The sequence below is a fragment of the Paenarthrobacter sp. 10N417 genome, assembly GCF_056394745.1.
In genome coordinates, this window is record NZ_JBFTIL010000021.1 from 1 (window position 1) to 57,671 (window position 57,671).

At 62.7% G+C, this 57,671-nt stretch carries 47 protein-coding genes (1 of these 47 running past the window's edge); 31 read left to right on the top strand and 16 right to left on the bottom strand.

Going from position 1 to position 57,671, the window contains the following annotated elements; genetic code table 11:
- The first annotated feature begins 346 nt into the window (after positions 1-346).
- Positions 347-2,059, top strand: a complete 1,713-nt coding sequence (gene menD / locus AC1DCM_RS21000) for a 2-succinyl-5-enolpyruvyl-6-hydroxy-3-cyclohexene-1-carboxylic-acid synthase (protein ID WP_477519576.1) — start codon at positions 347-349, stop codon at positions 2,057-2,059.
- 255 nt (positions 2,060-2,314) lie between these two features.
- Positions 2,315-3,268: a hypothetical protein gene (locus AC1DCM_RS21005; RefSeq protein WP_477519577.1), complete on the top strand. Its 954-nt coding sequence runs from the start codon at positions 2,315-2,317 to the stop codon at positions 3,266-3,268.
- Between the two features lie 117 nt (positions 3,269-3,385).
- Here AC1DCM_RS21005 and AC1DCM_RS21010 read toward each other — a convergent pair whose 3' ends face one another.
- The 4 genes from AC1DCM_RS21010 to AC1DCM_RS21025 form a co-directional block, all read right to left on the bottom strand.
- Positions 3,386-4,177, bottom strand: a complete 792-nt coding sequence (locus AC1DCM_RS21010) for an amino acid ABC transporter ATP-binding protein (RefSeq protein ID WP_442004547.1) — start codon at positions 4,175-4,177, stop codon at positions 3,386-3,388.
- Between the two features lie 11 nt (positions 4,178-4,188).
- Complete coding sequence (locus AC1DCM_RS21015; protein ID WP_477519578.1) at positions 4,189-4,980, bottom strand: amino acid ABC transporter permease; 792 nt, start codon at positions 4,978-4,980, stop codon at positions 4,189-4,191.
- Between the two features lie 102 nt (positions 4,981-5,082).
- Complete coding sequence (locus AC1DCM_RS21020) at positions 5,083-5,889, bottom strand: ABC transporter substrate-binding protein (RefSeq protein ID WP_442004545.1); 807 nt, start codon at positions 5,887-5,889, stop codon at positions 5,083-5,085.
- Positions 5,890-6,047: 158 nt separating this feature from the next.
- Complete coding sequence (locus AC1DCM_RS21025; protein ID WP_477519579.1) at positions 6,048-7,403, bottom strand: isochorismate synthase; 1,356 nt, start codon at positions 7,401-7,403, stop codon at positions 6,048-6,050.
- Positions 7,404-7,494: 91 nt separating this feature from the next.
- Between AC1DCM_RS21025 and AC1DCM_RS21030 the strand changes: the two genes are divergently transcribed.
- From AC1DCM_RS21030 to AC1DCM_RS21045, 4 genes are all read left to right on the top strand, one after another.
- A complete protein-coding gene (locus AC1DCM_RS21030) occupies positions 7,495-8,265 on the top strand; it encodes a demethylmenaquinone methyltransferase (RefSeq protein ID WP_223946657.1) in 771 nt (256 codons plus the stop codon).
- Between the two features lie 22 nt (positions 8,266-8,287).
- Positions 8,288-9,631 (top strand): geranylgeranyl reductase family protein, encoded by a 1,344-nt coding sequence (locus tag AC1DCM_RS21035; RefSeq protein WP_477519580.1) that lies wholly within the window; start codon positions 8,288-8,290, stop codon positions 9,629-9,631.
- Positions 9,632-9,640: 9 nt separating this feature from the next.
- Positions 9,641-10,744 (top strand): polyprenyl synthetase family protein, encoded by a 1,104-nt coding sequence (locus AC1DCM_RS21040; RefSeq protein WP_477519581.1) that lies wholly within the window; start codon positions 9,641-9,643, stop codon positions 10,742-10,744.
- 571 nt (positions 10,745-11,315) lie between these two features.
- Positions 11,316-12,185, top strand: a complete 870-nt coding sequence (locus AC1DCM_RS21045) for an endonuclease domain-containing protein (RefSeq protein ID WP_477519582.1) — start codon at positions 11,316-11,318, stop codon at positions 12,183-12,185.
- A 166-nt stretch (positions 12,186-12,351) separates the two neighbouring features.
- On the opposite strand, the gene AC1DCM_RS21050 is transcribed toward AC1DCM_RS21045, so the two are convergent.
- Together AC1DCM_RS21050 and AC1DCM_RS21055 are read right to left on the bottom strand one after the other, a co-directional pair.
- Complete coding sequence (locus AC1DCM_RS21050) at positions 12,352-12,774, bottom strand: hypothetical protein (protein WP_477519583.1); 423 nt, start codon at positions 12,772-12,774, stop codon at positions 12,352-12,354.
- A 13-nt stretch (positions 12,775-12,787) separates the two neighbouring features.
- Complete coding sequence (locus AC1DCM_RS21055) at positions 12,788-13,459, bottom strand: trimeric intracellular cation channel family protein (protein ID WP_442004539.1); 672 nt, start codon at positions 13,457-13,459, stop codon at positions 12,788-12,790.
- On the opposite strand from AC1DCM_RS21055, the gene AC1DCM_RS21060 reads away from it, so the two are divergent.
- The 11 genes from AC1DCM_RS21060 to AC1DCM_RS21110 all read left to right on the top strand — a co-directional run bounded on the left by AC1DCM_RS21060 (position 13,460) and on the right by AC1DCM_RS21110 (position 25,157).
- On the top strand, positions 13,460-14,227 hold the full coding sequence (locus AC1DCM_RS21060; protein ID WP_477519584.1) for a sirohydrochlorin chelatase: 768 nt from the start codon (positions 13,460-13,462) through the stop codon (positions 14,225-14,227). It begins immediately after the preceding gene.
- A 152-nt stretch (positions 14,228-14,379) separates the two neighbouring features.
- Positions 14,380-16,122: a nitrite/sulfite reductase gene (locus AC1DCM_RS21065; protein WP_477519585.1), complete on the top strand. Its 1,743-nt coding sequence runs from the start codon at positions 14,380-14,382 to the stop codon at positions 16,120-16,122.
- Positions 16,119-16,853 carry a phosphoadenylyl-sulfate reductase gene (locus tag AC1DCM_RS21070; RefSeq protein ID WP_442016488.1) on the top strand — a complete coding sequence of 245 codons (735 nt, stop codon included), beginning with the start codon at positions 16,119-16,121 and terminating at the stop codon, positions 16,851-16,853. Before AC1DCM_RS21065 ends, AC1DCM_RS21070 begins: the two co-directional genes overlap by 4 nt.
- On the top strand, positions 16,850-17,809 hold the full coding sequence (gene cysD / locus AC1DCM_RS21075; RefSeq protein ID WP_402934572.1) for a sulfate adenylyltransferase subunit CysD: 960 nt from the start codon (positions 16,850-16,852) through the stop codon (positions 17,807-17,809). Before AC1DCM_RS21070 ends, cysD begins: the two co-directional genes overlap by 4 nt.
- Entirely contained in the window at positions 17,810-19,213 is a 1,404-nt protein-coding gene (locus AC1DCM_RS21080; RefSeq protein WP_477519586.1) for a sulfate adenylyltransferase subunit 1, read from the top strand. It abuts the gene before it with no gap.
- Positions 19,214-19,325: 112 nt separating this feature from the next.
- A complete protein-coding gene (gene mmuM, locus AC1DCM_RS21085) occupies positions 19,326-20,279 on the top strand; it encodes a homocysteine S-methyltransferase (protein WP_477519587.1) in 954 nt (317 codons plus the stop codon).
- 226 nt (positions 20,280-20,505) lie between these two features.
- Positions 20,506-21,654, top strand: coding sequence for an ABC transporter substrate-binding protein (locus AC1DCM_RS21090; RefSeq protein ID WP_477519588.1), 1,149 nt, complete (start codon positions 20,506-20,508; stop codon positions 21,652-21,654).
- Positions 21,655-21,754: 100 nt separating this feature from the next.
- Positions 21,755-22,486 (top strand): ABC transporter ATP-binding protein, encoded by a 732-nt coding sequence (locus AC1DCM_RS21095; protein ID WP_442016483.1) that lies wholly within the window; start codon positions 21,755-21,757, stop codon positions 22,484-22,486.
- Complete coding sequence (locus tag AC1DCM_RS21100; protein ID WP_477519589.1) at positions 22,476-23,420, top strand: ABC transporter permease; 945 nt, start codon at positions 22,476-22,478, stop codon at positions 23,418-23,420. Before AC1DCM_RS21095 ends, AC1DCM_RS21100 begins: the two co-directional genes overlap by 11 nt.
- A 103-nt stretch (positions 23,421-23,523) precedes the next feature.
- Positions 23,524-24,081: a dihydrofolate reductase family protein gene (locus AC1DCM_RS21105; RefSeq protein WP_477519590.1), complete on the top strand. Its 558-nt coding sequence runs from the start codon at positions 23,524-23,526 to the stop codon at positions 24,079-24,081.
- A gap of 35 nt (positions 24,082-24,116) precedes the next feature.
- On the top strand, positions 24,117-25,157 hold the full coding sequence (locus AC1DCM_RS21110; RefSeq protein WP_477519591.1) for an LLM class flavin-dependent oxidoreductase: 1,041 nt from the start codon (positions 24,117-24,119) through the stop codon (positions 25,155-25,157).
- A gap of 28 nt (positions 25,158-25,185) precedes the next feature.
- On the opposite strand, the gene AC1DCM_RS21115 is transcribed toward AC1DCM_RS21110, so the two are convergent.
- Both AC1DCM_RS21115 and AC1DCM_RS21120 read right to left on the bottom strand, forming a co-directional pair.
- Positions 25,186-28,014, bottom strand: coding sequence for an aminotransferase class I/II-fold pyridoxal phosphate-dependent enzyme (locus AC1DCM_RS21115; RefSeq protein ID WP_477519592.1), 2,829 nt, complete (start codon positions 28,012-28,014; stop codon positions 25,186-25,188).
- Between the two features lie 17 nt (positions 28,015-28,031).
- Positions 28,032-29,483 (bottom strand): amino acid permease, encoded by a 1,452-nt coding sequence (locus AC1DCM_RS21120; protein WP_477519675.1) that lies wholly within the window; start codon positions 29,481-29,483, stop codon positions 28,032-28,034.
- Between the two features lie 388 nt (positions 29,484-29,871).
- On the opposite strand from AC1DCM_RS21120, the gene AC1DCM_RS21125 reads away from it, so the two are divergent.
- The 5 genes from AC1DCM_RS21125 to AC1DCM_RS21145 all read left to right on the top strand — a co-directional run bounded on the left by AC1DCM_RS21125 (position 29,872) and on the right by AC1DCM_RS21145 (position 36,769).
- Entirely contained in the window at positions 29,872-31,488 is a 1,617-nt protein-coding gene (locus tag AC1DCM_RS21125) for a PucR family transcriptional regulator (protein WP_477519593.1), read from the top strand.
- Positions 31,489-31,494: 6 nt separating this feature from the next.
- On the top strand, positions 31,495-32,406 hold the full coding sequence (locus AC1DCM_RS21130; protein ID WP_477519594.1) for a glutaminase: 912 nt from the start codon (positions 31,495-31,497) through the stop codon (positions 32,404-32,406).
- Between the two features lie 122 nt (positions 32,407-32,528).
- Positions 32,529-33,806, top strand: a complete 1,278-nt coding sequence (cobA, locus tag AC1DCM_RS21135; RefSeq protein ID WP_477519595.1) for a uroporphyrinogen-III C-methyltransferase — start codon at positions 32,529-32,531, stop codon at positions 33,804-33,806.
- A 36-nt stretch (positions 33,807-33,842) separates the two neighbouring features.
- Positions 33,843-35,309, top strand: coding sequence for an FAD-dependent oxidoreductase (locus AC1DCM_RS21140; RefSeq protein ID WP_477519596.1), 1,467 nt, complete (start codon positions 33,843-33,845; stop codon positions 35,307-35,309).
- 80 nt (positions 35,310-35,389) lie between these two features.
- On the top strand, positions 35,390-36,769 hold the full coding sequence (locus AC1DCM_RS21145) for an MBL fold metallo-hydrolase (RefSeq protein WP_477519597.1): 1,380 nt from the start codon (positions 35,390-35,392) through the stop codon (positions 36,767-36,769).
- A gap of 89 nt (positions 36,770-36,858) precedes the next feature.
- On the opposite strand, the gene AC1DCM_RS21150 is transcribed toward AC1DCM_RS21145, so the two are convergent.
- The 3 genes from AC1DCM_RS21150 to AC1DCM_RS21160 all read right to left on the bottom strand — a co-directional run bounded on the left by AC1DCM_RS21150 (position 36,859) and on the right by AC1DCM_RS21160 (position 40,332).
- Positions 36,859-37,539 carry a FadR/GntR family transcriptional regulator gene (locus AC1DCM_RS21150; RefSeq protein WP_442016474.1) on the bottom strand — a complete coding sequence of 227 codons (681 nt, stop codon included), beginning with the start codon at positions 37,537-37,539 and terminating at the stop codon, positions 36,859-36,861.
- On the bottom strand, positions 37,536-38,816 hold the full coding sequence (locus AC1DCM_RS21155; RefSeq protein WP_442016473.1) for an MFS transporter: 1,281 nt from the start codon (positions 38,814-38,816) through the stop codon (positions 37,536-37,538). Before AC1DCM_RS21155 ends, AC1DCM_RS21150 begins: the two co-directional genes overlap by 4 nt.
- A 73-nt stretch (positions 38,817-38,889) precedes the next feature.
- A complete protein-coding gene (locus AC1DCM_RS21160) occupies positions 38,890-40,332 on the bottom strand; it encodes a PucR family transcriptional regulator (RefSeq protein ID WP_477519598.1) in 1,443 nt (480 codons plus the stop codon).
- Positions 40,333-40,478: 146 nt separating this feature from the next.
- Here AC1DCM_RS21160 and AC1DCM_RS21165 point away from each other — a divergent pair, with 146 nt between their 5' ends.
- Entirely contained in the window at positions 40,479-41,909 is a 1,431-nt protein-coding gene (locus AC1DCM_RS21165) for a gamma-aminobutyraldehyde dehydrogenase (RefSeq protein WP_431116058.1), read from the top strand.
- A gap of 46 nt (positions 41,910-41,955) precedes the next feature.
- Complete coding sequence (gene gabT / locus AC1DCM_RS21170; RefSeq protein ID WP_477519599.1) at positions 41,956-43,311, top strand: 4-aminobutyrate--2-oxoglutarate transaminase; 1,356 nt, start codon at positions 41,956-41,958, stop codon at positions 43,309-43,311.
- A gap of 286 nt (positions 43,312-43,597) precedes the next feature.
- On the opposite strand, the gene rarD is transcribed toward gabT, so the two are convergent.
- Positions 43,598-44,713 carry an EamA family transporter RarD gene (gene rarD / locus AC1DCM_RS21175; protein WP_477519600.1) on the bottom strand — a complete coding sequence of 372 codons (1,116 nt, stop codon included), beginning with the start codon at positions 44,711-44,713 and terminating at the stop codon, positions 43,598-43,600.
- A gap of 128 nt (positions 44,714-44,841) precedes the next feature.
- Here rarD and AC1DCM_RS21180 point away from each other — a divergent pair, with 128 nt between their 5' ends.
- From AC1DCM_RS21180 to AC1DCM_RS21205, 6 genes are all read left to right on the top strand, one after another.
- A complete protein-coding gene (locus tag AC1DCM_RS21180) occupies positions 44,842-46,290 on the top strand; it encodes an FAD-dependent oxidoreductase (RefSeq protein ID WP_477519601.1) in 1,449 nt (482 codons plus the stop codon).
- A 158-nt stretch (positions 46,291-46,448) separates the two neighbouring features.
- On the top strand, positions 46,449-47,810 hold the full coding sequence (locus tag AC1DCM_RS21185; RefSeq protein ID WP_477519602.1) for a GAF domain-containing protein: 1,362 nt from the start codon (positions 46,449-46,451) through the stop codon (positions 47,808-47,810).
- A 122-nt stretch (positions 47,811-47,932) separates the two neighbouring features.
- Positions 47,933-49,456, top strand: a complete 1,524-nt coding sequence (gene exaC, locus AC1DCM_RS21190) for an acetaldehyde dehydrogenase ExaC (protein WP_477519603.1) — start codon at positions 47,933-47,935, stop codon at positions 49,454-49,456.
- 33 nt (positions 49,457-49,489) lie between these two features.
- Positions 49,490-50,512 (top strand): alcohol dehydrogenase AdhP, encoded by a 1,023-nt coding sequence (gene adhP / locus AC1DCM_RS21195; RefSeq protein ID WP_477519604.1) that lies wholly within the window; start codon positions 49,490-49,492, stop codon positions 50,510-50,512.
- Positions 50,512-50,946: a DUF779 domain-containing protein gene (locus AC1DCM_RS21200; protein ID WP_477519605.1), complete on the top strand. Its 435-nt coding sequence runs from the start codon at positions 50,512-50,514 to the stop codon at positions 50,944-50,946. The genes adhP and AC1DCM_RS21200 overlap by 1 nt, the downstream gene beginning before the upstream one ends.
- Positions 50,947-51,102: 156 nt before the next feature.
- Positions 51,103-52,659, top strand: a complete 1,557-nt coding sequence (locus tag AC1DCM_RS21205; protein WP_477519606.1) for an amino acid permease — start codon at positions 51,103-51,105, stop codon at positions 52,657-52,659.
- A gap of 97 nt (positions 52,660-52,756) precedes the next feature.
- Here the strand turns inward: AC1DCM_RS21205 and AC1DCM_RS21210 are convergent, their stop codons facing one another.
- The 4 genes from AC1DCM_RS21210 to AC1DCM_RS21225 all read right to left on the bottom strand — a co-directional run bounded on the left by AC1DCM_RS21210 (position 52,757) and on the right by AC1DCM_RS21225 (position 56,331).
- Entirely contained in the window at positions 52,757-53,392 is a 636-nt protein-coding gene (locus tag AC1DCM_RS21210) for a DUF2461 domain-containing protein (RefSeq protein WP_477519607.1), read from the bottom strand.
- A 132-nt stretch (positions 53,393-53,524) separates the two neighbouring features.
- Positions 53,525-55,006, bottom strand: coding sequence for a catalase (locus AC1DCM_RS21215; protein ID WP_477519608.1), 1,482 nt, complete (start codon positions 55,004-55,006; stop codon positions 53,525-53,527).
- Between the two features lie 14 nt (positions 55,007-55,020).
- Entirely contained in the window at positions 55,021-55,500 is a 480-nt protein-coding gene (locus AC1DCM_RS21220; protein WP_224088431.1) for a Fur family transcriptional regulator, read from the bottom strand.
- A gap of 30 nt (positions 55,501-55,530) precedes the next feature.
- Positions 55,531-56,331, bottom strand: coding sequence for a hypothetical protein (locus AC1DCM_RS21225; RefSeq protein ID WP_477519609.1), 801 nt, complete (start codon positions 56,329-56,331; stop codon positions 55,531-55,533).
- A gap of 117 nt (positions 56,332-56,448) precedes the next feature.
- Here AC1DCM_RS21225 and AC1DCM_RS21230 point away from each other — a divergent pair, with 117 nt between their 5' ends.
- On the top strand, positions 56,449-57,671 hold the 5' portion of the coding sequence (locus tag AC1DCM_RS21230) for an MFS transporter (RefSeq protein WP_477519610.1). The gene runs 49 nt beyond the window's last position; the window shows 1,223 of its 1,272 coding nt (coding positions 1-1,223); the start codon lies at positions 56,449-56,451; its stop codon lies off the right edge, out of view.

Below are 57,671 nucleotides of genomic sequence, written 5' to 3' on the forward strand. Positions count from 1 at the left end.
CCTCGGCGACCTGTTTCACCTGTTTCACCGACCGGTTCGTGGACAAAACAAGCCGCACAGCATCCTCACGGAAAGCCGCATCGTATTTTCTTCTGGGCGTGGTCATCTGAACTGAAGCTCCCATCAAGCTGTCTCACAAAACCATACGACCGCAATCCGGTGGAGGCCGGTTGGATGTGGAAGAGCATCGTGTGGGAGCCGGTTGGATGTGCGACAAGATCCGGTGGAAGGCGGTGGGATGTGCGAGAGCATCCGGTGGAAGCCGGTTGGATGTGCGAGAGGATCCCGTGGAAGGCCGTTGGATGTGGGAGAAGGATTGGGGGCGGGTGGACGCCAATAGACTGGAATGGTGACTTCCCAGGACTCTCTGACATCCATCGCCGCCGCCAGAATCGCCGTTACGGCATTGCTCGACGGTGGTGTGCGGCACGTGGTGGTGGCGCCGGGTTCGCGTTCTGCACCCATGGCCTACGCCCTCGCCGAGGCAGAAGCGGCGGGCAAAGTTCTCCTCCATGTCAGGATCGACGAACGGGATGCAGGGTTCACGGCATTGGGTCTCGCCCTCGCAACCGAAGCGCCCGCCGCCGTCCTGACAACCTCGGGGACCGCCGTCGGGAATCTGCTGCCCGCCGTGATGGAGGCCAACCACTCAGCTGTGCCGCTGGTGGTCGTCTCCGCGGACAGGCCCGAGGAGCTTCACGGTACCGGCGCGAACCAGACCACAACCCAACTGGACTTGTTTGGCGATCACGTTCGCTTCGCCGTCGACGTCGCCGCGGGGGACAGCCCTCAACGGGCAGTTGCCACTGCGCTGTATGCCGCCACCGGTGCCCTCGAGGACACGCCGCCGGGCCCGGTGCAGGTGAATCTCGCCTTCCGCGACCCGTTGGTTCCAAGCGCGGGCGATGCCCTTCCCACTGCGGCTGGTCACAGCGTGTTCCATTACGACGCCGGTCCCCAGGCACTGGATCTCCCAGCGGCTTCGAACGCGCTCGCCGAGCGACGCACCGTGGTTCTCGCAGGCCATGATGCCGGTCCCGTGGCCGAGGCCTTCGCACGCGCGCACGGCCTTCCTTTGCTTGCCGAACCTTCATCCAACGCGCGTTTCGGCCCCAATGCCGTGGGCCCATACCGGGTTCTGCTGGAGCACTTCGGCCCGGACTCGGCTACACCGATTGAGCGCGTGGTCCTGTTCGGCAGGGCCACCCTTTCCCGACCGGTGGCCGCGCTGTTGGCTCGTCCCACCGTCGAATCCGCCATCTACCAGCCGGTCCCCGTGGCCTGGTACGAGGCGGGCCGTCGCCGCGAGACACCCATCGAAACCCTCCCTGAGTTGGCCAGGTTTGCCGGCCAGGGCTCAGGCGATTGGCTGGATTCCTGGCTCTTGGCCGGGGCTGCCGCCCAACATGCCTTGGACGGAATATTGGCCGGGGAATCGGCTGCCAACGGTCCTTCCGTCGGAGCCACTGTCTGGGAGCACTCGCGCGGCAAATTGGTCCTCGGATCCTCCAACGGCATCCGCGACGTCGACCTCGCCGGCCAACCGCACCCCGACCCCATCGCCACCGTCTACGCCAACCGGGGCCTTGCCGGCATCGACGGCACCATCGCCACGGCCACCGGAATTGCCCTCGGCAGCGGACGCGAAACTACACTTCTCCTGGGCGACGTCACCTTCCTCCACGACGCCGGCGGACTGCTTCTCGGCCACGGGGAACCCGTCCCGGATCTCCGGATCGTGGTCCTCAACGACTCCGGCGGCGCCATCTTCAGCCTCCTCGAACACGGCGCGGTGGAGGACTCGGGAGCCTACGGCACCGCCGTCGAACGCCTCTTCGGAACCCCACACTCAGTGGACATCGCGGCACTCGCGGCGGCCTACGGCGTCGGACATCAGGCGGTAAGTACGACGGCGGAACTCGCGGAGGCGCTTAAGTCGCCGCTGAAGGGACGCACCATTGTGGAGGTGCGCGTGGACCGGGCAGGCCTGCGGGGACTTCATGCCCGCATCAAGGAAGCAGTCTCGGGTGCCGTGGGCAAGGTGCTGACGGCAGGCTAGCCGGGGTTCCACGCCACCCAAATTCGCCCACGCCACATACATGTCTCCCCGCTGCTCAAACGTACAGGTGACACTTGGATATGGGTGTCACTAGCGGGCATATGTGTCAGCAGGCAGTTCGAGTGTCGTGCCGGAGTCCGCACGGGTGGCGGATCCCGTGAGGGTGGCCGCATGCATCCGGAAGGGTGCGATGAGATTTCCACATACGGCCACCAAGCCCTCCTCTTTGACCCGGCGAGTCTAAAGACATGCTCCATGCGGACCCTACCCAAACTCATTCTTGCCAAGGACTTATCCCTCATTGGCGGGGACTCCCGCAAACTGTCGTTGGCAGCGAAGAGTGGGAATCTCGTGAGAGTCCGCCACGGAGTCTATGTCGATGCGAAAAGATGGGCAGCCCTGGAGAAATGGGAGCGTTATGCCCTGAGTGTTGCGGCTGCTGCTGAGACATTTACTTCCGCCACGGTGTTCTCGCACCACTCCGCGGCCACCATTCATGGCATTCCAACGATCGTCGGACGACAACCCGTTCACGCACTCAGCTCCTACGCCGGCGGGGGAAGGTCCAGAGCAGGCGTCCGACGGCACTATGTCAGCGATGGTCTCCAGGAAGCCGAGGAAGCGAACGGTTTCCTTGTGACGGGCCGGGTCAGGACGGCACTGGACATCGCAGCCTCCGTGCCATTTGCCGAGGCTGTTGTTCCCATGGATTTCCTCTTATCCCAAGGACGTCATCGCAAACCCGTAACGAGGGATGAGCTGCTGAATAATATTGATTCCCGGTATTCGAAGGCCGCCGCCAAGCGCGTGGCAGCGGTTGTTCAATTTGCTGCTACAAATTCAGGTTCGCCGGGGGAGTCCTACTGTCGGGGGCTCATGCATCTCGCCGGTTTCGCTGCTCCCGAGTTGCAGTATGAAGTTCGAACGAAAGTAGGGGTCGTCTATACGGACTATTACTGGAAGGACGCCAGGGTGGCGGGGGAATTCGATGGCCGCGAAAAGTATCTGAAACCGGAATTCCTGAAGGGCCGGACACCCTCTCAGGTTGTGATCGAGGAGAAGAGCCGCGAAGATGCGATACGTTCCACAGGGAGAAGTGTGTTCCGGTTGGTGTGGAGTGACCTGACAGTTGGCAAGCTGGAACGTGAGCTTGTGACAGCCGGGGTGCCCCGCCGCCGTCGTGCTTCTGCAGGACACGCAAATTCATAGCTGCAACAAATACGGGAGGGCGACACCTATATATAGGTGTCGCCCTCCCGTTGGCGTGGCGCTGAAGAAGATGCGTGGCGCTGAAGAAGATGCGCGGCGTCAGCGAGCCGGAAGGACCTAGTCCTCCACGACGTCGATGTGCGTCGGGTCCAGCACGCGGCGCAGGAATTCCTTGGTTCGCGCCTGGGTCGGGGCGCTGATGACGTGTTCTGCCGGGCCTTCTTCCACTACGACGCCTGCATCCATGAAGACCACGCGGTCAGCCACTTCGCGGGCGAAGCCCATCTCGTGGGTGACCACCAGCATGGTCATGCCTTCCTGCGCCAGCTTGCGCATGACGGCAAGGACATCGCCCACGGTCTCGGGGTCAAGGGCAGACGTTGGCTCGTCGAAGAGCATCAGCTGCGGATCCATGGACAGTGCCCGGGCAATGGCCACGCGCTGCTGYTGGCCGCCGGAGAGCTGGTCCGGGAAACGGTCAGCCAAGTGTCCAAGGCCAACGCGCTCCAGGTTGCGGCGTGCTACCTCACCGGCCTCGGACTTGGACCGCTTGAGGACCTTCATCTGGGAGATGGTGCAGTTGTCCAGCACGCTCAGGTGGGGGAACAGGTTGAAGTGCTGGAACACCATGCCGACGCTTTGGCGCATGCGGTTGAGGTCCACGTCGGGGTCGGTTGCCTCGAACTTGCCCACGTTGATGGTGCCCGCATTCGGGTGCTCAAGCAGGTTCACGCAGCGCAGGAGGGTGGACTTTCCGGAACCGGAAGGGCCGATCAGGCAGACAACCTGACCTGGTTCCACGTTCAGCGAGATGCCCTTGAGGACCTCATTGCTTCCGTAGGATTTGCGGAGGTCCTGGATATTCACGCCAGCGGCGCGAACAGAGGTGCTCCCATTGGAGTTGTTCATGATTGTCCTGCCTATCGATTCGCCCGCGCGGAGCGGCTTTCGAACTTCCGTGCCAGGAGGCTCAGGGGGATGGTGATGACCAGGTAGAAGGCACCAGCCACGAGCAACGGGGTCAGCCCGGCTCCGAGGCTGGAGATGCCGTCGCGGCCAAACTTGGTCAGCTCATACTGGGACGCGGTGAGGCCCAGGACGTAGATCAGCGAGGAGTCCTTGGTGAGGAGGATGACCTCGTTGGTCAGCGGCGGCAGGACGATTTTGAAAGCCTGCGGAATGACGATGGAGACCATCGCGCGCCAGTGCGGCATTCCAAGGGAGCGGGCGGCTTCCATCTGTCCCCGGGGGACAGCCTGGAGGCCTGCGCGCAGGGTTTCAGCGATGTATGCCGAAGCCACCATACCGAGGGAAACCATGACCACAATGTTCACATCCCACTGCACGCCGAAGGCCAGGGGAACGCCGTAGCCAAAGGCGATGAACACCAGCAGGGCGGGGACGCCACGGAAGAATTCGATGTACCCGGTGGCGAGCCAGCGGTACAGCGGGAAAGAGGAGAGCTTCATCAGTGCGAGCAGCAGACCACCGGAGAGGCCCACAACGAAGGCAAGCGCTGTGTAGATAAGGGTGTTCTTGAGGCCGATCAGGAAGATGTCGGGGAACATCGGGCCGATTTTGGCGAAGTTGAAGACGCTGTTTCCAACGGTCTTCCAATCCACGGCGAGGATCAAAGCGGCCACGGCCACAACGAAGATCCCGGCTTGGACGTTCAGACTGACTTTGGCTCGTTGACGTGTAGTCATTGCCATGGTGTTCTCACATTCGTGTTGCGCAGCTGGGGCACCGAACGGACTGCCTGGACAGATCGTTGCGGGGCCCGCCTGCGTGATTCTTGGGAGCCGGGGCTCGGACTACTTCTTGGTGGTCTCGCCGAACCAGGTGGTCTGGAACTTCTTCAGGGTGCCGTCATCGGTGATGCGCTTCAGGGTTTTGTTGACGGCATCAGTCATGGCCGTGTTGCCCTTCTTGATGGAGATGCCCAGCTTCTCGCCCGTTGCGTAGTCCTCAACGCGCTTGAGCTTGGAATCGTCCATGATGGCGTAACCCAGAACCGACTGGTTGCCGACGGCGGCGTCGATGGTGCCTGCCTTGAGGGCCTGGACCAGGAGGCCGGAGTCTTCGAACTGCTGGGCGTCGATTCCCTTGTCCTTGGCATACTGGGCGCCGGTGGTGGCCTGCTGGACACCAACCTTCTTGCCCTTGGCGCCATCAAGGTTGCTGATGCCCGAGGACGTAGTAGCCACGAGGGTCAGGTCGTCATCCATGTAGGGGTTGGAGAAGTCCATGACGTTCTTGCGGACGTCTGTGATGGAGATTGAGGAGATGGAAACGTCGCAACCAGTCAGTGCGGTGCCGGTCTCGATTGCTTCGAAGGAGCTGTCCACCACGTTGAGTTCGGCCTTGAGGTCCTTGGCCAGTTCGTTGGCGATGTCCATATCGAAGCCGACGATCTTGCCGTCCTTCTGGAACTCGAAGGGCTCGTAGGGGACATCCGAGCACACGGTGAGCTTGCCGGCGTTGATGAGCTTGGGGCCGCCCGATTCACTTGAGGCTGCCGGGGTGGAGGAGCCACCGCCACAAGCGGTCAGGGCCAGGACGCCTGCTGCGAGCACGGCGGCCATCTTGGTGCCGGACAGAACCGAACGGGAGATCTGCATGTTTTTTACCTTTTGTTGCAGTGGATGCTGAACTAAGTCGGTTTTAGTGTAGCGCCGAACCTGAGATGTGCATCACAGGAAACTAAGTTTCACTATTGGATAACTAGTTTAGCGAATATGCAAGCGCCTCCTGCGAGTCCCAGTCTGAGATCCCAGATTCAGCGCTGGATGCCCAGGGACTCAAGCATCGGCCGGAATTTAGCCCAGGTCTCGGCAAGCTCAGCCTCCGGCTGCGAACCCTCCACAATCCCGCAACCCGCGTAAAGGCGCACCGTGTTGGCGTCCTCGATGACCGCGCCGCGCAAAGCGATGCCCCACTCGCCATTCCCGGCAGCATCAAGCCAACCCACCGGACCGGCGTACGGGCCACGGTCCAGATGCTCCAGTTTTCGGATCAGCGCACCGGCAACCAAGGTAGGTGTTCCGCACACGGCGGCAGTCGGATGAAGGGCGTTGATCAAGGCCAAGCATGTGGGCACATGACCTTCGATATCGGCCAGCTCAGCCTTGACATCCGAGGCCAGATGCCACACGTTCGGCAGTTCCAGAATGAAGGGCTCGCTGTGGGAGTTCATCGCCTCGGAAAACGGCGCCAGCTGGCGGGTCAGCGAATCAATCGCGATCTCGTGCTCGTGGCGCTGCTTCTCAGATCCGGCCAGTACACGCTCGGCGTACGCCATGGGGGATCCGTCTACACCTTCGGCGTCGCGCCGATCCAACGTTCCGGCCAGCACGCGGGCCTGGGCCGTGCGGCCTTCCACCTGGATCAGCATTTCCGGCGTCGCACCCACCAGGCCGTCAACACCGTACGTCCAACATTCCCGGTACCGTGCCGCCAGCTGGCGAAGCACCTCCGCAGCGTTCACGCCGGCAGGAAGGTTGGCTACGACGTCGCGCGCCAACACCAGTTTCTCCAGCTTGCCGGTGCGGATTTCCGCCACTCCATTGGAGACGGCCTCCATCCAATCCGTTTCGCTCAGGGAACCGCGGCTGAGGTAACCAGCCGCGCCGTTGGGCGAAAAAGCGTCAGGTGACAGCCCGACGTCGGACGCTCCTGCCGCTGAGCCGTCGCCGTTTGGCTCGGGCTCAGTGAGCCAGCGGTCCAGGGCGGCGAGGACGCCCGCCTCGGTGAGCTCGACGTCGTCGAACGTTAATTGGGTGGCCCAGGCGCGGCCATCGCGGATGCCAACCACCATCTCCGGGACGATCAGCCGGGAAACATGCGGGGACATCTTGGAAAAAGCGAACGAGCCGAACGCAACCGGGCCAGTGCCTGGAATCTCCACGTGATCGGTGATCTCGGCCTCAAGAATGAGGTGCCGCCACCAGATATCGGCTTCAAGGAAGCGCTCCGGGCCTGAGACGTTGAAGCGGGTCACCTCGCCGTATCCCACCAGGCCGGCCTCGCGGCGTGACCAGCAGAGGACGTCGTCCCGGACCAGAAACGACGGCAGCCCCCCGGAGGATGATTCGACATCGAGGGGGACTGTCAAGGTACGGAGCGTGCTCGTCATGATGGAACAACAGTACTCCCGCGTGCCGCCAGAACCTGAGCCGAGTTCTACAGCGCAGCAAAGTCGGCTGAATGTCTGAGACAATTGCAGGGTGAACCGAGCATCCTTGGAAAAGCGTCCGGACGAAGTTGCGACGATGTTTGACGATGTCGCCCCCAAATACGACGTCGTGAATGACGTCCTCTCCATGGGGCAGACGCGTCGGTGGCGCCGGATCGTGGTGGATGCCATGGATGTGAAGGTGGGCCAGAAGGTCCTGGACCTCGCCGCTGGAACGGGCACCTCAAGTGAGCCCTACGCCGATGCAGGCGTGAATGTTGTGGCCTGCGACTTCTCCCTGGGCATGCTCAAAGTGGGCAAACGCCGCCGCCCGGACATCGACTTCATCGCCGGAGATGCCACCAACCTGCCGTTCGCGGACAACAGCTTTGACGCTTCCACCATTTCCTTCGGCCTGCGGAACGTTGTCGAACCGCGCAAAGCCCTCGAGGAAATGCTGCGCGTCACCAAGCCCGGCGGCCGGCTCGTCATCGCCGAGTTCTCCCACCCCGTGGTGCCGCTGTGGCGCAACCTCTATACCGAATACCTGATGCGCGCCCTCCCGGCCATCGCCACCAAGGTCTCCTCCAACCCGGATGCATACGTGTACCTCGCCGAATCCATCCGCGCCTGGCCGGACCAGGACCACCTGGCCCAGTGGCTCAGCGACGCAGGCTGGACAGACATCACCTACCGCAACCTCAGCGGCGGCATCGTTGCGGTACACCGCGCGCAGAAGCCGGCCGAGCACCGCGAAAGCGTTCCCGTAGCCAAGCTCCGCCGCCAGATCAAGCCGCGCCGGTCCGGCAGCCAGCCCAGCTGACGTGCCACTCATTTAGGACGACGTGAAAGTACTGATTGTTGGCGCGGGACCTGCTGGGTCCACCGCTGCGTATTACCTCGCCCAGGCCGGCATTGATGTCACAGTGCTGGAAAAGACTTCCTTTCCCCGCGAAAAAGTTTGCGGCGACGGTCTGACCCCGCGCGCGGTCCGGGAGATCCAGAAGCTCGGATTGCCGCATGCCGAATCCGAGGGCTGGCGCCGTAACAAGGGGCTTCGACTCATTGCGGGCGGACGCACCATTGAGCTGCCCTGGCCCTTGGTTTCAGACTTTCCCACATACGGACTGATTCGGACGCGGCTGGGCTTCGACGAGTCGTTGGCCCGGCATGCTGAGGCCGCGGGCGCCGTCGTGCTTGAACACCACAGCGTCACTTCAGCTTTGCAGTCCGACGACGGCCGGGTCATCGGCGCACGGGCGTCCATCCTTGACGAGTCCGGACGCAAGACGGGCGAAACGCGCGACTTCCATGCCGACGTCGTACTCGCTGCGGACGGCAACTCCACGCGAACCGCCGTGTCCCTGGGCATGCACAAGCGTGACGACCGCCCCCTTGGCGTCGCCGTGCGCACGTACTTCACGTCTCCCAGGCACGAAGACGACTGGATGGAAGGCTGGCTGGAGCTCCCTGGTAAGTCGGGCAAACCGCTGCCCGGTTACGGCTGGGTGTTCGGCGTCGGTGATGGAACGTCCAACGTGGGCCTCGGAATACTGAACTCTTCCAAGGAATTCGGGAAGCTGGACTACAAGCAAGTCCTGCGTGAATGGACCGCCGGGATGCCCGCCGATTGGGGCTTTACCCCCGAAAACCAGGTGGGGGAGATCCGCGGGGCGGCGCTGCCCATGGGCTTCAACCGCACGCCGCACTACTCGCCGGGGCTGCTCCTGCTGGGTGACGCCGGCGGCATGGTGTCCCCGTTCAACGGCGAGGGTATCTCCTACGCGATGGAGTCGGCCCGGTTCGCGGCTGAGTTCCTGATTGACTCTGCTTCACGCTCGGCCTCCGCCGGTTGGACCGCCGACGACGCCGACGCCCACCTTTCGCGATATGCGGACTATGTGCGGGACCAGTGGGGATCGCACTTCACGTTGGGTCGTATGTTTGCTTCCTTGATCGGCAAGCCCGCCGTGATGAAGCTTGCCCTGCGAACAGGTATGCCGATTCCGGTGCTGATGCGCTTTGTGGTGCGTATGCTGGCCAACCTCACGGATCCGTCCGCGAAGGGCTTCGAAGACCGCGTGATCCGCGTCCTGGAGATGCTCGTCCCGGCGACGTCCAACACTTCCTCTGTCCGCCCTTTTAAGCGCGCAGAGTCCGACACCGCGGTTTCCGCAACAACTAGTTAGGGTTAAGCCGTGACGAACTCTGCCGAACACAGCTGGACGCATGCCGGGCACGGCCTGCCGGACTCTGTTGAGCCTRCCCCCAACACCACCGCGATCGCAACGGGTCTCCAGCTGCCCGCCGGTTTTGCCGCCATCGCCGGCGACGCCGAACTCGGCCCAGCCATCACCACCAACCTCGCCCGCGTGGAAAAGAAGCTTCGCGAAGCCATCTCCAACTCGGATCCCCTTGCTGACGCAACGTCGCGTCACCTGGTGGAAGCCGGCGGCAAGCGCATCCGTCCGCTGCTCACTCTGCTGTGCGCGCACCTTGGAGATGCTTCACGTCCCGAGGTTGTGCAAGCGGCGGTTGTGGTTGAACTGACGCACCTGGCAACCCTGTACCACGACGACGTAATGGACTCCGCACCGTTCCGCCGTGGCGCTCCGACAGCCCACGAAGTGTGGGGCAACTCCGTGGCCATCCTCACCGGCGACCTCATCTTTGCCCGCGCCTCCATCCTCGTCTCCGAGCTCGGCTCCCGTGCACTCGGCATCCAGGCCCGCACCTTCGAACGCCTGTGCCTCGGCCAGCTCCACGAAACGGTCGGCCCCCGCGAGGATGAAGACGCTGTTGAGCACTACTTGTCCGTCATTGCCGACAAGACAGGATCCCTGGTTGCAGCCTCCGGCCAGCTGGGCGCGATCTTCGCCGGTGCCGATCCCACGTACGAGGACCTCCTGGTTGAGTACGGCGAGAAGGTTGGCGTGGCCTTCCAGCTCGCCGACGACGTCATCGATGTCACCGGTGTGAAGGTCAAGTCCGGAAAGTCCCCGGGCACCGACCTCCGCGAAGGTGTTCCCACGCTGCCCGTGCTGCTGCTGCGTCGGGATGCTGCTGCAGGTGATTCGTCAGCGGCTGCGCTCTTGAAATTGGTGGACGGCGACTTGACGTCGGACTCCGCCCTTGCCGATGCTGTGGCTGGTTTGCGCGAACACCCGGTGACTACTGAATCCTGGAAGATCGCCCGCCAGTGGTCCGCCGAGGCCGTTGCTGCCCTGGCCCCGTTGCCTGAGGGCGTCGTCAAGGCCTCGCTGACAAACTTTGCTCATGCCGTGGTGGACCGGAGCAGCTAGCTTCCCTTTTTTGACGGGCGTCCGGACCTTCGTGGGCCGGGCGCCTGCTTTTTGTTCCCCCACATTTTGGGCCCGGGCCTTGGTGTACCCTCACCACCCACTTTGAGGCTGCGGGCGTGGTGACACGCCGGTGGTTGCGGTGTGTTGTGCCATCGGTGGAACCAAAGTGGGTGGTGGCCGTACGCGCCCAAACTTTTAGTCCCCCGGAAAAACGGAATGGCCCCGGCTCGCTGCAACGTTACGAGTCATACGCTGCACCGAACCGGGACCACAATCTCCGTTCGCATCAGACCCACCGGAGGCATTTAGTGGATCCGTAAATAGCTTATGACAATCCTGTCACATATGCAACTCTTCGCGTCAATGGTTTTCGCGGTCCCGCAGAACGGTTTACAGCCAAGCGCCGATCCTCCACCACTGACTTCGGATTTTCGGGAGCGAGGGACTCGCCGAATTTGGGGTGTGTCACAACCTCAGGGTCCTCAAACCAGGTGGGGGAGGTACGCGGCAGTTATCCACATAGGGGACTTCGCGCCCATCGCAGAGGCCACGAAGAACTCAGCATGACTGTATGGACATCGACAATTTCCTCCGAAGCCGGCGTGGAGTAGCAACCACGTCCACCCTGATGACTGCGGGTTTTAGTCGCCGCATGCTCACAAAGGCAGTGAGGGACGGAGTAGTCAATCGCCTTCATCGCGGCGTCTACATGTCCCGGGCATCAGACCCCGACGTCGTTGCCGCCTTCCGAGCCGACGGCTTAATTACCTGCATCTCGGCAGCGCGCTTCTATGGTCTCTGGACACTGGGGGGCGCAGGCGCTCTCCATCTCAGCTGCAGCACGGGACAAGCGAGGCGGGGTGTAGTCCACCACGGAGCCTGCCTGCACCCAGTCCACTCGTATCTGCCTATAGCGGGCGTGGCCGATGTCCTGATCCACGCCCTCCGATGTTTGCCTGAACTCGAAGCGCTGGTCATGGTGCAGAGCGCGGTCAGCGTGGCGCTCCTTTCCAAGGATTTCCTGGAATCAAAGCTTCCTGGCAACAGGAACGGCAAGGTTCGGGAAACCCTGGACTTGGTTCTGCCTCGGGCCGACTCACTCCTGGAAGTACTCGCGCACACCCACTTCACCCGCGCAGGTCTTAGGGTCCAGATGCACGTGGACATCCCGGGCGTAGGGGAGGTGGACTGCTTGGTAAACGAATGCCTGATCGTTGAACTCGACGGCGGCACGCACCTTGAGGGAAAACAGGTCAAGAAGGATCAGTATAGGAACAACGCAGGCATGCGCAGAGGGCTATTGAGCCTCCATTACTACTACGTGGACGTCGTTCATCATCCGGAGAGGATGGTCGCCGAAGTCATGGCAGTCCTGTTCAACAGGGAAGTTGGCCGCTTCGCGCCGGCGAGGTACGCGCCTGCGTGGGTTCCGTCGTCGTGAGTTTGTCCCGCAACCACCTACTTTGACCCCAATTTTCCGGCGAAACACCCCGGAAGCGGCGTGTCAGGGCAGTTCCAAATTCAAAGTGGGTGGTGGCCGCACAGGCCGCCCAAACAAAACAGCCCCCACACCCCCAAACGGGGGCGCAGGGGCTGCCAGCCAAAACTTAGTCTTCGTCGTTGAACGCCCACTCGAACATGTCGAAGACGAACTCGGAGAATGTGCCTTCTTCGCTCTTCCACTGGCCGCGGGCATTGTTGCGGCGCCACACGATGGGGTCCGGGATGCTGACATCGGCAATGCGGAAGCCCCAGGTGAATTGTTCCTCTTCGTCTTCGAGGAACATGAGGAAGCCTTCGTCGTCCACCTCGAGTTCCTCGGGGTCCCAGAAGTAGTGGTACGCCTCCATGAGGTCTTCGCAGCCGCCGAGGGCGAGGTAGAACTCGCGCAGAACCAGCGGGATGGTGAAGGAGTGATCGGCGAGGGCCTCGTCCAGTTCCTCGGAGGTGAGCCCGTCTTCTTCCTGCCATTCATCCTCGAGATACTTTGGGACCAGCGCGCGGAACTTCTCGAGGAACATGTCAGTCATGCTCTTATCCTAGCTAATCGCGGGCACCCGAAATTGCGCCCCCGCCGGTGCCTGCACGCTGCCATCCGCGCACGGCCAGGGGAACGTACCAACTGCGCCTCCAGGCTGTGACACGGAAAGCAAAAACAATGCCGGCCACTAGGCATGCGGTGAGCCCGCTGAACAGGCCAAGGTGCCAGAGCAGGGTGGTCAATCCGGCCCCCACAAATGCGGGTAGCGCGTAGATGTCGCGCGCATCAAAAAGGGTAGGAATCTCGTTTGCGGTGATGTCGCGCAACAGGCCGCCGCCCACTGCTGTTGTCACTCCCAGCAGGATCGCCGCCACGGGATTCATCCCCGCAGTGAGTGCCTTCAACGTCCCGGTGATGCAGAACAGGGCCAGCCCGCCGGCGTCGAACAGTGTTAACAGGGACGTGAAGCGCTGCACGGAAGAAAACAGGAAGTACACCAGCAGGGCAGCGAACAGGGGCGGGATCAGGTAAACCGGGTTTGTGAACGCGACAGGCGGGCCGGCGTTGATGACGACGTCGCGGATCGCACCGCCACCCAGCGACACGATGGACGCAAGGAGCACCGAACCCACGATGTCGAATTGTTTGCGGGCCGCCAGCAGCGAACCCGAGACCGCGAAGAAAAACACGCCGACCAGGTCAAGCCACAGAAGGACAATGTCGATGGAAATCAAGTGGACGGGTTCTTTCTGCCTGCGACTCTCAGTAGGTGCTGGCTCAACGTTACGCTAGCTCCCATGAACAGCCCCGTTTTGATCGCCTGTGCCCACGGAACCCGCAACGCCGAAGGCCAGGCCGCTATCCGCCGTGTCATCGCCGAAATTGAAGCCCAGCGTCCCGGCCTGCAGGTCCTTGAGGCGTACGTGGACGTGCAGGAACCCGAGCTGTCCGGCGTGGTGGAGGGCCTGCCCGAAGGGACTGCCGCCGTCGTCGTGCCGCTTTTGCTGAGTACCGGCTTCCACATCAAGGTGGACGTGCCCAAGGCGATCAAGAGCCGGCCGGAAGTAGTGGCGGCGAGGCCGCTGGGTCCGGATCCGCGCTTGGCGGAGCTGCTTGCCACTCATTTGCGCGCCGCCGGGCTGGAAGAGAACGACGGCGTGCTGCTGGCTGCCGCGGGATCGTCCCTTCCGGACGGCTCGGTGGACTCCGAGGAGCAGGCTCGACTCCTCGCCGAACTGCTGCCCAACAAGCTCCGGGTGGCCTACGGTGCCAGCGCGGAGCCAACAGTGCCCGACGGCGTCGCCTCCTTACGTGCCGAACTCGCCAAAGACGGGACAAACGGCAGGGTTTTCATCGCCTCGTACCTGCTCGCAACGGGTTATTTCCACGACCAGCTGGCCAAGGCTGGAGCGGACATTGTTACGGCTCCGCTGTTGCCGTCGCCGGTTCTCGCGGAGATAGCACTGGAGCGTTTTGACGCCGTACTGGCAAGGGCGTCCTAAGCTTTATTTGCGCGGTGGGAGCCCAAAAAGGACCTGCATATACAGGCTCCTGGGACAAGGCCGCTGGCGTGTTCGTGACGAAATGTTTCCCTAGGTGACTTAGCGTTTCCGGACCTTTGCTGACCAAAACTGGCCACACCTAAAGTCGACGTATGACAGATACAGCTGTAGCCGGTGCGCCCGCGGACTCCGCAGTCCCCTCGCGCCCAGCACGCACCCGCCCTGCCGCCAAGCCTCACGGCCAGTGGAAGGTTGATGGCACTGAGCCGCTCAACGCCAATGAAACCTGGAAGCAGGAAGACAACGGCCTGAACGTCCGTGAGCGGATTGAGTCTGTCTACTCCAAAGAAGGCTTCGACTCGATCGACGGCACCGATCTCCACGGCCGCTTCCGCTGGTGGGGTCTTTACACCCAGCGCAAGCCCGGGATCGACGGCGGCAAGACCGCAACACTTGAGCCGCACGAGCTCGAAGACAAGTACTTCATGCTGCGCGTCCGCATCGACGGCGGTGCCCTGACCACCGAGCAGCTGCGCGTTATCGGCCAGATCTCCGTGGACTTCGCCCGCGGATCGGCCGACCTCACAGACCGCCAGAACATCCAGTTGCACTGGATCCGCGTGGAGGACGTGCCGGAAATCTGGCGTCGGCTGGAGTCCATCGGCCTGTCCACCACTGAGGCCTGCGGCGACGTTCCCCGTGTCATCCTGGGTTCGCCGGTTGCCGGCATCGCCAAGGACGAGATCATCGATCCCACGCCGCTCATCCACGAGCTCGCCGAGCGTTTCATCGGCGACCCCGAGCTGGCCAACCTGCCGCGCAAGTACAAGACTGCGATCACCGGCCACCCGTCCCAGGACGTGGTCCACGAGATCAACGACTTCGCCTTGGTGGGCGTTGTCCACCCCGAACTCGGTGCCGGTTACGACCTCTGGGTTGGCGGCGGCTTGTCCACCAATCCGCGCCTTGCAGAGCGCCTTGGCGTGTTCGTCTCGGCAGACGTCGCCGCCGAAGTGTGGCTCGGCGTCACCAGCATCTTCCGCGACTACGGTTACCGCCGCATGCGTACCAAGGCCCGCCTGAAGTTCCTGATGAACGACTGGGGCCCCGCCAAGTTCCGCCAGATTCTGGAAGACGAATACCTCGGCTTCAAGCTCCCGGACGGCCCCGCAGCTCCCAAGCCCACGGCTCCCGGAGACCACATCGGCGTTCACGAGCAGAAGGACGGCAAGTTCTTCATTGGCGTTACCCCCACGGTTGGACGTACCTCCGGTGAGGCGCTGGTCACCTTGGCGGACACCCTGGAGAAGCACGGCAGCTACCGGCTCCGCACTACTCCTCACCAGAAGCTCGTCATCCTGGATGTCGCCAAGGAGCAGGTAGAGCCGCTCATCGCCGAACTGGACACGCTGGGCCTCTCCGCCCGTCCGTCCGTGTTCCGCCGCGGCACCATCGCCTGCACCGGCATCGAGTTCTGCAAGCTGGCCATCGTGGAAACCAAGGTCACCGCGGCAACCGCCATTGCTGAACTGGAACGCCGCCTGGCCGACCTCGTAGAGAGCAAGCAGCTCCCGCAGGCACTGTCCCTGCACATCAACGGCTGCCCCAACTCCTGCGCCCGCATTCAAACCGCGGACATCGGCCTCAAGGGCATGATGCTGCCAACGCCCGACGGCGACCCCACCCCGGGTTTCCAGGTCCACCTCGGTGGCGGGCTGGCCAACAACGAGCGTGAGGAAGCCGGTTTGGGACGTACTGTCCGCGGCCTCAAGGTCACGGTCGAAAACCTGCCCGACTACGTGGAGCGTGTGGTCCGCAAATTCGTCGCCGCCGGCGCCGAGGGCCAGACCTTCGCAGAGTGGGCACTCTCCGCAGACGAAGGAGACCTCCAGTGACAGATCCCCAAACACTGCCGGCACGCCCCGCACTTCGCTCGCACGAAGAACTCAAGGCACTGGCCGAAGCCGGAGCCGCAGAGCTTGGCTGGAACGCGCCCGCCCGCGACGTCATCGCCTGGGTGGCCCGGAACTTCGAGCTGCCCGCAGTCACCGTGGCTTGCTCCATGGCCGACGCCGTTCTTCCGGCCTTGGTCGCGGACCAGCTTCCCGGCGTCGACGTTTTGTTCCTCGAAACCGGCTACCACTTCAAGGAAACGTACGAGACCCGCGATGAAGTAGCGGCGAACCTGCGCGTCAACGTGGTGGACGTCCTCCCGGAGAACACCGTGGAACAGCAGGATCGCTTGCTGGGCAAGGACCTGTTCGCCCGCGACCCCGCCCAGTGCTGCGCACTGCGCAAGGTCCAGCCGCTTCGTCGCTCGCTTGCAGGCTACGAAGTGTGGTTCACAGGTGTCCGACGCGACGAAGGACCCACCCGCACCAACACGCCAGTGATCACTTGGGACGAGGGCTTCGGCCTGGTCAAGGTGAACCCGATGGTCGACTGGACCTTCGATCAGCTGGTGGAGTACTCCGAGGACAACATCCTTCCCGTCAACCCCCTCCTGAGCCAGGGATACCCGTCCATCGGCTGCCAGCCCTGCACCCGCAAGGTGGCCCCGGGTGAAGATCCCCGTGCCGGCCGCTGGGCAGGATCCGACAAGACAGAATGCGGACTACACACATGAGCACTTACACAACAGAGGAGTCCACGGTGGAAGTTGCAGCGGCAGTCGACGCCCCTTCAGTCGAGCGTCTCTCCAGCCTGGACACTCTTGAATCGGAAGCGATTCACATCATCCGCGAGGTTGTTGCCGAGTTCGAGAAGCCTGCACTGCTGTTCTCCGGCGGCAAGGACTCCGTGGTCATGCTGCACCTGGCCACCAAGGCTTTCTGGCCCGGCAAGGTTCCTTTCCCGGTCCTGCACGTGGACACGGGGCACAACTTCCCGGAGGTCATCGACTTCCGCGACCGCACCGTTGAGCGTCTTGGCCTGAAGCTGGTTGTTGGCTCCGTGCAGGAGTTCATCGACCGCGGCGAACTGGCCGAGCGTGCCGATGGCACCCGCAACCCGTTGCAGACCGTTCCGCTGCTTGATGCCATCCAGCGCAACAAGTTCGACGCCGTGTTCGGCGGCGGCCGTCGCGATGAGGACAAGGCCCGCGCCAAGGAGCGCATCCTGAGCCTCCGCGACGAGTTCGGTCAGTGGGACCCGCGCAACCAACGCCCCGAGCTTTGGAACCTGTACAACGGCCGCCACACTGTGGGCCAGCACGTTCGTGCGTTCCCCATCAGCAACTGGACCGAGCTGGACATCTGGCGCTACATCGAGCGCGAGAACATCGAGCTCCCCGGCCTGTACTACGCCCACGAGCGTGAGGTTTTCGCCCGCGACGGCATGTGGCGTGCGGTGGGCGAGGTCTCCGAACCGTTGCCGCACGAGGAAGTCATCACCAAGCTGGTTCGCTACCGCACGGTGGGCGACATGTCCTGCACGGGTGCTGTCGAGTCCGATGCCCGCACCGTGGCCGACGTCGTAGTTGAAGTCGCTGCCTCCACCCTGACCGAACGTGGCGCCACCCGAGCAGATGACCGCATCTCCGAGGCAGCCATGGAAGACCGCAAGAAGGACGGCTACTTCTAAATGAGCATCGAAACACTGGCTGCCGGCCTGGAAACAGCCCTGCCCACAACCCTGTTCCGCTTCGCTACTGCCGGCTCGGTGGACGACGGCAAGTCCACTTTGGTGGGCCGCCTCCTTCACGATTCGAAGGCCATCCTTGCTGACACTCTCGACGCCGTTGCCCGCACCTCTGCCGACCGCGGCTTTGGTGGGGACAAAGGTGGGATTGACCTCGCCCTCCTGACCGATGGCCTGCGTGCCGAGCGTGAGCAGGGCATCACGATCGACGTCGCGTATCGCTATTTCGCCACCGATCGCCGCAGCTTCATCCTCGCTGACTGCCCTGGCCACGTTCAGTACACCAAGAACACGGTGACCGGCGCGTCTACTGCGGACGCCGTCGTCGTGCTCATTGACGCCCGCAAGGGTGTTCTTGAGCAGACCCGCCGCCACCTGTCTGTGCTGCAGTTGCTGCGCGTTGCCCACGTCATTGTGGCAGTGAACAAGATCGACCTCGTTGACTTCAGCGAGCAGGTGTTCCGCGACATCGAAACTGATGTTCAGAAGGTTGCCCGCGAGCTGGGACTTGGTTCCGATGGCGTTGCTGATCTGCTGGTGGTCCCTGTTTCTGCCCTTGATGGCGATAACGTGGTGGACCGCTCCGAGCGCACTCCTTGGTACACCGGTCCTGCGCTGCTTGAGGTCCTTGAAACCCTCCCGGCAGCCGATGAGCTGGAGGCTGAACTGGAGAGCTTCCGCTTCCCGGTGCAGCTGGTGATCCGTCCGCAGGGTGCCCTGGCACCTGATGCTGTGGCTGGTGGGCTGGACGTCGAGGCATACCGTGACTACCGTGCCTACGCAGGCCAGATCACCGAGGGTTCCGTCAAGGTTGGCGACGAAGTCACTGTGCTGAGCCCTGGCCACGAGCCGCGTATCACCCAGATTATCGGCATCGATTTCGCTGGCAAGGAACTTCAGGAAGCGGCTGCTCCGCAGTCCGTTGCCGTTCGTTTGGCTGACGAGATCGATATTGCCCGTGGCGATACCATCGCTGCCGCAGGCACGGTCCGCGAAAGCACGGCTGACCTGTACGCATCGTTGGCATGGCTCTCGCCCAAGCCCCTGCGCGAAGGCCAGAAGGTTCTGGTGAAGCACGGAACGCGCACGGTCCAGGCTTTGGTCCGCAACGTCACCGGCAAGCTTGACCTGGCCACGTTCAACGTGGAGCCTGCTTCGAGCCTTGAGCTCAACGACATCGGCCATGCCCAGCTTCGCCTGGCCGCTCCGTTGCCGCTGGAGAACTACCTGCACCACCGCCGTACGGGCGCTTTCCTGGTGATCGATCCCATGGACGGCAACACCCTTGCCGCCGGACTGGTCAAGGACCACCCGGGCGACCACGAAGACGAGCGTTACGTCATCTAGGGTCGAAGAGTCAGATAGACCGCAGCTTGTTCGAAATTCCCGGCCTTGTACGGCGGGGATTTGGAACAAGCTGCGGTTTTTTCATTGAGCGATTTAGCGGGAAGATCACTACATGCCACAGAACACAGCACTCAGCACCCTGTTGGACTCCGGCGAGGACCTCGTCCTGGATGGGGCCCTGGCTACGGAATTGGAGGCCCACGGCTGTGATCTTGAGGACGCCTTGTGGTCCGCCAAGGTCCTGCTGGAGCAGCCGCACCTGATCAAGCAGGTCCACCGCGACTATTTCGACGCCGGTGCCTCCGTGGCCATCACGGCCAGCTACCAAGCCACTCCCCAAGGATTCGCGCGTCGCGGCCTGGGGGAGCGCGAGGCCTTGGAACTGGTGGCGTTGAGCGTGCAGCTTGCCGACGAGGCAAGGCGTGAGCACGCCGAGGCGAACCCTTCCAGTGGCCCACTCCTGGTGGCAGGATCCGTGGGCCCGTACGGTGCCTACCTTGCTGACGGCTCGGAATACCGGGGCGATTACAAGCTATCCCGCACGGAATTCATGGATTTCCACCGTCCACGCATCGCCGCTCTTGTGGAAGCCGGGGCAGATTTCCTGGCGTGCGAGACGCTTCCGTCGTTCGCCGAAGCGGAGGCTCTGTTGGCGCTCGTGGCGGAGTTCGACGTCGAATCCTGGTTCACGTTCACCCTGCGGGATGCGGAACACATCAGTGATGGAACGCCTCTGGCTGAAGTGGCTGCGCTGCTCCGTACGGAACCACGGGTGGCCGCCGTCGGGGTTAACTGTGTGCCGCTGGAACTGGTGACGTCGGCTCTCGGGACGCTGAACGAAGTTTCGGACAAACCGTTGGTCACGTACCCGAACTCGGGAGAGACCTACGATGCCGTCACGAAGACGTGGGGCCCTTCCGCAGGTGGTCACGGCACGACTACCCTCGCCGGGAACGCCGCTGACTGGCGTGACCGGGGAGCCCGGCTGATCGGTGGCTGCTGCCGCACGACGCCGCGCGACATCGCGGAGCTGGCAGCAAACATGACGCCAGGTGACCCTTCATGAACGCACGTGCCGCACAACGCGATGCAACTTTGAAGGCCCTGCGCTGAATATGACGTCACGTGACCCTGCGTGAACCTTGGTTTCTATGGGATTGAAGCCGAAATATGACAGTCCCTACTGTGAAGGCATGACCTTTCCGGAATGGTCCTTCCTTGCCCCGAACGGGCGATGTTACGGGGCCTGATCTTCGCCCCTTCGCATCCCACATCTCCTTAGGACCTCCCCAATGGCAAACACCCCCGAGTCACAGAAGCCCGATTCCGGCACCACCCGCATCGTCGCCGGTGAGACCAACAAGCCCAAGCGCCGCCGCACCCTTGAGATCGGATTGGCCGTCGGCCTGGTCCTGCTCATCGGTGCAGGCGCAGCGGTTGCGTCGGCCGTCTCCCGCAGCAACGAGGCCGCTCCGGCTCCTACAACGTCGCCTGCCGCTGAGCTCAAGCTTGGCTACTTCAGCAACGTGACGCACGGCCCGGCCCTGGTGGGCATCAGCAAGGGCATCATCGCCAAGGACCTCGGCGACACCAAGCTCAGCACCCAGATCTTCAACGCAGGCCCTGCCGCGATCGAGGCCTTGAACGCCGGCGCCATCGACGCCACGTACATCGGCCCCAACCCGGCCATCAACTCGTTCGTCAAGAGCAACGGCGAGTCCGTCAGCATCATCGCCGGCGCAGCAGCAGGCGGCGCCCAGCTGGTGGTCAAGCCCGAGATCAACTCCGCGGCCGACCTCAAGGGCAAGGTCCTCGCCTCCCCGCAGCTTGGCGGAACCCAGGACGTAGCCCTCCGCGCATGGCTGGGCCACCAGGGCTACAAGACCAACCCGGACGGCAGCGGCGACGTCAACATCAACCCGACCGAAAACGCCCAGACGCTGAAGCTCTTCCAGGACGGAAAGCTCGACGGCGCGTGGTTGCCTGAGCCGTGGGCCTCCCGTTTGGTCCTCGAAGCAGGCGCGAAAGTCCTCGTGGACGAGAAGGACCTGTGGGACAAGGGCGAATTCACCACCACCATCCTGATCGTGAACAAGAAGTTCGCCGCTGAGCACCCGGAAACTGTGAAGGCACTGCTCAAGGGCCATGTTGAATCCGTGAACTGGCTGAACTCCGCAACGCCGGAAGAGAAGGCCAACACCATCAACGCCGTCCTCAAGGACACAGCCGGCAAGCCGCTCCCCGCCAACGTGATCGACCGCGCACTGAAGAACATCACCTTCACCACTGATCCGCTGGCCGGAACATACAAGAAGCTCCTCCAGGACGGCGTAGACGCAGGCACCACCAAAACGGCCGACATCAACGGCATCTTCGACCTCCGGGCCTTGAACGAGGTAGAGGGCAAGAAGACGTCCGCTGCAGGACTCGGCCAGGATTAAGCACCAACCGGCTGGTCCGCTTCCCCTCCGGAATACGGGTGGGGGAGCGGGCCAGCCTTCAGCCATATCAGCTCCACCAATCAACACGAAGGACGGGACCATGCCAGTCGTACTCGAGAACCTGGGCAAGCGCTTCGGCGACGGCGCCCCGGTGCTGGACGACGTCAACGCCACGATCGCGCAGGGCGAGTTCGTTGCCCTCCTCGGTGCGTCCGGCTGCGGCAAGTCCACGCTACTGAACATCATGGCGGGACTTGAGCATCCGACGTCGGGCGCCCTTGAGGTGCCCAGCGACGGCGCGGCCTTCATGTTCCAGGACTCGGCACTGTTCCCGTGGTTGACGGCGCGAGGCAACATCGAACTCGCACTTCAGCTGGCTGACAAGTCCAGCACCAAAGCCAGCCGCCGCGAACGGGCAACAGAACTGCTGGAGCTGGTGCACCTCGGCGGCGCCGGCGACAAGCGTCCACACGAGCTGTCCGGTGGCATGCGGCAACGCGTTGCCCTTGCACGTTCTTTGGCGCAGGACCGGCAACTGTTGTTGATGGACGAGCCTTTCGCTGCCCTTGACGCGATTACCCGCGATCTCCTTCACGACGAACTCGAGCGGATCTGGAAGGAAACCGGCCGCACCATCGTGTTTGTTACGCACAACGTTCGTGAGGCTGTCCGCTTGGGCCAGCGCGTGCTGCTTTTGTCCTCACGTCCTGGTCGTGTTGTTGCCGAATGGGATGTGACCGAGGAACACCGAACTGACGCTGGTCGTGCTGGGGAGCTGACCGGAATCATTACCCGCCGGCTACGCGAGGAGATCCGCCGCCATGCCAAGTAACCCCACCACTACCCAAGAGCGGACCCTTCCCGTGAGCGAAACCAGCGAGCACATTACGTCGCCGTCCTTGAAGGGCAACCCCTCAGAGCTGCGCGACCTCGAAGCGGGCCTGGACAACCTCCAGTCCGATACCGGACGTAAAGCCGGCATCGATTGGAAGCGCGTGCTGYTGCCGATCGCAGCCTTGGTAGTTCTCGTCCTCGTCTGGCAGTTCTACGTGTCCCTCGGACTCAAGCGCCGTGACCAGGTTCCCGGGCCCCTTGATGTGCTCAACCAGCTGGTGACGCTCTGGGGCGAAGGCAGGGTTCAGAAATCGGTGTGGACCTCGTTGCAGCGCGGCTTGATCGGCTTCCTGATTTCGGTGGTAGTTGCCACGCCTGTGGGCTTGTTGCTGGCACAGGTTGCTCCGCTCCGCCGTGCATTTGGGCCGCTGATTTCCGGGCTTCAGGTGCTGCCGTCCGTGGCCTGGGTTCCGGCGGCGATCATCTGGTTTGGCCTGACGGATGGCACCGTCTACTTCGTGGTCCTCATGGGTGCCATTCCGTCGATCATCAATGGCCTCATCTCCGGTGTGGACCAGATCCCGCCGCAATACCGCAGCGTAGGTACGGTGCTCGGCGCTAACCGGCTGCAGATGGCCCTGCAGATCGTGCTTCCCGCAGCACTTCCCGGGTACATCGGCGGATTGAAGCAGGGTTGGGCTTTCTCCTGGCGTTCTTTGATGGCCGCGGAAATCATCGCCGTTGGTGGCACCATTGGCTTCGGGTTGGGCTCGCTGCTTGACCAAGGACGTGCGCTGTCCGACATGGCCGTGGTCATGTCGGCGATCCTGTTGATCCTGGCAGTGGGCATCCTGATCGAGCTCCTCGTTTTCGCCCCGATCGAGAAGCGCCTGCTGCAGCGTCGCGGTCTGCTGGCGGGTAGCAGCCGCTAGCCCCCCTTCTTGAAGCAACGCGGGGTCAGATATAGCCCATGTTTACGCCAAACATGGGCCATATCTGACCCCGCGTTGCTTTTAGCTGCCCTAGAATCACCGCATGGGCCTTCTAACGTTCAGCATCAACGTCACACTGGATGGTTGCGTCGACCACCGGGAGGGCATCGCCGACGACGAGACGCATGCCCACTTCACCCGGCTCCTGGAGGAGAGCGGCGCGATGCTCTGGGGCCGCACCACGTACGAAATGATGGAGGACTACTGGCCGCTGGTAGCCCGTGGCGACGTCGATGCGCCGCCAGCTATGCGCGATTGGGCCCTCAAACTCGAGACCAAGCCCAAATACGTGGTCTCTGCGACCCGTAGCGACTTCCCGTGGACCAACAGCCATCACCTCGTCGGCGAGTTGCGCACTGCGGTGCAGGATCTCAAAGAGGGGACTCCTGACGGCGTTCTTGTCGGCAGCGGCAAACTTGCTACGGAGCTGGATCGACTGGACCTCGTCGACGAGTACAAGTTCCTGGTCCACCCCATGATCACCGGCCACGGCCCCACTCTGTACCAGGGCGGACTGCTCAGGACCAGGCGCCTCGACCTGATCTCGGCACAGCCGCTCAGCAACGGCGCAGTCGCCATGCACTACCGACGCGCCGAGTGAGGAATTAGCGGGCACCCGCCGCTGTTGTCCCGGACATGCACAACAAACGGATCGGCTTCCTTTCCTTCGGCCACTGGGCACGAGTCCCCGGTTCGCTGGTGCCATCTGCTGGCGAAGCCCTCAAGCAGGGCATCGAACTGGCGGTGGCGGCGGAGGAACTGGGGATCGACGGCGCGTTCTTCCGTGTGCACCACTTCGCCCGCCAACAAGCCTCCCCGTTCCCGCTGCTCGCCGCCATTGCCGCACGCACCAGCACCATCGAGATGGGCACCGGCGTGATCGACATGCGCTACGAGAACCCGCTGTACATGGCGGAGGAGGCTGCTGCCACAGACCTGATCAGCGACGGCCGGCTTCAGCTTGGAGTAAGCCGTGGTTCACCCGAGCCAGCCCTGAACGGAGCCGCCAACTTTGGCTATGTTCCCAACGAGGGCGAGGACACGGGCGACATGGCGCGGCGCCACACCGCGCTCTTCCGCAAGGCCATTGCCGGGCACGGGATAGCCCAAGCTGATCCCCACTACGCAGGCGGAGCCACTGGACTTCTGCCCATCCAACCGCTCTCTCCGGGACTCCCACAGCGAATCTGGTGGGGAGCCGGCACCCGCAAGACCGCAGTCTGGGCCGCCGAGAAGGGCATGAACCTGATGAGTTCCACGCTCCTGACCGAGGATACCGGCGTCCCGTTCGACCAACTGCAAGCCGAGCAGATCCACATGTTCCGTGAAGCCTGGGCAGCTGCCGGGCACGACTTCGAGCCCCGCGTTTCAGTCAGCCGCAGCATCCTGCCGATCGTCGATGAGGTGGACAACCGCTACTTCGGCCTTCGTGCCCAAGCGGACCGGCAGGACCAGGTAGGAATTCTCGACGGCGCGTTGTCACGTTTCGGGAAGAGCTACATCGGGGAGCCGGACGACTTGGCCGAAGAACTAGCAGCCGATGCGGCCGTCCAAGCTGCCGATACTGTCCTGCTGACGGTGCCCAACCAACTGGGGGTGGAGTACAACGCGAAGCTCCTGGGGAACGTCGCGAAGCACATCGCACCTGCTTTTGGTTGGGCTCGCCAAAGCGCGTAGCGCACTCTGCGCAGGTATCCGCCCAGTCCTACGAAGCGGCGGGCAGCCGCCCGATGCTCGCCGATTCCACAGCACTCGCCGAAACACCAGCTTCCGCGGAGCCGGACCCCGAAACCGCAGACCCGGCCACGAAAACCCGGTAACCACGTTCGTGATCGAAACCATGGATCTCGCGGGTGTCCAAAGCCGCCATGAACTCCAACGTCTGCCGGGTAATGACCTGGCCCGGGACGAGGATGGGGAAGCCGGGCGGGTACGGGGTGACGAAGCCGGCGGAAATGACTTCCTGCCCGGCCCGCACTTCAAGGGCAAGCTCGTCGGCGGACAAGTAGGCCGTGGATTCGGGCTTGTAGCTTTCGAAGTAGGCTGCACGGATATCGCCGTCTTCACAGGCGTCGTCCACGCGGAATCGCGCCGCGAACGTGCTGAAGTCCGGAAGCGGCGGCGTCTGTCCAATCACCGCTGATCCTCCGGGCACAGAAGACACGGCCGAAGACACGGCCGAAGACACCGCCGAAAGCACGGGCACTGTCCGGGGTCGCGATGAGGGATGTGGGTTTTCGAATCCCTCGGCGAGTTTGACCAGGACCTCGATCAGGTATGCCACGGAACTTCGCGAGGTGCCGATGTTGGTCATGAACAGCACAGTGTTCCGGGACGTCTTATTCACCTGGATCCCGTGATCGTCCATGAGGTAGCTGTGGCGGAACGTGTCGCCGTCGATCCCTGTCCTGCTGATATCCAGCGTGAGGCGGCTGGGATCAATGACGAATTCGTCGCGCTGCCAGGCATCCTCAAGTTCCGCCAATCCCTCCCGCAGCGGCATGGCAGCGCTGGTTTCGCGGTATTGGGGCTCAATAAGGTCCCGCGAGGTCAGCACCCGGAAGTATTTCTTCAGCAGGGGATGCCGTGCGACTGCTTGTGCCACAGAGACGGCGAGGTCGGATTGCTTCTGGACCAAACCAAAACCTTCCAGCTCCACTTGCCGCCGGCCAATGTCCAGGGAAGCCAGGATTTGGTAGTTGGGCGAGGTGGAGGTGTGCGTCATGTACGCCTCGCGGAAGGACTCCCGGTTGGAGGCCATGAAGTCTTGGTCATACACGTGGATCATCGAACCTTGGCGCAAGGATGTCAGGGTCTTATGCGTTGACTGAGTGGCATAGACCCTGATCCGCGCCTTCGCAGGGTTGGGAATCAGCCGCGTGGCCAGCCATGCTTCGTCATCAACGGGTTCACCCGTTACGGGGTCGTGCAAGGCCGCTGCCTGCTCGGCATACCGGGCCGCGTAGGCAGGGTTGCTGAAGGAAGCTTCCAGGGCAGCTGCTGAAGCCATACCCGTTCGACGCCGGTAGATGGGGTGGGAGCGGGCGAAGGCAAACCATGCCTCGTCCCAGAGGAACACCAAGTCAGGCTTGATGGCCAGGCATTCCTCCATGACCCGCTCGACGTCGTAAACAATTCCGTCAAAAGTGCAGTTGGTCAGCGTGACCATTTTGACTTCGTGCAGCCGTCCGGCCCTCCGGTACTCAAGCAGCCTGCGCTTCAAACTGGCCAAGGGCACAGCGCCATAGAAGGCGTACTTGTCCAAGGGGTAGGCATCCAGATATGAAACGCGGGCACCGGCGAGCACAAAGGCATAGTGGTGGGACTTGTGGCAGTTCCGGTCAACCAGCACAACGTCACCAGGGGCCAGCAGGGATTGATGAACGATCTTGTTGGCCGTGGATGTGCCGTTGGTAACGAAGTACGTTCGTTGCGCTCCGAAGGCCCGGGCGGCGAGGTCCTGCGCCTGCTTGATGGATCCGTGCGGATCCAGCAGGGAATCGAGTCCGCCGGACGTTGCCGAAGTCTCTGCCAAAAGCAGGTTTGTCCCATAAAAATCGGCCATGTCGCGGATCCAGGGGGAGTTCCCAACGGATCCGCCACGCGAAATGGGCAGCGCGTGGAAGACGCTTGCAGGCCGGCGGCTGTAATCCAGCAGGGCTGTGAAGAACGGAGCCTCGTATCGTTCTGCAACCCCGGACAACAGGGACAAGTGCAGGTCCAGGTGATCCTGCCTGCGGAAAATCCTCCGGAACTTCCTGGTCAGTGATCCGGCCAGGGACTCGATGGAGACGCCTGCAACCAGGTAGACGTCCAGCTCAGGCCTCAGCCCGGATATTTCCTCGGCCAGGCCCAGGATCCGTTTGACTGGTCGCAAGGCCTGCAGGCCTTCGGGAGTGTGCCCGGCCAGGAACCGGCGGAGGTCGCTGCCCAGCTGCTGGGAGCTGCGAACCGAGAAACCCGGACGCAGGATCACCGCTTGGATATCGGGGTTGAGCAGGACGGCGACCAACGCGTCTTCGTAGCTTGGGACCACATTGAGTTCGTACGTGAAAGCATCCGATGGGCGGCGCTGGGCTGCCATGTTGTTCTTGAGCGCCTCCGCTTCCTGGGCCGTGATGTTGTCCACCACCAGAACCTCAAAACGAGGGCGGTCGGCCTGCTCGGCTTGTGCAACCTCGTCTTCGGACGACTCCTGGAGACCCCCGGAAACTGAACCTTGTTCCGCTCCGGAAGCCAGAGGAAGGTGCGCCAAACCGCCCAGAAGTTCCAGCGCGGCGTGGGGGTCGCCGTCGTCGACCAATTGGCGCAACTGGGCCACCGCCGCCACGCCGGGTTCTGCCCAGTAGGGCTCCACGGCATCCAGGAGCGCAAAAGTCCTGCTGATCTGGGAATGCAAGCCTGAATCGGAGGAGGAGTGAAGGTCCAAGACCAGCTGCTTGATGGCATATCCCAGGAACTCCCAAGCATCGGCGCGTGACCGCCAGGCGCGGCTGGGCGTGCCAATTTTTGGAAGGGGGGAAAGGGTGCTCATGTGACGTGTTTTCTCTTTCAAACTGAGGGCGGGTTCAAAGCGGACTGCTCATTACGGATTCGGCCACGGTGGGCATACCAGCCACCCACGAGCAGCGGTGCCAGTACCAGCAGGGAAGCGAGCACCCATCGGCCTGTTTCCGAGAAGCCCATGGTGATCAGGACAAAGGCCAGGAATCCGAGGGTGAGGTAGGAAGTAAAGGGGGCGCCGAAGAGTCGGAATGCGGGTCTGACGACTTTGCCGCTCCGCACCCACGCCTGCAACTTGATGTGGCAGAGCATGATGGTGGCCCAACCGCCGATGATGCCCAGCGCAGATACTTCGAGCACGATTTCAAAGACCTGCGACGGAACGATCGCATTCAGGCCTACGCCCATCAAGGTGATGACCGCAGTCAACAGGATGCCGCCGTAAGGGACACCGGAAGCGCTGATGCGGGCGGTGAAGCGGGGAGCTGAGCCCTTGATTGCCATGGAACGCAGGATCCGGCCGGTGGAGTACAAGCCTGCGTTAAGGCTCGAGAGGGCGGCGGTCAGAACCACGAAGTTCATCATGGAGGCCGAGATCGCGCCGGCCTGCGGATCACCCAGGTGGGAGAAGAAGGTCACGAACGGCGATTCGCCGGACTTGTAGGACGTGAAGGGCAGCAGGAGAGAGAGCAACAGGACGGAGCCGACGTAGAAAATGCCGATACGCAGAACCACAGTGTTGACGGCTTTGGGCATGACCTTGTGCGGGTTGGCAGTTTCGCCGGCGGCAGTGCCTACCAGCTCAACGGCTGCGTACGCGAAGACGACGCCGCTGATCGCCAGAAGCGGCGCGACAGCGCCCGTGGGGAAAAGGCCGCCGTTGTCAGCAATGACGTTCAGGCCGGGAACGCCCACATCCGTCCTGCCACCAAAGACAATGAAGCAGATTCCGACGACGAGGAAGGCCACCAGGGCACCGACCTTGATGAGGGCGAACCAGAACTCCATCTCGCCGAAGATCTTCACTGACACGAGGTTCAACGCCAGCACTACCACCAGTGCGATGAGGGCGATGAGCCATTGCGGGACATCATTGATCGGCTGCCAGAACTGGCCCCAAAACTTCACGTACAGGGCCACCGCGGTGACATCCACGATGGAGGTCATGGCCCAGTTCAGGAAGTACAACCAACCAGCCGTGTAGGCCATTTTCTCACCGTAAAACTCACGGGCGTAGGAAACGAACGAGCCCGAGGCCGGGCGGTAGAGAACCAGCTCACCCAATGCGCGCAGGATGAGGAAGGCAAAAAATCCGCACACCGCATACACCAGGACCAACGCGGGGCCCGAACCATTGAGGCGGCCGCCCGCTCCCATGAAAAGCCCCGTGCCGATCGCGCCGCCTATGGCGATCATTTGGATCTGTCGGGGCTTGAGGGTCTTCCGGTAGCCCGATTCTTCGGTTGAGAAATCCTGGCCTGGCTCCTGGCCGACAGGCAGGGTGCCGGCCTCCTCGGACCGGCTGGGCGCAGCAGAATGCGCTGAAACTGACGTGGGTATCACTTGGGGGTCTCCTTTGACTCCGGCGCCGCCGTCGGCAGCTCAACAGTCCCAAACGGCACAGACGTGTTCTCTGACACTGCGCGACACACAGTGTTTGTGGCGTTGGGGACAGTAAATAACTCTAGATCTCAGGCGAATCGCGCAAATTGGCTGGCGAACCAAATTCAGGGCCCGGCTCTTGTGCTGGCTGGACAACACTGGTGTCCTGAAGGCCCGGTAATGTTTCTGGCTGTGCGCGATTGCGCAGGAGCATGGGCAGGACTTCTTCAATGGCGAAGGACGTCCGGTTGACCCGAACTGAATACGAGAGGAAGCGATAGCTTCGTTGAAGGCCCTGGACATTGACGACGACGGCGTCGTCACCTTGCTGAGCGATGTACTTGAAGACCTGGGCGTGGACAACGCACGCTTGTTGCTTGCCCCGGACGCGGACAACCTGACAGTTCGTGAAACGGTCATTGTGGATGCAGAAGACGAGGATGCAACTCGCCCTGGGTCCTTGGTAATGCTCATCGGTGCCCGTGGACGCGTGGCGCTGCCGGCAATCCGGCGGATCATCAGCGACAGGCCCACGGCCGTCGCGGTCAAGGGCAACGAACGTGAACTCGAAGCCGTGGCGGAACTGCTCCAATCCACAGGGATCGGATTGGTGGCCGTGGCTCCCGGCCTTCGCTGGGACAAGTTCGAAAGCGTCGCCGTGGACCGTATCCGGGAACGCGGTGTATCCGGGGAGAACCCCACCACGGTGCATAGGGACTTGTTCGCCATCGCCCAAACAACGGCAACGCTGACCAACGGCCACGTCGTCATCGAGGACCCAGGAAACAGAGTCCTCGCCTACTCGCCCGCGTCCAACGATGTTGATGAGCTTCGGCGCCTGTCCATCCTTGCGCGGCGTGGACCCGAGCGGTACCAGAAACTCCTCAAGGAATCAGGCGTCTACAAGCACCTTCAGGCCACCGAGGAACCCGTCCACGTGGAGGCCAACCCTGAGGCCGGCCTTCGCGAACGCGTGGCCATTGGCATCCATGCGGGAAGCCGGGTGATGGGCTACATCTGGTTGCAGGAAGGTGCCGAGCCATTGGCGCCGAACACAGACAGGCTGATGATCGGCGCTGCCCGGCATGCGGCGATCGAACTGGTGCGCCACCGGAACCAGCAATCCCAATCGATGCGCGAAGACCGTGTGTCCAGCCTGCTCAGCGGTACGGCCCAGGTTCACTCGCAGGCCCAGTCGGCGGGCATAGACCCCTCCAAACCTGCTGCCTTGGTGCTGATTTCCGCGGGCGGGCTGGATCAGAGCGCTCCGGGTCAACAGCTCCGAAGGGGTGAGCTCTCGAACCTCGCCTCCATCCATGCGGCGGCCTACCGTCCGGGAGCAGTAGTAGGAGCCCTGGGCACGGAAACAGCGATCATCCTGCCGGACCTGGACCCGGTGAAGTCCCTGCCGGCGATCAACCGGCTGGTCAACACGATTGTGCGTGACGCCACCACGCACCTGCATTTCCAGGTCCAGGCCGCCGTGGGCCCGATTGTTCCGCGGCTGGACGCGCTCTACGCCACCCTTGACCACGTCCGCAGCGTCCTCAAAGTACTGCAGAGCACCCCGTCGATCCGTGTTGCCTCCTACAGGGATGTGGAAACCACGGTCCTCACCAACGAACTGCTGGATCTGCTGGAAACCCGGAAAGGGCTCCGGCACCAGGGCATAGCCAAGCTCTGCGACCGGTATCCGGAGTTCGCTCTGACGCTGCTTACGTACCTCGAATTCTTTGGCGATGTGAACCGCTGCGCCGAAGAACTGGCCATCCACCGCAACACCGTCCACTACCGGCTGCGGCGCGCGTGCGAAGAGGCGGGCCTGGACCTGCAGTCCGCAGACGAACGATTGCTTGCCCATCTCCAGATACGACTTTGGACCTACGCAGAGGCCAGGAGCTAGAACCCCTTGGATATCCAGAATCTCCTCGACGACATCGTCGGGGCAGTACAGCCGCACGTCGGCCAAGGCAACGTGGCCGATTACATTCCGCAGCTGGGGGCCGTGGACCCCCACCAGTTCGGCATCTCCCTCGCAACCCGGGACGGTGACGTCTACTCATCAGGGGACGCACATGTGCCCTTCTCCATTCAGAGCATTTCAAAAGTGTTCGCGCTCGCCCTGGTGTTGGCCTTCGACGGCGATGGCATCTGGAAGCGCGTCTTCCGTGAACCCTCGGGCAACCCGTTCAACTCGTTGATCCAATTGGAGAGCGAAGAAGGGATTCCCCGGAACCCCTTCATCAACGCCGGCGCGATCGTCGTCAGTGACCGGCTCCTCAGTGTCACGGGAAGCGCAGCCCTGGCCGTCCGTGACTTGATGCGCCGCGAAACCGGTAACCCCACTGTGGCCGCGGACCACTACGTGGCGGCGTCAGAACTCCGCAACAGCCACCGCAACGCCTCCCTGGCCCACTTCCTTGCCAGCTGCGGCAACCTGGAGAACCCCGTGGAAGCCGTCCTCGAGTCCTATGTGGAGCAGTGCGCGCTGGCCATGACCTGCGAAGACCTTGCGCTCGCAACCCGGTTCCTGGCCGCCAACGGCGTCGGCGCGGACGGCACCCGGTTGCTGTCCCCGGCACAGACGAAACGGATCAACGCCGTCATGCTCACGTGCGGGACCTACGACGCCGCCGGGGAGTTCGCCTACCGCGTGGGCCTTCCGGGAAAGAGCGGTGTCGGGGGCGGAATCGTCGCGGTGGTCCCCAACAAATGCGCCATCAGTGTGTGGAGCCCGGGCCTTGGGCGGTCCGGCAACTCGGTGGCAGGGGTGGCTGCCTTGGATGAATTCACGACGCGTACGGGCTGGTCTGTTTTCTAGCGGTTTCCGGACGTTTGCCGGGGGAAACAAGGGATGACGCGTATGTGACGCTGGATTACCCAGCGTTACCGGGTGTTTCCGAGCCTTTGAAGCATGTTACGGACCCGCCCTACAGTTTTTTTATGGCAATACAGGACATTTACCCCACGGCATTGCGGCTGCTCGGCCGCCCGGTGCTGGTTGTGGGCGGCGGGCCCGTCGCGGAGCGCCGTGCCAAGGGACTGCTCGACGCCGGTGCGAAAGTTACCGTGGTCGCTCCCGTTGCCTCCGAAAACCTCCGCGGACTCGCCCACGCCGGACTCCTCACCTGGGAGCCGCGCGAGTACCGCACGTCAGACCTCGACGGCGTCTGGTTCGTTCAGACCGCCACGGGCACCGCCGCTGTGGACACCGAGGTAGCAGCCGACGCCGAAGCGCAGCGCATCTGGTGCGTCAACGCCTCGGACCACGAGTCCTCAGCTGCCTGGACGCCCGCAGTGGCCGTGGTGGATGACGTCAAGATCGCCATCAACGCAGGGGGAGACCCTCGCCGCGCCATGGCGCTCCGCGATGCTGTTGCCACTGCACTGGAAACCGGAGACCTGCCGCTTCGCCGTCACCGCAAGCCGGACGCTGCCGGCAAAGCGCCTGCTGGTTCTGTTGCGCTGGTTGGCGGCGGCCCTGGCGACTCGGGACTCATCACAGTCCGGGGTCGACGCCTGCTGGGCCAGGCCGACGTCGTGGTTGCTGACCGTCTTGGCCCGCGTGAGCTGCTCAAGGAACTGGCTCCCGATGTCCGCGTGATCGAGGTCGGCAAAACGCCGGGCCATCACCCGGTGCCGCAGCTTGAGATCAACCGGATCCTCGTGGACGAGGCCCTTAAGGGCAACCGCGTGGTCCGCCTCAAAGGTGGCGACCCCTATGTCCTGGGCCGCGGTGGCGAGGAAGCAGAGTTCTGCCGGCAGAACGGCGTCGAGGTTGAAGTGGTGTCCGGTGTGACGTCGGCGATTTCGGTTCCTGCCGCTGCCGGTATCCCCGTCACGCATCGCGGTTTGGCCAAGGGTTTCAGCGTCGTGACCGGTCACGAAGAGCTTTCCGAGGTCCCCGCCCGGCCGGATCACACTGTGGTTTTGCTCATGGGTGTGGCTCAATTGCGCGATTCCGCAGCCGCCCTGGCTGGCTCGGGTCTGCCTTTGGACACTCCAGTAGGTATCGTTGAGAACGGGTATTTGCCGGATCAGCGCGTCACGATCGGCACGTTGGGATCCATCGCGGACCAGGCTGAGGCCGTCGGCGTGGCCAATCCCGCCGTCATCGTGATCGGCGATGTTGTCCGTGTCAGCCCCTTCGCCCCACAGCATTTCAAGACCGCTGACTACAGGACGATTACCCCCAACCGTCCCCGCGTCCGCAGTAACTGAGTCCGCACCAACTGAACAAGAAGAAGGAACACAGCCGTGTCAATTAGCACTCCCGTAGGTTCTGCGGACCGTCCGCTTCGCGTCGCCGTCATCGGCTCCGGCCCTGCCGGCGTGTACGCAGCGGACATCCTGACCAAGAGCGAGGCCGTCAAGAGCGGCGAACTCAACGTCAGCATCGACCTCTTTGACCGCTACCCGGCACCGTATGGCCTGATCCGTTATGGCGTCGCTCCGGACCACCCCCGCATCAAGGGCATCGTCAATGCCTTGCACAAGGTCCTGGACCGCGGCGACATCCGCTTCTTTGGCAACGTTGACTACGGCACGGACATCTCCATCGAGGACCTCCGCAAGCACTACGACGCCGTCATCTTCGCCACTGGCGCCATCAAGGACGCGGACCTGAACATCCCGGGCATCGAGCTCGAGGGTTCCTTCGGCGGCGCTGACTTCGTCTCCTGGTACGACGGACACCCGGACGTTTCCCGCGAATGGCCGTTGGACGCCAAGGAAATCGCAGTCCTCGGCAACGGCAACGTGGCCCTCGACGTCGCCCGCGTCCTGTCCAAGCACGCCGACGACCTCCTGGTCACCGAAATCCCTGACAACGTCTACGCCGGCCTGAAGAATTCCCCGGTCACCGATGTTCACGTCTTCGGCCGCCGCGGCCCGGCGCAGGTGAAGTTCACCCCGCTGGAACTCCGCGAACTCTCGCACTCCAAGGACGTAGACATCATCCTCTACGCCGAGGACTTCGAATTCGACGAAGAGTCCGATCGCCAGGTCCAGACGAACAACCAGACCAAGACCATGGTTGGCACGCTCACCAACTGGATCGCCGAGCAGCCCGAGGACCTCTCCGAGCTCACGGCTTCGCGTCGCCTCCACCTGCACTTCCTGCACAGCCCGGTTGAGATCGTTGACTCCCCGGAAACTCCGGGCAAGGTTGCCGGCATCAAGTTCGAGCGCACCGAGCTGGATGGCACGGGCAACGCCCGCGGCACCGGCGAGTTCGTCGACTACCCGGTCCAGGCCGTGTACCGCGCCATCGGCTACTTCGGTTCGGCCCTGCCGGACGTCGAGTTCGACCACAAGAAGGGCGTCGTGACCAACGACGGCGGCCGCGTCCTTGACTCCGACGGCCAGCACGTACCGGGCCTCTACGCGACGGGCTGGATCAAGCGTGGTCCGGTCGGCCTCATCGGTCACACCAAGGGCGATGCCCTTGAGACCGTGACGTACCTTCTGGAGGACCGCGAAAACCTGCCGTTGGCCGAAGTTCCCGCGGCAGACGCCGTCGTGGATTTGCTCGACTCCCGCGGCGTGCAGTTCACCAGCTGGGAAGGCTGGCTGGCCCTGGACGCCCACGAGCTCGCGCTCGGCGCAGCAGCCACCGAGGCTGGCGGCTCCCACGGTGTTGAGGTCACGCGTGAGCGCATCAAGGTTGTGCCGCGCGAGGACATGGTCAACATCTCCCGCGACGGCGTGGCAGCCGAAGTCTAATCTCAACGCGGGGTCACTTATGCACCTTTCCGGGCTTCCGGATGGTGCTTAAGTGACCCCGCGTTGCTTTAACCTGAGGTATGGACGTCGTCGTCATCGAAACACCCCAGTTGGGGGACCGGAGCTACCTGGTGCATGACGGCCGTGTGGCCTTGGTGATCGACCCACAGCGGGACACGGATCGGATAGAAGCAGCCGCTGTTGAGGCTGGCGTCCGGATCACCCATGTGGCCGAAACCCACCTGCACAACGACTACGTCACTGGCGGTTTGCTGCTTGCCCAAGCGCACGGTGCCGCATACCTGGTCAATGCCGACGACCACGTGGAGTTCACCCGCGTTCCCGTCACGGATGGACAGGTGCTTCACGTCGGCCGGCTTTCCGTCTCCGTAGTTGCGACGCCTGGCCATACGCACACACACCTCTCGTACGTCGTCCGGGAGGACGCGCACGACGGCGGCCCTGAGGCTGTGTTTTCCGGTGGCAGCTTGCTCTACGGTTCAGTCGGGAGAACGGACCTAGTCTCGCCCCAGGACACCGCGATGTTGGCTCACGATCAGTATTCATCGGTCCGGCGACTCGTGGATTTGGCACAACCCGAGGCGTTTCTCTATCCAACACACGGCTTCGGTTCCTTTTGCTCCGTGGGGCCCTCCAGCAAGGTGAAGGCATCGACCATTGGCGAGCAAGCCGCCGCCAACCATGCCCTCACGGACCCCGACGAGGACCATTTCGTGGCCCAGTTGTTGGAGAACATCACAGCCTACCCGGCCTACTACGCACACATGAGCCCCCTCAATGCGGCCGGGCCCGGTGTGCCGAACCTGGAAGTACCTGATTCTGTGGACGCCGCAGAGCTGGGCCGGCGTTTGGGCGAGGGGGAGTGGGTGGTGGATCTGCGACACAGAGTGGCCTTCGCGGATAGCCATCTCCGGGGAAGCGTGAGCTTCGAGTATGGCAGGGGCGATAACTTCACCAGCTACCTCGGCTGGGTGATCCCTTGGAATCAGCCGCTTACCTTGCTGGGCCCGTTGGATGAGGTGGAGAAGGCGATCCGCGATCTGGCGAGGATTGGCATCGATAGTCCGGATGCCGCCGTCGGGCCTGAAGCGGGTGGTTCGGATATCGGTGCCTTGGCACCTGACCATCCACGGGCGAGCTACGAGCACGGGGACTGGGCTGCACTCTTCAAAGACCGGGAGCCTGAGGACGTGGTGCTGGACGTTCGCCGCCCGGAGGAATACAAGGCCTCGCACGTCAAAGGAGCCCTCAACATTCCGGTCTACGAGTTGCTCGGCAGGACCACTGAGTTGCCGGACGCCAGGATCTGGGTGCACTGTGCCACGGGGTACCGGGCGAGTGTCGCAGCGAGTCTCCTGGACCGGGCGGGACGGGACGTTGTCCTGATCGACGCGAGGTTCAAGGACGCGGCTGGGGTGGGAATCGAGACCGTGCCTTGAGACGTTGCTGCCCCGCTAAGCCGTGGTAGGGCAACAACGGATGAGCGGGTTGGCAACGACTTAGCGGCCTGGCGACGACTAACGAAGGGCTACCGCGGGGTCTTGTCGGCGCAGAAATCGAGGTTCCGGTAGACGCTCTGGACGGCGGCGTCGGGATCGTGGGCTTCCAGCGCATCCACCAGTTCGTCGTGGCCTTCCCGGGGGATACCGTTGAAGCCTTCCTTGCGTTGCTGGCGGAGGAGATCGTTGTGGAAGACCCCGCCAAAGGAGACATAGAGCTGATGCAGCAGCGGGTTTCCAGAAGCCAGGGCAACGCGTTCGTGGAATTCCCAATCGGAGCGCGCCCAGGTGGGGTAGTCCTCGGACTGCCAGGCGTCATGGCGCAGGGCCAGGAGGCGGCGCATCTCTGCGAGGTCTTCGACAGTTGCGTGCTTGGTAGCAAGCCGGGCCGCCTGGGTGTCCAAGCCAAGCCGCACTTCAACGATGTGTTCCTGGGTGTGCTCCAAGTACATTCGCTGGGCCGCGCCGGACATCTCACTGTTTGCACGCACGTACGTGCCGTCACCCCGGCGAACTTCGAGCATGCCCGAGTGCGCCAATGCCTTGATGGCCTCGCGGAGGGTTCCCCGCGAAACACCCAGGCTTGCCATGAGTTCAGGCTCTGCCGGGATGCGCTCCTGGAGCGGCCATTCGCCTGATTTGATCATGTCCCGCAGCTTGGCGGTGATCTCCTCGGCGAGGGCCGGGCGATGCGAAGGGGTTAGGGTCATGCTGTCCTCGGTCCGGTCTTTGTGGCAGTGCGCTTGCTCGTAAGCATGTGGCAAGTAACCATGAGCGCCACCGCCACGATGGACAGCAAGCTCAAGGGCAGCGCCCAGCCGCCGGTTGCGCTGTGGAGCAGCCCCATGCCAAAGGGGCCAATTGCCGCAATCAAGTATCCCAGTGATTGGGCGATCGTGGAGAGCGCGGTGGTTTCCGCCGTCGACCGTCCGCTGCGGCTGATGATTACCAGGACCAGCGGGAAGATCCCCAAGCCGAACCCAAAGAGCACGGCGGAAATGAACGCCAGGGAGGTCGGCAACCAGATCATCGCAGCAATGGCAACCAGCGTCGAGCTGCTGGCGAGGTAGAGGGCAGGCCGCAGCATTCCGGGCCTGGAACCGAAGGCAAGCAGGATCATGCCGGCGGCCACGGAGACCAACTGCATGACGCCAAACTGCAGCCCGCTTTCCGAGGCACTGAGGCCCTGGGACGTGAGGATGTAGGCGAACCAGCTCATCACGGCGTAGGCGAGGAAGGCCTGGAAGGTGAAGATGGCCGTGATCAGGATGCCCAGGCGGGTGCGTAGCAGGGGCCACATGGATACGCGCGGACGGTCCGTCTTAGTGGAGTTCCGGTGCGAGTGCAGGACCACCGGCAGGAAGCCGAGCAGCGCTGCGACACCCAGGATGCCCCAGGCAGCAAGGCCCATCGATGGCGAACCGAGCTGCTGCGCCAAGGGAACGCTCACGGCAGCCGCGAAGGTAGCGCCACCGGACATTGTGAAGGTGTAGAGGCCGGTCATCATGGAGGTGCGGTCCGAATAGTGCTCGCGAATGAACGACGGCATGGCCACGTTGCACACTGCAAGGCCGGACATCGCCAGAACTGTTCCGCCGAGCAGCGCACCGGTGGCTGGAACGCCACGCACCAGCAAGCCTCCAGCCAGCAGGGCCAGGGCGATGGCGATAGCCTTCTCGACACCCACGCGACGGGTCAGCCACGAGGTCCCCATCCCTGCAACCGCGAAGCACAGCAGCGGAATCGAGGGCAGGATTGACGCCACTAAGGCCCCGTAGCCCAGTACTTGCTGCAGCTCGTGGAAGAGCGCTGCGGCGCTGGTGATTCCGGCGCGAAGGTTCAGCCCAATAAGCACTACGGCAATGATGCCGACGACGGCGACGACGCGCGTCTTGGGGACTGCCAGTCGCTGGTTTGTTGCCGGGGCAGCAGTGGCAATCGTAGGGATGTTTCCTGTGGTGGGGTTAAGAGGGGTCGTCGCAGCCATATGTAAAGGTTAGACGTTTGACGTCTAATGTCTAGGCTTTTGTGGCGAACCTCTCTGTACGAGCTCGCAGGGCCTACCGCGGATTGCGCGAACCCAGACGCTGCACCGCCAAGGCGAGCCAAAGCTGCACACGATCCTGGGTTTGCGACGGGTCGTAGCCAGTCAGTTCGGTGATCTGGGCCAGCCGGTACCGCACGGTGTTGCGGTGCAGGGTCAGGGATTCGGCGACGGCCGCGACGGACCCATTGTGGTTCAAGTAGCTTTCCAGCGTGGCTACGAGTTCAGAGCCGTGGGCAGCGTCGAACTTCCTCAACGGCGTGAGCGATTCGCTGGCCATGTCGGCCAACGGAACGTCCTCGCTCGCCAGCAGGAGGGACGTCAGGCTCAGCCGCTCGGGCTCGTTGACGGGTAAGCCGTGCGCCACGGCGTCGCGCGCCTCAAAGTAGCTCCAGCGCAGGCCGTTCGGCTTCGTATAGGCGCCGCCGATTCCGATCACTGCATGGATCCCGGCCTCCTGCAGGTGGTCGCTCAGGCTCTTGGCCAAGGCTGCCGCGGAGCTGCCGTCGTCGGTGATGACCGTGACCAGGTCCTTCCCGACGACGGCGCTAACGCCGGCTTCCAGCGCCTGGGGCAGGGAGATGCTTATCAGTTGTTTGTGGTGTGCCGTGGACTCTGCCACGAGCACCACGTTCTTCCGGGTGCTGTTGATTCCAACGCCAGCCAGGCGGCGGGCGGCCTCTATGGTTTCCAAGGTCCCGTGGATGACGTCGTCAAGAACCTGCCCGGCCATGGCGCGCTGGGCCTGGCGCTGCTTGACCATGTTGTTGAGCTCCACGCTGATGAGGTTCTGCGCGTAGCTCACAATCCCCGAGTCCATGAATGGCTGCCGCAACCACAGCGTGCAGGCGTCCCTGCGGCCGGTGGGAATCGGGTACGAAGCCCAGCCGTCCGCCGTCGGGGCCGGTTTCCCGGGAACGCTGTTGTAGAGCTGCGCGCTGAACTGGGTGAGCACAACATCAGTGCGCAGCATGCTGCCCAACTGTTTCAGGAGCTCGCCCAGGCCGCCGCCGGTAAGGAGTGACCGGGCCAGGATCTGGTGTCCGGCCAGTAGCCGTTCCAGGTTTGAGTAGTGGTCCGCTGAGTGTGACTCGGCAACGAGCTTCCCGATCGCGATAAAGGGAATCTCGTAAGGCACTTCAACCAGGGGCAAGCCCCAACGGTTGGCTTCGGCGATGAGCGCCTCAGGAACGGATTCGTGCGTGAGGCCGATGCCAAAACCGATGCCCACCGCACCGGCCCGCTGGACCTGCCGGACGAATCGGCGCTGGTCGGCGGCGCTCTTCAGGCGCAGGCCCGTGGTGAGGACCAATTCCCCGCCGCTGAGGAAGCGCTGTGGATCCTCCAGCTCCGTCACGGCCACCCAACTGATGTCCTGGTTCCAGGTTGTTTCCGCGCTACCCGTTTTGCGGAGCTTCAAGGATGGGAGAGCGACGAGCGAGGAGAGGGACATTGCCATGGTTACAAGCGTAACCCGGCGCTGGTCAAGCGCACTAAGGACGGTATGCCGGTGTGTGCAGCTGACTATTCCGTGGACCCCTTCGCTGGCATAGGCTCTGATCAGCTAAAACCCATGCCCCAGACACCGAAAGAGGGTTGCACGCCGTGGTTCAAACCTTGCAGAACTTCATCAATGGCGAATTCGTTACGCCGGCAGGTACGGGTCTCCTGGACATCGTGAACCCCACTAACGGGGAGATCGTTGCCAAGTCGCCGATTTCGGTGCAGGCCGATGTTGACGCCGCCATGACCGCAGCCAAGGAAGCCTTCAAGACGTGGAAGCACGTCACGCCCGGCCAGCGCCAGCTCATGCTGCTCAAGCTCGCCGACGCCGTGGAGGCCAACAGCGACGAACTCGTTGACGCCCAGCACCGCAACACCGGCCAGGTGCGGTCCCTGATCGCTTCCGAGGAAGTTGCCGCAGGCGCAGACCAGCTCCGCTTCTTCGCCGGTGCAGCACGCATCATGGAAGGCAAGTCCGCAGGCGAGTACTTTGAGGGCCACACCTCCTATGTTCGCCGCGAACCGATCGGCGTCGTAGCCCAGGTTGCCCCGTGGAACTACCCGTTCCTGATGGCTATCTGGAAGATTGGCCCCGCACTTGCAGCCGGCAACACCGTTGTTCTCAAGCCCTCGGACACCACCCCCGAATCGACTTTGGTCCTGGCTCGCCTCGCCGGCGAGATCTTCCCCGCCGGCGTGCTCAACGTTGTGCTCGGCACCGGCGAAACCGGTGCGATGATGGTTGACCACAAGGTTCCCGGCCTGGTGTCCATCACAGGTTCTGTCCGGGCAGGCATCGCCGTCGCAAGCGGCGCAGCCAAGGGCCTCAAGCGCGCACACCTGGAACTTGGCGGCAAGGCTCCGGCCATTGTCTTCAAGGATGCCGACATCAAGAAGAGCGCAGCGGCCATCGCCGAGTTCGCGTTCTTCAACGCGGGCCAGGACTGCACCGCCATCACCCGCGTGCTGGTGGAGGACTCCGTCCACGATGATGTTGTGGCAGCAATGGTGGAGCACACCAAGACCCTGCACACCGGTTCCCAGAACGACGAAGAGAACTACTTCGGCCCGCTGAACAACGTGAACCACTTCAACGCCGTCACCTCGGTAGTGGAGCACCTCCCGGCCAACTGCAAGATCGAAACCGGCGGCCACCGCGCAGGCGAGAAGGGCTTCTTCTTCGAGCCCACCATCATCTCCGGTGCCAAGCAGACTGACGACATCGTGCAGAAGGAAACCTTCGGCCCGGTCATCACGGTCCAGAAGTTCAGCACCGAAGCCGAAGCGCTCGAGCTGGCCAACGACGTCGAATACGCCCTGGCATCCAGCGTCTGGACCACCGACCACGGCACGGCCATGCGCATGAGCCGCGACCTGGACTTCGGTGCGGTCTGGATCAACACCCACATCCTCCTGACGGCAGAGATGCCCCACGGCGGTTTCAAGCAGTCCGGCTACGGCAAGGACCTCTCCATGTACGGCGTTGAGGATTACACGCGCATCAAGCACGTGATGTCTGCGCTCGACGCATAACGCGTTCGCGTAACCCGTACGAATTTCCCAGAAAGGCAACCACCTCATGACCACTACCGCGAACGAACTCTCGTACCGCATCGAGCAGAAGCGCAACATCAACGGCGCCTTCCCCGGCCCCAAGTCGCAGGCACTGGCCGAGCGTCGCGCCGCCGTCGTTGCTGCCGGCGTCGCCTCGGGCGTTCCCGTTTACGTTGAAGACGCCGACGGCGGCATCATCCGCGACGTCGACGGCAACTCCTTCATCGACCTCGGCTCCGGCATCGCCGTGACCAGCGTCGGCGCGTCCGATCCCGCCGTCGTCGCCGCTGTCCAGGAAGCTGCTGCGCACTTCACGCACACCTGTTTCATGGTGACCCCGTACGAGGGTTACGTAGCTGTGGCCGAGCAGCTCAACCGCCTCACCCCGGGCGACCACGCCAAGCGCACCGTGCTGTTCAACTCCGGCGCCGAGGCCGTGGAGAACGCCGTCAAGGTTGCACGTCTGGCTACCGGCCGCGACGCAGTGGTTGCTTTCGACCACGCCTACCACGGCCGCACCAACCTGACCATGGCACTCACCGCCAAGGCCATGCCGTACAAGACCAACTTCGGCCCGTTCGCGCCCGAGGTCTACCGCATGCCCATGAGCTACCCGTTCCGTGAAGAGAACCCGGAGATCACCGGTGCCGAGGCCGCCAAGCGCGCCATCACCATGATCGAGAAGCAGATCGGTGGGGACCAGGTTGCCGCGATCATCATCGAACCCATCCAGGGTGAGGGTGGCTTCATCGTCCCGGCAGAAGGTTTCCTCCCGGCACTGTCCGCATGGGCCAAGGAAAAGGGCATCGTCTTCATTGCCGACGAGGTCCAGTCCGGTTTCTGCCGCACGGGCGAATGGTTCGCCGTCGACCACGAAGGTGTTGTCCCGGACATCATCACCATGGCCAAGGGCATCGCCGGCGGCCTCCCGCTGTCCGCCATCACGGGCCGCGCGGACCTGCTCGACGCCGTTCACCCGGGCGGCCTCGGCGGCACCTACGGTGGCAACCCGGTTGCCTGCGCAGCCGCCCTCGCTGCCATCGACACCATGGAACAGCACGACCTCAACGGCCGTGCCCGCCACATCGAAGAGCTCGCCGTGGGCAAGCTCCGCGAATTGGCCAGTGAAGTTTCCGTCATTGGCGACATCCGTGGGCGAGGCGCCATGCTGGCTATCGAGCTCGTTCAGGCCGGTTCCACGGAACCGAATGCTGAGCTCACCAAGGCCGTTGCTGCCGCCTGCCTCCAGGAAGGCGTCATCATCCTGACCTGTGGCACCTACGGCAACGTGATCCGCCTGCTTCCGCCGCTCGTGATCAGCGATGAGCTGCTCATCGACGGCCTCGAGGTCCTCGCTGCAGCCATCAAGGCCAACGCGTAACTCTCTACGCTTGTTTGGGAGGAGGGCCGGGGTTTTCCCCGGCCCTCCTTGTGCGTTAACGGGCAGCGTGCCGAGTTCGCCGGAACACGTCCCATTCGCTGGAGGTTTACATACGTTCCGGCACTGTTCCCGCGTTCTCGCGTGTGGACCAGCCGAACGCACGACGGCGGTGCGCGCCGCGAGTTCGCCGGAGCGCGTCCTATTCGCTGGAGGTTTCCATACGTTCAGGCACTGTTCCCGCGTCCTCGCGTGAACCAGCCGAACGCACGACGTCGGTACCGCCGGGCTACGCTCCTGCAGCGGCCGCGATCCGGGCCTTCTTCTTCAGCGACGAGTTCTTCTTCGCTGTGCGCAGCATGTCCACCGTGAGCACCAGCAGGGCGAGCCACACCACGCAGAATCCGATCCAGCGGGCCGTGGTCATGGTCTCGTTGAAGACGGCCAGCGCCACGATGAACTGAAGAATCGGTGCGAAATATTGGAGAAGGCCGATGGTGGTCATGGGCAGGCGACGGGCTGAGGCCCCGAAGAAGACCAGCGGCACTGCGGTGATGATGCCGGATGCCAGGAGCAACCAGAAATGTCCAGGCCCCAGTGCGGTGAGGGTTGCAACCCCGCTTGCGCCCAGGACAATCATGGTGACGCCTGCCAAGGGGGCAAGGACCACTGTTTCCACGGAAAGGCTGGTAAGCGCATCAACCTTCGGACCGACGCGCTTCTTGACGAACCCGTAGAGGCCGAAGCTGCAGGCCAGGATTAGCGCGATCCAGGGAAGCTGGCCGTAGGAAAAGGTCAGGACGCCCACCGCGATGAAGCCGATGCCGACTGCTGCCCATTGGAGCGGCCGCAACTTCTCCTTGAGGACGAATACGCCGAGCAGGACCGATACCAATGGGTTGATGAAGTATCCAAGGGACGTTTCAACGGCGTGCCCTGTAGTGACGCCGAAGGTGTAGGTGAGCCAGTTGATGGCTATCAGTCCGGCTGCCAAGGCCAGCGGCCCAAAGACTGAGCGGTCCTTCACGGCTGCGCCAAAGACACGCCAGGCCCGCGTGACCGTGATCAGCAACGCACAGAAGATCAGTGACCAAACGACGCGGTTGGCGACGATTTCGATGGCGCCCGCCGGTTGAAGCGCGAGGAAGTACAGCGGAAGCAGTCCCCATAAACTGTATGCGCCAATCCCAAAGAGGATTCCCGCCGTCGACTCGCTCCAGACCGGCTTTCGCCCGCGGGTCCCGCCGCCAGAGGTCCCGCCGCGCGTGCTCCCGCCAGAGGCATGAAGTTCACTGCTGGACGCACTCGCAGTCGGGGGCTGGTTGGAAGTGGACGAGTTTGCGGTGATCTGCTCGGGTGTCGACACAATGTCGCCAACACCAAAAGGGGTCGCAATATTCCGCAATATTGGTATCAATCACCTGATTTCGTGTGACTCCCGCCATATAGGACGCCGGGTGCAGGGTGGACATCTAGAATTGGAATCTGCGCGCCCCAACAACGGCGTGGCTTACTGCTTCGGAAGGGCTTACGGTGTCCAACTCAGCCGCAACCACCCCCAAACGTCCGCTTCGCGTCGCCATCGTGGGCGCCGGTCCCGCCGGCGTGTACGCCGCCGACATCTTGACCAAGTCCAATGAGGTCAAGGACGGGGACGTGGAGGTCAGCATCGATCTCTTTGAGGCGTACCCTGCGCCCTACGGGCTGATCCGCTACGGTGTGGCGCCGGATCATCCCCGCATCAAGGGCATCGTCAACGCCCTGCACAAGGTGTTGGACCGCGGCGACATCCGCTTCCTTGGCAACGTGACCTACGGCCGGGACCTGACCCTTCACGATTTCCGAGCTTTCTATGACGCCGTGATCTTCTCCACGGGTGCCATCAAGGACGCGGACCTCAACATCCTCGGCATCGGGTTGGACGGTTCCTTCGGCGGAGCCGATTTTGTTTCCTGGTACGACGGACACCCGGACGTTCCCCGCGATTGGCCATTGGATGCCAAGGAGATTGCGGTCATCGGCAATGGCAACGTTGCCCTTGATGTTGCTCGCATGCTGGTCAAGCACCCCGATGAACTGCTGGTCACCGAGATCCCGGAAAACGTGTACGAGGGGTTGAAGAAATCGCCCGTTACCGACGTCCACGTGTTTGGACGCCGCGGTCCTGCACAGGTGAAGTTCACTCCGCTGGAATTGCGGGAGCTGTCCCACTGCAATGACGTAGACATTGTGCTGTACCCGGAGGACTTCGAGTTTGATGAAGCCTCCGATGAGGCAATCCGGACCAATAACCAGATCAAGACCATGGTCAACACGATGACCAACTGGCTGGTGGAGGAACACGCGGAATCCGAGCAGCCATCCTCGCGCCGTCTGCACTTGCACTTCCTGCACAGCCCGGTGGAAATCCTGGACTCGCCGGAAACTCCCGGCAAGGTTTCCGGCATCAAGTTCGAGCGCATGCAGCTGGACGGAACCGGCAACGTCAAGGGCACCGGTGAATTCGTGGAGTACCCGGTGCAGTCCGTATACCGCGCGATCGGTTACCACGGCTCGCCGCTTGAGGAGTTGCCGTACGACGCCCGCCGCGGTGTCATACCGAACGACGGCGGTCGCGTCCTGGATGCCGACGGCAAGCCCGTGCCGGGAATCTACGCCACCGGCTGGATCAAGCGTGGACCTGTAGGCCTGATCGGTCATACCAAGGGCGATGCCCTGGAGACCATCGGCTGCCTCCTGGAAGACCGGCTCACGTTGCCTCCAGCAGAGAACCCGGATCCGCAGGCCATCATCGATCTCCTTGAGGAACGCGGCATCGAATACACCACCTGGGAGGGGTGGAACCGGCTGGATGCGCACGAGGCTGCCCTCGGTGCCGCATGGTCCAAGTCAGAGTCCGAATCCGGCAACGGCAATGGCGTGATCCGGGAACGCATCAAGGTAGTCCCGCGTGAGGAAATGATCCAGATCTCGCGCGGCTGACCCCTGCGATTGTGTACGCTGACGCCCTAAATCACCCTAAATCGGCTTCGCAAAAGGCGTCAGCTGTACACAAACTCCGTTCGTAGAACTAGACTTTCGGGTACCGTGCCGCCAGCACATGCACATCGCGCTGTCATTGCGGACTACCAGGGAGTTCGATGAGGAATCCAATCCATCCGCCTGCTCCGGGCAGCGAAGCCGGAAGGCTGCTGCAGAAGCGCGCCTTGGCCGCCCATGAAAACCTGGGAAGCCACGAACAACTGGACATGCTGCGGGCCGGGACTCCGGAGGAAATCTCCGGCCTCCGGCGTTTGGTGCGTGAGTCCTGGCAGCGTTCAGCCAGCCTGCAGGCCAATCCCGATGTCCCCGAAGCGCCGCTCGCGATGGACCGTGACGAACTGGAGGACTACCGCAGGCAACACCCGCTGGCTGCGATCATGCCGGTGATCAGGAAGTTGCTGGTCCAGCCCAGCCATGACAGCGGGTTGCTCGTGGCGGTGGGGGACGACGTCGGGCGGCTTTTGTGGGTGGATGGCGATCCGGTCATGCAGCGCAGGGCCGAGGGGATGATGTTCGTTGCCGGCGCCGATTGGTCCGAAGCCTCAGTGGGTACAAGCGCTCCCGGGACGGCGCTTGCCCTGGATCGCAGCATCCAGATCTCCGGTGCCGAGCACTTCAAGAGATCAGTTCACCCCTGGAGTTGTACCGCTGTTCCCTTCCATGATCCCGATTCCGGTGCCGTGCTGGGCGTCGTGGACATCACTGGAACGGAGACCGCGGTGGCCCCGCACACGGTATCCCTGGTGGAAGCAACCGTTGCGGCCGCACAGGCGCAGTTGCGCATCGAACGTCTCCAGCTCGCCGCTGCCGTCCGGGACAAACCACGACGCCGAAGCTCAGCTTCCGCTTCCAGCCACACTCTGTACCGGAATAGCCTGCAGTTGTTGGGCCGCGATCAGGCCCTTCTCAGCATTGATGCCCGGACGGTTTCCCTGTCCGCCCGGCACAGTGAAATCCTGGCTATCCTCTGCAGCCAACCTGCCGGCCTGAGCGCTGATGACCTTTGCGCGCAGCTATACCCGGGAGACGGCTCGGCTGTTACGTTGCGGGCCGAAATGGTTCGCCTGCGCAAAGTTCTCCATGAGCTCAGCCCTGGGGCAGTTCCCGAATCGAGGCCCTACCGTTTGCCTGTCGAGTTGCTTCCCGATTCGGGCCAGGTGCTCAGTTGTCTGCAGCGCGGTGCGCATCGGATTGCGTTGGAGATCTACAAAGGCGCCGTCCTGCCGCGGTCGGAGGCGCCCGGCGTCGTGCAGTTGCGTGAGCGGGTTTCGCATCTGTTGCGGGAAGCGCTGCTCAGTGACGGCAGTGTCGATTCGCTCCTGAAGTACGCTGAGCTGCCCGAGGCGAAGTACGACGTCGAACTCCGCCTTGCCGTCCTGAAGCTGCTGCCGCCGCGCTCACCCAAGCGGGCCGCCGTCGTGGCTGACCTTGAGCGGATCGAAACGGAACTGACGGCCTGAACCACGCGCCTGAACCAACCGCGTGAGCTGACTCACATGGTTGCAACGTAGCTGCAACCTGCCCGCTCCTAGGCTCGAATCAATGGCGACAGCCACCGTGATTCGCAGCAAAGGAGCTAGCAATGACCGTTTATGCACAGCCGGGTGCCGAGGGTTCGAAGGTCACCTTCAAGGACCGGTACGAGAACTGGATTGGCGGGGAGTGGGTTGCTCCCGTCAAGGGCGCCTACTTCGAAAACATCACGCCCGTCACAGGCAAGGCTTTCTGCGAAGTTGCCCGTGGCACGTCCGAGGACATCGAACTGGCACTCGACGCCGCGCACAAGGTCGCGCCTTCATGGGGCAAAACGTCAGCCACGGAACGCGCCGCGATTCTGAACAAGATCGCGGACCGCATAGATGAGAACGTAGAGCTGCTCGCGGTTGCCGAGACGTGGGACAACGGCAAGCCCGTCCGGGAGACACTCAACGCGGACATTCCCCTGGCAGCCGATCACTTCCGCTACTTCGCCTCCGCTGTCCGTGCCCAGGAGGGCCACCTTTCGCAGCTCKATGAGGACACCACCGCCTACCACTTCAAGGAACCGTTGGGCGTGGTGGGCCAGATCATCCCCTGGAACTTCCCCATCCTCATGGCCGTGTGGAAGCTGGCCCCCGCGCTTGCCGCAGGTAACGCCGTCGTGCTTAAGCCAGCCGAGCAGACGCCAACATCGATCCTGGTACTGATGGAATTGATCGGCGACCTGCTGCCCGCGGGTGTAGTGAACGTGGTCAATGGTTTCGGCGTGGAAGCCGGAAAGCCGCTGGCTTCCAGCCCCCGTATCCGCAAGATCGCCTTCACGGGCGAGACCACCACGGGCCGGCTTATCAGCCAGTACGCGTCCAACAACCTCATCCCGGTCACGCTGGAACTTGGCGGCAAGAGCCCCAACATTTTCTTCGACGACGTCGCAGCCCAGAACGACGCTTTCTACGACAAAGCACAGGAAGGCTTCACGCTCTTCGCCTTCAACCAGGGCGAGGTCTGCACCTGCCCGTCACGTGCTTTGGTCCAGGAGGGGATTTACGACTCCTTCATGGCTGACGTCGTAGCCCGCACCAACAAGATCATCCAGGGCAACCCTCTGGACACGGAAACCCAGATCGGTGCCCAGGCTTCCAACGACCAACTGGAGAAGATCCTCTCCTACATCGACATTGGAAAGCAGGAGGGCGCCAAGGTCCTCACGGGCGGCGCACGGGCAGAGCTTTCCGGAGACTTTGCCGGCGGCTACTACGTCCAGCCCACGATTTTCGAAGGCCACAACCGGATGCGGATCTTCCAGGAGGAGATCTTCGGCCCTGTGGTCTCCGTGACCAGGTTCAGCGACTACAACGACGCCATCGGCATCGCCAATGACACCCTGTATGGCCTGGGTGCCGGCGTTTGGTCGCGCAACGGAAATGTCGCCTACCGCGCGGGCCGGGAAATCCAAGCCGGCCGCGTGTGGGTCAATAACTACCACGCCTACCCGGCCGGTGCGGCCTTCGGTGGCTACAAGTCCTCAGGCATTGGCCGTGAAAACCACGCCATGATGCTGGACCACTACCAGCAGACCAAGAACCTGTTGGTCAGCTACAACGAGAACAAACTCGGCTTCTTCTAAACCCTTATGTTCATCGATCAAAGGAGATCGTCAATGTCGACAACCATGCAAGCAGCAGTAGTTACTGAGTTCGGAACCGACCTTAAGGTCATGGACGTGGAAAGGCCGACGCCGGGTCCCGGCCAAGCGCTGGTGCGCCTGATCACGTCGGGGGTATGTCATACCGACTTGCACGCCGCCGAAGGTGACTGGCCGGTCAAACCAACACCTCCGTTCATTCCCGGCCATGAGGGAGTGGGTGAAGTGGTGGCCCTGGGCGAAGGGGTAACGGACGTTGCCGTGGGCGATCTTGTTGGCAACGCCTGGCTGTGGTCTGCCTGCGGAGATTGCCAGTACTGCCGTACTGGGTGGGAAACGCTGTGCGAGTCCCAACAGAACGGTGGCTACAGTGTGGACGGCTCGTTTGGCGAGTACATGTTGGTGGATACGCGTTTTGCAGCCCGCATCCCGGAGGGCTCGGATCCCGTGGAGGTTGCTCCGGTTTTGTGTGCTGGAGTCACCGTCTACAAGGGCTTGAAGATGACCGAAGCCAGGCCTGGCCAGTGGGTCACGATCTCCGGAATCGGCGGATTGGGACACATTGCCGTCCAGTATGCGGTAGCCATGGGACTTCGTGTGGCCGCCGTGGATATTGCCGACGACAAGCTGGCGTTGGCCAGGGAACACGGCGCTGAACTAACGGTCAATGCTCTGCATGAGGATCCAGCCGAGGTCATCCAGCGCGAAACTGGCGGCTGCCACGGTGTCCTGGTGACGGCCGTGCACCCTTCTGCCTTCGGGCAAGCAATCGGAATGGCCCGCCGTGGCGGAACCATCGTCTTCAACGGGCTTCCTCCGGGTGACTTCCCGGCGCCGATTTTCGAGATCGTCCTAAAGGGACTCACTGTCCGGGGATCGATTGTGGGCACCCGCCAGGATCTTGAGGAAGCGTTGGAGTTCTACGCACAAGGCAAGATCAAGCCAACGGTCTCCACCCGCGAGCTGTCCGAGGTCAACGCGGTCTTTGACGAGATGAAGCACGCCAAGATCGATGGCCGAGTGGTTCTGAAGTTCTGATGGACAACCCCGTGTTGGAAGCCGCGGTGACACTCTCCGGAGAGAACTTTTCCCGGGTGGCGCTCACCGCGGCCTCCGTCGAACTATTGCGGAAGCTCTGGGAGCAGCATGGGCCGCTCATGTTCCACCAATCGGGTGGGTGCTGCGACGGTTCCGCTCCCATGTGCTATCCGGCGGGGGAGTTCCTCACCGGTGATTCGGATGTCCTCCTGGGCCGGTTCGACCTCAATGCAGACTTCGCAACTGGAACTGGCCAGGAGCCAAAGCCTCTCGAGTTCTGGATGTCCAGGGAACAGTTCGCCTACTGGTCCCATACACATCTCACTGTTGACGTGGTCCCAGGCCGGGGAAGCGGCTTCTCTGTCGAGTCCCCGGAGGGGAAGCGGTTCCTGATCCGCTCCACGATCATGGACTGGGATGTCCCAGGTGTTTAGTGGTGTGACGGGGGCTACTCGCTTCCGTCACACCAGTCACAGCAGTAACGCCGACTCGGGGACCGTCTCACTATCTGGGATAAATATGGCCGTCCACTGACCGGACACTATTCTTGATGAGTCCTATACCACCCCCATCCAGAATGTGGCATTTTTATGAACATTTTCAGGACCAAGTCGATCGAGCAGTCGATCGCCGACGCCGACGAGCCCGGGCGCAAGCTGAAGCGAAGCCTCAGTACCTGGGACCTGATGATCATGGGTGTCGCCGTCGCTGTCGGTGCCGGTATCTTCTCCGTTGGCGCCAAGGCTGCTGCAAACTTTGCCGGCCCGGCCGTCACCATCTCCTTTGCCATCGCAGCCGTCACGTGTGCCCTTGCCATCATGTGCTATGCCGAATTCGCCACGGCAATCCCCGTGGCAGGCTCGGCCTACGTGTTCACTTACGCCACCATGGGCGAGGTGCTCGCGTGGATCATTGGATGGAACCTCATCCTCGAACTCTTTACTGCTGCCGCGGTGATCGCCAAGTACTGGGGTATCTACCTCAGCAAAGTCTTCGCCCTCATGGGCCTGGACATCCCGCCGGCACTTAGCTTGGGCGGCGTTGACCTCTATTGGGGCGCCTTCCTCATTGTCGCGATCTTCACCGTGCTGTTGGTGCTGGGGACGAAGTTGTCCGCCCGCGTTGGCAACATCTTCACCTTGATCAAGATCGCGGTGGTGCTGTTCGTGATCGTTGTAGGCTTCAGCTACGTGAAGTTCTCCAACTACACACCGTTCATTCCCGCCTCGGAGCCGACTACCGGGACGGGTGCCGCTGATGTCATGAAGCAGTCCTTCTTCGGCTTCCTGACCGGTGCTGCTCCTGCCCAGTACGGCACCTTGGGCATCTTCGCTGGTGCTGCCTTGGTGTTCTTCGCCTTTATTGGCTTCGACGTTGTTGCAACCTCCGCGGAAGAGGTCAAGAATCCGCAGAAGACACTGCCGCGCGGTATCTTCGGTGGCCTGGCTGTGGTGACGTTGCTCTACATCCTGGTCTCCCTCGCGTTGACCGGCATGGTCTCCTACACTCAGCTGGCTGAGGAAAAGAACCCCACGCTGACCACAGCTTTCGAGGCCGTGGGCAACAACGACGCCGCCAAGGTCATTGCCTTTGGGTCCTTGGTGGGCCTGACCACCGTGATCATGGTGCTGCTCATGGGCCTTTCCCGAGTGGTGTTGGCCATGAGCCGCGACGGACTGCTGCCGCGGTCCCTGTCCAAGACCAGCGAAAAGCGCTCCACCCCTGCACGCCTGCAGATCATCTGTGGTGCAGCAGTTGCCCTGGTGGCCGGATTGACCAACGTGGATCTCCTCGAGGAAATGATCAACATTGGAACGCTGTCCGCCTTCGTGATGGTCAGCCTCGGCATCCTGGTGCTGCGCAAGAAGCGTCCGGACCTCAAGCCTGCGTTCCGGGTCCCCTTCGGCAAGGTCTTGCCCTGGGTGTCCGCGATCCTGTGCGTCTACCTCATGACCAACCTGGCGGTCGAAACCTGGATCTTCTTCGCGATCTGGCTGGTTATCGGCATGGTCATCTACTTCTCCTACGGACAGCGCCACTCGCGGCTCAACGAGAAGTTCGCCTCGGCCAAGGCAGCCGTCAATGGCGGTTCTGCAACTACTGCGGTCAAGGGCGACGAGGACGAAGACTCCTTCACCAAGGTCTAAACCAATCCCAGCTGCCTGTCAGACAGCTGGCTCGAATTATCATCGGAAGCGCTCGGGAGAATCAATTCCCGGGCGCTTTTGGTGTTCCTGCAGAGGCCTACGGCGCAGCGTGCTTCCCGACCCAGTCCACCAGCGGCCTCAGCACTTCCCAACGATCAGCGATCTCCTGTTTGGCTGACGGCGTGGAGAGCCATTCCGGCTCACCAACCTCAACCCCGGCCGACAAGGACTTGTGCTTCAGGAGCTCGGCGCGTGGATGATCTTTATCGAAGCCCCGCGGAACGGTCTTGAGCATCTCGCCTTGGATGGCGAAACCAGCTGCGGCAACTGAGTCCACAATCTGCTGTAATTCCCCTCCACTTTCAGGAGCGTCCACAGCAGCGCGAAAGCGTGCCAATTGCGCGGGAGTATATGAATGGCAGCCGCCGCCGATCAACAGACCATCGGCGCTGACCTGGAGGTAGAACCCGAGGCCTTCCTGTGACGCTGCGAAGGCACCCTGGGCCGTTTTGTAGGGTGACTTGTCCTGGGAGAACCTGATGTCCCTGTTTGGCCGGAAGATCTTCGCCGGCCCGAACTCAGGCTCCAGCTCTGAAAGGAGGGCCGCCAGCGGCTCCTTGACGGCGGCGTCGTAAATGTCTTTGTGCTCCAACCACCACTCGCGGTTGTTGTTCTCTTCCAGTTCTTCGTAGAAGCGGAAGGCTGCGGATGGAATTCCCTCGAATGTGCTCATGGAAGGATCCTATGGACCATGGCACCAGCGCAGCCAGAGCCCGGCCGGCCTATGTGGAAAAACAAAGGAGAACACCCCGCTGCGGAGATCCGCAACGGGGTGTTCGACGGTAATTCTTACCGATCCGGACGCTTAGAGCTTGTTGGCTGCTTCGGCGTCAGAGGAGGCCTGGCCTGCACCGAGGTTGGCGCGCAGCTTGGCGCCGAGTTCGGCGTCAACGTTGGTCCAGTACTGGATGGCGCGTTCCTTGATGTCGGCGCTCTTCACGCCGCCCACGGCACCGGTGATGGTGTCCAGAAGGCGGGCCTTGGCAGCGTCGTCGTAGACCTCGCGGTACAGGGTACCGGCCTGGCCGAAGTCGCTGTCCTCGGAGTGCAGGGTGTGCGCGGAGAGCGTGAGCTCGCCGTCGTTCTCCCAGCCACCTGCCGGTGAAGTGGGCTCAACAGCAGCCGGGCCACCAACGGAGTTCGGTGCGTAGACCGGGGTGGTGGGGGCGTTGAACAGATAACGTCCGGCGCCGTCCTGGCTGTAGTTGTTGACCTGGTTCTTGGGCTGGTTCACCGGGATCTGGGCGTGGTTGGTACCCACGCGGTAGCGGTGTGCATCGGCGTAGGAGAAGATGCGGGCCTGCAGCATCTTGTCCGGCGAGGCAGCGATGCCCGGAACGAAGTTCGACGGCGCGAAGGTGGCCTGCTCGATCTGCGCGAAGTAGTTCTCCGGGTTCTTGTTCAGCTCCATCGTGCCCACGTGGATCAGCGGGTAGTCCGCGTGAGGCCAGACCTTGGTGAGGTCGAACGGGTTGAAGCGGTACGTCTTGGCGTCCTCGTAGGGCATGACCTGGACGTGCAGTTCCCAGGAGGGGAAGTTGCCGGCTTCGATGTTCTCGGAGAGGTCGCGGATGTAGAAGTCTGCATCCGAGCCTGCCAGCTGCTCAGCCTGGTCGCCGGTGATGGTCTTGACGCCCTGGTTGGACTTGAAGTGGTACTTGACCCAGAAGCGCTCACCAGCGGCGTTGATCCACTGGTAGGTGTGCGAGCCGTAGCCCTGCATTTCACGCCAGGAAGCCGGCAGGCCACGGTCGCCCATGAGCCAGGTGACCTGGTGTGCGGATTCGGGGGAGAGGGTCCAGAAGTCCCACTGCATGTCAGCGTCACGCAGGTGGGTACCCGGGAGGCGCTTCTGGGAGTGGATGAAGTCTGGGAACTTGATGCCGTCGCGGATGAAGAACACCGGCGTGTTGTTGCCCACGAGGTCGTAGTTGCCCTCGGAGGTGTAGAACTTCACGGCGAAACCGCGCGGGTCGCGCCAAGTGTCGGGAGAACCATTCTCGCCGGCAACGGAGGAGAAACGGATCAGCATGTCCGTGTCGACGCCCGGCTGCAGGAACGCGGCCTTGGTGTAGGCCGATACGTCCGAGGTGGTCTTGAAGGTACCGAAAGCGCCGCCACCCTTGGCGTGCACTACACGCTCCGGGACCCGCTCGCGGTTGAACTGCGCAAGCTTTTCCACCAGATAGTGGTCGGTCAGGATGATGGCACCGTCGGCGCCGACGGACTTGGAGTGCGCGTCGGAAGTAACGGGGGCACCTGACTGGGTTGTTGAAATAGCAGTCATTGTTCTCCTTGTTCTTATTTTTGAGTTACGGACGTTTGTTTGGGGAGCTGTTGTTTTGCCTGGCAATCCTGGCAGATGCCCTGATACAGGACGTCTGCGATCTGGATGGTCATTGGCTTGGAATTTTCATCCCAGTGCGGCGTGAGGCACGGTGCGTGTCCCACGGCGCAGTCCACGTCTTCCACGCGACCGCAACTGATGCAGACGGCGTGGTGGTGGTTATCGCCCACCCGGGTTTCGTAGAGCGCCGGGGAGTGCGGGGGTTCAAAGCGGCGCAGCATCTGCAAATCCGTGAGGTCGCTGAGCACCACGTAAACGGACTGCGCCGTCAGTTCAGGAAGCTCTTTGCGGGCGGCGGCAAGGATGCCTTCTGCCGGGGAGTGCGGATGGTGCTGGACCGCGGCCAGCACTGCCAGCCGCTGTTTGGTCACACGCCTGCCGTGGGCATGCAGGGCACTGGCCCATGCTTCCTGGTCGGCTGTGTGATCGGTCATGCACTCATTGAACCACTTATTTTGAGCAGTTCACAATAAGGCACGGCTAACTTCCGGCAAATTAAACAAATCCACCATCGGATTGTCCTGTTCCGCGGCAGATCGACCCACCGCGTGGATGCGGAGGGCTGAACCCGGATTCCCGCCCTCGACAGCCACACAGCTGAAGCCAGTGAGTCCACTGGTCAGCGGCAGGGCATCCAAGGCGCTCCCCATGGCAACGAGTTCCACGGGAAGGACACTGGAAATCGCAGCTGCCCCGCTGGCGGGCTCAATCACGCTGTGATGGCGGGCTGCGTCAATTGTCGCGACCAAGGGAACCAGGACAGGCATCGGGACGGGCGCGACGCCGGACGCGTCCGCGGGCGCGGACCCCACGTGCCCGGTGGGTGCTTTTGCGATGGTGGCGGCACCAAGACCCAGCGAATCCCGGATCCGCGTATCCACGATGTCCAGGCTGTCCTCAGGCTCGGGAACGCGATGGTGGGCCGGCAGCGCGAGTTGGCGTCCCGGCGTCGTGCTTTCCGCCTCCCAACGAGCGAACAGGTGGAACGTGGGTGTGGAAGACTCAGCCACCGGCTCGCCGACAGCCGAACCCAACGGGTGCCACCGATGGGCGAACATCACAGCGAACCGCTTCGCATCAAGGACGTCGTCCAATGCTGCCCGGGCGAGGTTGTGGCAGAACAACCAGTCGGCCGCAGAGGTTTCCGTAAATTCCGTGGAGGGGTCCGAGAGCCGTATCAGGACGTGCCCCGCCGTCAAAGGGTGGCGCGGCCTGGCAATTTCCCAGATGCCCGAGCGGAACAGCAATCGTCGCGACAAGACCATGTGGACTCCTTCCCCCGGGTGAGCCTACCAACCAGCGCGTTACGGCGGGAGACGCGTTATTCAAGCGAAGCGGGCAACGACGTCACTGGGGTTCGCTTGGGTCGCTAGGGTGGCTAGGTGGCGAAACTACTGGCAGACATCACCCCGATCAAGGAGAGCGTGGCCTTCCGGCGGCTTTGGCTTGGGGCTTCGGTGGCTGCCATCGGTACCCAGCTCACGTTGGTGGCCGTCAGCCTGGAGGTTTACCGTCTGACCCAGGAGAGCTTCTATGTAGGCCTTCTGGGTATCTTCGCGCTGGTTCCGCTGGTCATCACCGGACTATACGGCGGCTCTATCTCCGATGCCTACGATCGCCGCAAAGTAGCGCTGATCGCATCACTGGTGCTTTGGGCCAGCACCGCCGGTTTGGCACTGCAGGCGTGGCTGGAGATCGGCAACATCTGGATCCTTTATGCGTTGGTTGCCATCCAAAGTGGTGCACAAGGCATCAACGGTCCAGCCCGAAGCGCCATCATTCCGCTCCTTGTCCGCAAGGACCTGCTCCCGGCGGCGAACGCCTTGAGCATGCTGACGTTCGGCCTGTCCATGACCGCCGGGCCACTCCTGGCGGGCGTGCTGGTGGCCACGATCGGTTTCGGATGGACCTACACGATCGATGTCTTCAGTTTCACCTTTGCCCTGTGGGGCCTCGCCAAACTCCCGCCGCTGCCACCGTCAAAGGAGGCCGTCCGGCCCGGGCTTCGCTCCGTTGTGGAGGGCTTCCGGTTCCTAGGTACGCGGCCCAATGTCAGGATGACCTTCATCATTGACCTCATCGCCATGATCTGCGCCCAACCGCGTGCCCTGATGCCTGCAATTGGGGCAGTCATGATTGGCGGCGGAGAAACAACGGTGGGCGTCCTGTTGGCATCCACCGCCGTAGGCGCCTTCCTGGCTGGCTTGTTTTCCGGTCCCCTCGGCAGGGTGAGGCGCCAGGGCAGCGCAGTGGTGTGGTCGGTGGTCGGATGGGGTGCCTCGATTGCAGCCTTTGGAGTGGTGGTGTTGCTGGCTGGAGATTCGGGGCGCGAGGGCGTAACGCCCTGGCTCCTTCCTGCGGCCTTGTGTTGTGCGCTGGCGGGGATCTCGGATTCTGTCAGCGCTGTCTTCCGCACCACCATCCTCCAGTCCGCCACGCCCGATCACTTGCGCGGACGGCTGCAGGGAGTGTTCATCGTGGTGGTCGCCGGAGGTCCCCGCGTGGGAGACATGCTGGCTGGCGGGGTCACACAATTCCTCAGCGAAGGCGGAGTGCTGCTGATGGGCGGGATCGTCTGCATTCTCTTGGCCTGGCTGGCTTCGCG

Excerpts from the sequence above, each read along its gene's own strand:
- menD (WP_477519576.1), top strand. The coding sequence starts at position 347 with ATGGTGACTTCCCAGGACTCTCTGACATCCATCGCCGCCGCCAGAATC.
- AC1DCM_RS21005 (WP_477519577.1), top strand. The coding sequence starts at position 2,315 with ATGCGGACCCTACCCAAACTCATTCTTGCCAAGGACTTATCCCTCATT.
- AC1DCM_RS21015 (WP_477519578.1), bottom strand. The coding sequence starts at position 4,980 with ATGGCAATGACTACACGTCAACGAGCCAAAGTCAGTCTGAACGTCCAA.
- AC1DCM_RS21020 (WP_442004545.1), bottom strand. The coding sequence starts at position 5,889 with ATGCAGATCTCCCGTTCGGTTCTGTCCGGCACCAAGATGGCCGCCGTG.
- AC1DCM_RS21025 (WP_477519579.1), bottom strand. The coding sequence starts at position 7,403 with ATGACGAGCACGCTCCGTACCTTGACAGTCCCCCTCGATGTCGAATCA.
- AC1DCM_RS21045 (WP_477519582.1), top strand. The coding sequence starts at position 11,316 with ATGGACATCGACAATTTCCTCCGAAGCCGGCGTGGAGTAGCAACCACG.
- AC1DCM_RS21050 (WP_477519583.1), bottom strand. The coding sequence starts at position 12,774 with ATGACTGACATGTTCCTCGAGAAGTTCCGCGCGCTGGTCCCAAAGTAT.
- AC1DCM_RS21065 (WP_477519585.1), top strand. The coding sequence starts at position 14,380 with ATGACAGATACAGCTGTAGCCGGTGCGCCCGCGGACTCCGCAGTCCCC.
- cysD (WP_402934572.1), top strand. The coding sequence starts at position 16,850 with ATGAGCACTTACACAACAGAGGAGTCCACGGTGGAAGTTGCAGCGGCA.
- AC1DCM_RS21080 (WP_477519586.1), top strand. The coding sequence starts at position 17,810 with ATGAGCATCGAAACACTGGCTGCCGGCCTGGAAACAGCCCTGCCCACA.
- mmuM (WP_477519587.1), top strand. The coding sequence starts at position 19,326 with ATGCCACAGAACACAGCACTCAGCACCCTGTTGGACTCCGGCGAGGAC.
- AC1DCM_RS21090 (WP_477519588.1), top strand. The coding sequence starts at position 20,506 with ATGGCAAACACCCCCGAGTCACAGAAGCCCGATTCCGGCACCACCCGC.
- AC1DCM_RS21095 (WP_442016483.1), top strand. The coding sequence starts at position 21,755 with ATGCCAGTCGTACTCGAGAACCTGGGCAAGCGCTTCGGCGACGGCGCC.
- AC1DCM_RS21105 (WP_477519590.1), top strand. The coding sequence starts at position 23,524 with ATGGGCCTTCTAACGTTCAGCATCAACGTCACACTGGATGGTTGCGTC.
- AC1DCM_RS21110 (WP_477519591.1), top strand. The coding sequence starts at position 24,117 with ATGCACAACAAACGGATCGGCTTCCTTTCCTTCGGCCACTGGGCACGA.
- AC1DCM_RS21115 (WP_477519592.1), bottom strand. The coding sequence starts at position 28,014 with ATGAGCACCCTTTCCCCCCTTCCAAAAATTGGCACGCCCAGCCGCGCC.
- cobA (WP_477519595.1), top strand. The coding sequence starts at position 32,529 with ATGGCAATACAGGACATTTACCCCACGGCATTGCGGCTGCTCGGCCGC.
- AC1DCM_RS21145 (WP_477519597.1), top strand. The coding sequence starts at position 35,390 with ATGGACGTCGTCGTCATCGAAACACCCCAGTTGGGGGACCGGAGCTAC.
- AC1DCM_RS21150 (WP_442016474.1), bottom strand. The coding sequence starts at position 37,539 with ATGACCCTAACCCCTTCGCATCGCCCGGCCCTCGCCGAGGAGATCACC.
- AC1DCM_RS21155 (WP_442016473.1), bottom strand. The coding sequence starts at position 38,816 with ATGGCTGCGACGACCCCTCTTAACCCCACCACAGGAAACATCCCTACG.
- AC1DCM_RS21160 (WP_477519598.1), bottom strand. The coding sequence starts at position 40,332 with ATGGCAATGTCCCTCTCCTCGCTCGTCGCTCTCCCATCCTTGAAGCTC.
- gabT (WP_477519599.1), top strand. The coding sequence starts at position 41,956 with ATGACCACTACCGCGAACGAACTCTCGTACCGCATCGAGCAGAAGCGC.
- AC1DCM_RS21185 (WP_477519602.1), top strand. The coding sequence starts at position 46,449 with ATGAGGAATCCAATCCATCCGCCTGCTCCGGGCAGCGAAGCCGGAAGG.
- adhP (WP_477519604.1), top strand. The coding sequence starts at position 49,490 with ATGTCGACAACCATGCAAGCAGCAGTAGTTACTGAGTTCGGAACCGAC.
- AC1DCM_RS21200 (WP_477519605.1), top strand. The coding sequence starts at position 50,512 with ATGGACAACCCCGTGTTGGAAGCCGCGGTGACACTCTCCGGAGAGAAC.
- AC1DCM_RS21205 (WP_477519606.1), top strand. The coding sequence starts at position 51,103 with ATGAACATTTTCAGGACCAAGTCGATCGAGCAGTCGATCGCCGACGCC.
- AC1DCM_RS21210 (WP_477519607.1), bottom strand. The coding sequence starts at position 53,392 with ATGAGCACATTCGAGGGAATTCCATCCGCAGCCTTCCGCTTCTACGAA.
- AC1DCM_RS21215 (WP_477519608.1), bottom strand. The coding sequence starts at position 55,006 with ATGACTGCTATTTCAACAACCCAGTCAGGTGCCCCCGTTACTTCCGAC.
- AC1DCM_RS21220 (WP_224088431.1), bottom strand. The coding sequence starts at position 55,500 with ATGACCGATCACACAGCCGACCAGGAAGCATGGGCCAGTGCCCTGCAT.
- AC1DCM_RS21225 (WP_477519609.1), bottom strand. The coding sequence starts at position 56,331 with ATGGTCTTGTCGCGACGATTGCTGTTCCGCTCGGGCATCTGGGAAATT.